Genomic DNA, 57,671 nt, shown 5'->3' on the forward strand with positions numbered 1-57,671 from the left:
CGAGGGCACTGATTTTCTTAAGGTTTTTCGTTTTTCTTTAACCTGGTAAAATCTTATAAAGATAAAAAAGCCAATTTCTGTCTATTATTAGAAAGAAATTGGCTTTATTTTTGTCTGAATCCCTTAATTTTGGACTATGTTGTCCATTTTCTTACTTTATTAACTTTAGAATTCGTTTTATATTTACCGCAAATATGGTGGTTGCCCCTTGAATTTGCATGCCAAATAAACCCGAGGATTTCGCTGTTTCATACTCGTGTGCATGTTTTAATTCGCTATTCTTAGCCTCAATCTTATATCGATTTCGAGATAGCTCTTTAAATTTAACCGTCTTTTGAAATGCTTCCTGATCTTTATGCTCTGTCGATTTTATTGTGACAGAATAGGATTTTGTTTTCGCTCCTTTTTTATAACAGCCCTCTTGTAAGGGACAAGTGTTGCATTTATTCGTATCAAATAAATATTTAATTCTTGGATTTCGATCTTGACCTTTTCTTTCTTCAAATTTCTTTTGGATCGCCAAATGGCCAGCCTTACACACATATATTCCTGCATCTTTATTAAACGTGAATTCGTCCTCTTTTTTTCGCGTACCATGCGTTACATGTGGATGCAATTTTGAAACAAGTTCCAAATTTTCTTCTTTTATATAACGAATATTTTCTTTCTCAGAATAGGCCGTATCTCCAATAACCGTTTTAATTTCCATTCCTGTTTTGATGCTTTTTTCAACTAATTCTTGAAGATATTTTCCATCACTTTTCTCTCCAGTTGTGATCACCGCTGCCGTAATAATCCGTTCGTTAGCCATTGCCAAATGTGTTTTGTATCCAAAAAAAGAGGAGTCTGCCGATTTATGTCCTACTTTGGCATCTGGATCCATGGAAAAACTCAACTGTTCTGTACAATCCTCAACGACTTCTTTTAATACATTTAACTTTTCTTTCACCGCAGGTAATTCTGAAATTCTTGGCTCTGATTCGATGGCGGTAATAAGATCTTCGCAGTACTGTAATTCATCTTCAACACTATTCGTTGTTGTTTTGGCCGGTAAATTCTCTTTCATCGATTCATCGATTTGGTAGACAGACCGACGTACATTCTTTGATTTTTCCTGTAAAAATTCTTTAACGGACTTTTGATTATAACGGGATTTTGTGTGAGTTGAGTCAACAATAATCGTTTTACTTTTAATGATGTCTTTCTCTAATGCGATTTCAACACTTTTATTTATAAGCATATCTAATAAATCCACATCTTTTAGACGAAGCCTACGAAACTTCGTTAGGGAACTGGGGTCAATAACAGGATCTTCTGGCGCCATTTCAAGGAAGTATTTAAAGGACATATCATACTTTGATCGTTCGACCACATCTACATCTGATAAATTAAAAATGGATTTAAGCAAGAGATATTTGAACATACGGATCGGGTGAACGGCATTACGACCGTTATCTAGACAGTACTTTGATTCTAACTCTTCTAGAATAAAGCTGAAGTCCACAAGATCATTGATTTGACGAAGCATATTATCTTGTGGAACAACAAGATCGTATATCTGTAAATAGGGGCTGAAACTAAGGGATTGTTGGTTGGAGATCATTTTATATACCACCTGCGATAAGTTAATACCTCTATTATAAAACAAAAAGCCAGTGAAACAGTAAATGTTTCACTGACTTAAATGGACTTTTTCAGTGCCCTCAGCTTAGGCGACGAGGAGGCTCAGCACCCGCCCCGCCGGAAAGCGAGCACCCTGAAGTGGCAATCATCATACTTTATCTCAAAACAACAAAGATTGTTAAAAAAGTTAAATATAATCATGTTAACATTTTAATAGAAAACGTGAAGAAAAGGTTTTCAAGTTTGCCCATTGACAATTAATATCCATTCCCGTATTGTTAAATTAATTAAAAACGGAAGGGTGAACCTGCTGACATGAAGTTATAATCCTATTTTTCGAAAACATGTTTATAAGGCTATACGGATACACGAGCATATTTGCTCTATTCTGTGCTGCCTTTAAACAACGTTTTCAGAATAGGATTGGCTTGATTCGGCAAACGTTAGGAAAAAGGGAGCAGTCTCTTTTTTTACGTACACCTGTGCCTCCTATTCTGAATCCGGATAGGAGGCTTTTTTGTCTCCTCCATTATGAAGGAATGGGGATGATAAAATGAAATTGATTGAAGCAAAGTCTTTAAAGGTTTTTATTAAAGATAGATTAATTATCGATGTTGAACACCTGCAAGTTTACAGCAAAGAAAGGATCGGGATTGTTGGTAAAAATGGGAGCGGCAAAACCACACTACTAGAGGTATTAGCGGAAAAGCGCAAACCAGATAGCGGAAATATCCATTTGCTTACCTCCCCTGTTCTTCTGCCGCAGATCAAAAAAACAGATACAACGAAAAGCGGCGGCGAAGTGACACAAGATTATATTAAAGCTGCCATGCTGCAGAATCCTGAACTCCTGCTTGCAGATGAACCGACAACCAATCTGGATACCTCACATGTGGAGTGGCTTGAGAAAATACTGAGGAATTGGCAAGGTGCCTTTTTGATCGTCTCTCATGACCGCGCCTTTCTTGATGCCCTTTGCACAACCATTTGGGAAGTAAACGAAGGGAAAATCAAAGAATATAAAGGGAACTACTCTGACTATGTACAGCAAAAAGAGCTGGAAAGACTTGAGCATGAACGAGATTATGAGAAATATATACAGAAAAAACACCAGCTCGAACAGGCGTTAGAGGATAAATTGAAGCGTGCCGATAGAGCAACAAAGAAACCTAAAAATGTAAGTCTTTCGGAAGCAAGCATTACAGGAGCAAAGCCTTATTTCGCTAAGAAGCAGAAAAAAATGCAAAAGACTGCAAAATCCATCGAAACACGATTGGAGAAGCTTGAAACAGTAGAAAAATTAAAAGAACAGATCCCAATCAGAATGGTATTGCCTAATGAGCGTTCTTTTAAAAATAAAATCATTATTCGTGCTGAAAACATCGAGGGAGCTTTTGCTTCTCGCACACTCTGGTCGACAAAAAGCTTTCATATTAAGGGCGGAGATAAAGTCGCTATCATTGGAGCCAACGGTGCAGGCAAAACAACCCTCTTGAAAAAGCTGATTAATGGCAGTGATGGGATCACCATCTCTCCAGCAGCTAAAATAGGCTATTTCAGTCAAAATTTAGATGTGCTCGATTTAAATCAATCCATTTTGGAGAACGTTAAGTCGACCTCCGTTCAAGATGAAACCTTTGTCCGGACAGTTTTGGCTCGCCTTCACTTTTACAGAGATGATGTATATAAATTGGCCGGTGTGCTGAGCGGCGGAGAGCGTGTAAAGGTTGCATTAGCCAAATCGTTCGTCAGTAACATGAATACATTTATTTTAGACGAACCGACTAACTACCTTGATATTGACGCTGTGGAAGCACTTGAGTCACTATTAAGCGAATTTGAGGGCACAGTGATCTTCGTCTCACATGACCGCCGGTTTATTTCAAAGGTTGCACATAGAATATTTGACATAAAAAATGGCAGCCTAATCATCTTCGATGGCGATTATACTAGTTATACAAACGACAAACCGAAGAAATCAAGAGACACGTCCAACGATCAGTTGCTCGTCCTTGAAACAAAAATATCTGAGATATTATCTCGACTAAGTATTGAACCATCACCTGAGCTTGATGCAGAATTCCAAAGACTTGTAACAGAAAAAAGAAAGCTAGAAAATAGAAATTAATGTGTTAGAGGCTGGGACATAAGTATTTAACACAACCACAGAACCGGGTGATTAGGAAGTGAATCTTTCTAATCACCTGGTTTTTTATTTGTTTTTAACATTTAATATTACTAAATAAGAGTGAAATGGAGCGGAGGATCCTCGACTCCTGTGGGCAATAGAGGAAAGGATGAGACCCCACAGGAGCGGCGCGCGACGAGGAGGCTCAGCTTCCTCCCCACGGAAAGCGAGGGTCCGTAGCGCAGGTGGAACGGACTTGTTTAAATACCCAAATCAAGATATTGAATATTTTACAAATAGTATTTTCGTTTTGTCCCACCCTCTTTTTTGTTTATAAAATATTTTGAGTGATTAGTGTACAACTCTCATACCCTTATAAATTATTATTCAAAGTTTATGAAAACAGCCTAAAATGAATGAACTTTCTCCGTTTCATGATATAGTAGTAAAAATATCGTGTGATGAAACATAACATATACTTGAGACAAGCTTTGGACTGGTTGTAAAGTCTGTCACAGAAATGTACAGCCGTGAATCTATCTACTTTCTTACAACGGTTATTTTTCATCAGCCAGCAACGCTATAAGAAAATGATTATACGGTAATCTCATACTTATTTTAAGGGAAATATGTCTTAATTCAGCTTTATATGATCTAAAGGCACCGACTAGAGCACTCTGCTCTATCATTCTTATAAGGAGGATTACATTTATGGATAAAGTTCAAAAAAGAATTGCCGTAGGTGCTGGAAAAGAGCCAGCTGATACAGTCATTAAAAATGCACGTATTGTCAATGTATTTAGCGGAGAGATCATCTCAGGAGATGTAGCCATTGTTGATGGGTTTTTTGCAGGTGTCGGCGGCGAATATCAGGCAGAGAACATCTTGGATGCACAAAATAAATACCTTAGTCCTGCCTTTATTGATGGTCATGTACATATAGAATCGTCTATGGTCACACCGGTTGAATTCGCAAAGATCCAGCTTTTGCACGGAGTGACAGGTGTCATTTGCGATCCTCATGAAATTGCCAATGTTTCTGGAAAAGCCGGTGTTCAATATATGCTCGACACTGCCATGAATATCCCTTTCGACTGCCACTTCATGCTGCCTTCCTGCGTTCCAGCTACTCCTTTTGAAAATACAGGTGCTGAGCTCACTGCAGAGGACTTACTTCCTTTTTATGATCATCCAAAAGTGCTGGGACTGGCAGAAGTTATGAATTACCCAGGTGTTTTAAATGCAGACGAAGGATTACTGAAAAAAATAACGGATGCCCGTCGTCTCCACCGAAAAATAGACGGTCATGCGGCAGGGCTAACAGGAAACCAGCTTGATGTATACATGGCTGCAGGAATTACGACCGATCATGAATGCACAACAGCAGAAGAAGCCCTCGAGAGGCTTCGTAAGGGAATGTATGTCATGATTCGGGAAGGAACTGCAGCGAAAGAACTGAAAGAAGTTATTAAAGCAGTCAACACACGTAACTCCCGCCGCTTTCTATTTGTAACAGATGATAGACATTTGGATGATGTAATTGCAGAAGGCGGCATTGACCATCTTGTTCGAATGGCAATAGCAGAAGGAGTGGATTCAGTTACAGCGATTCAAATGGCTTCTTTAAATGCAGCTGAATGCTTTGGCCTTGAAGGCTATGGAGCCATCGCAGCCGGCTATAACGCTGATTTTATCCTGACAGACAACCTGACAGACCTGCCTATTTCAGCTGTGTATAAAAATGGTGTTTGTGTGGCTGATCAAGGAAAGCTTGTCAATTTCCCAGATGATACGACAACACTTATACCACCGCCAGAATTATTAGATTCTGTTAAACTGCCAGCTTTAAAAACAGAAGATTTCCAAATCCATCTTGATGGTCATTTAGCGAACGTTATTGAAATCATTCCAAACAGCATTCTTACAAAGCATTTAATCACAGAGGTTGAAACCATTTCATCCTTGTTTGTTCCTTCCCCTCATAAAGGTCTCTTAAAGCTAGCGGTCATTGAAAGACATCATCAAACAGGAAATATAGGACTTGGAATTATCAAGGGGCTTGGTCTAGAAAAAGGAGCCATTGCTACAACCGTCAGTCACGATTCCCACAACCTGATGATTGCAGGTACTTCTGACGAAGACATGCTTTTTGCAGCTAAAGTGATTGGCGAGATGCAGGGTGGTTTAGCAGTAGTGTGTGACGGAAAAGTATTAGCAAAACTTGAACTGCCAATTTCAGGATTACTATCACAAGGATCCTATGAAGAGGTAAATGAACAGCTGCTTCAGATCAACAAATCCCTTGAAATCATTGGCTGCCAGCAGCATTTCAATCCGTTCCTGACGTTAAGCTTTCTTGCATTGCCGGTCATCCCTGAGATCAAGCTGACTGATAAAGGCTTGTTTCATGTTCGTTCCTTTCAGCATATGAACGTTTCAGCAAGCCATTAGAATGCATAATAAGTAAGATTGTTTAACGAAAAATTAGGGATATCCAGTCTCCTTTCAAAGGCTGACTGGATATCCCTTTCTTTTGACAGATATGGAATGTCCCCTATGTCGGAAGCGGTTCAACATGGACGTGTACATCGTAGACATCAAATTCGTCGATCAATTTGTGTTCAACTGTTGTAGATATATCATGGGCACGCCCAATGTCCAGATGAGATTTAACAAATATGACAATATCGACAACTGTATTATTTCCATAGTTTCTCGCTCGAATATTTTTAACTGCTTCTACACCATTGACTTGCATAATCAATTCTTTATACTCGTTTACCTCATTTTCATCAAAGCCATCTGTCAGCTGATGTGAAGCATCCCTGAAAATTTCCCATGCTGTTTTACAAATAAGGAAACCAACAATAAAAGCGGTAACCGGATCTAACCATGCCAAGCCAAATTGAGCGCCGATAATTCCGACAGCTGTTCCTATACTGACCCATGCATCAGAAATATTATCCTTTGAAGCCGCCATGACAGCTTGACTATCAATTTCTCTAGCCAGCTTTTTATTATACCGATAGACAAAGTACATCACAGCAGCACTGAAAATCCCTGTCCATGCAGCAATCATATCTGGCGTTTCATTTTTTCCCTCTAATAGTGAAGTTCCAGCACCGATAAGAACTTGTATTCCGACCGTAATCATAATAAAGGAAGCTGTTAAGGAAGCAATATTCTCAGCCTTCCAATGACCATAGGCATGATTTTTATCGGCAGGTTTTCTAGAAATTCGCAATCCGATTAAGACAGCTATGGAGGCAATGATGTCGGTTGCGTTATTCAAGCCGTCTGCTTTTAACGCCTCAGAACCAGCAATAACCCCGACAATCAACTTTAAAGAAGACAGGACCAAATAAGCGGCAATACTGATCATTGCCCCTTTCTCTCCTCTTTTTAAGTTTTGATATTTTTTTTCATTCATCATCGGTATCCTCCAATCCATATGCCTATTTGCAGCATAGCAGACGGTATTTGAATGGGTCTTGAACAACCTTTTTACCCTCTCCTGCAAATGTAAGGAAAGGAGAAGATCCGTTGACCCAGGAAAAACAGCCAGAATTGTATAGATAAGCTAAGCTTTGCCCTTTTACTATTATCGTATGAAGAAAATAAAAAATTGCTTGACCATCTGTTTTGCTTTCCATAAGAAAATATTATTTCCATAGATGATTTTTTTACTCCTGTTGCAGCCAAGCTTTTTTCAGTGTTTTTCTAAAAATGGCATTTAGTTCATCGGTATAATCTCCATGCTTTTCTGAGCTCTTTTTTGCTTCTGTTAGAATACGTGATATCTCTTGCTTCGCATAATCACGAAATAAAAGCAGTTGCTCCTTTACTTCTCCTTGCTCTCTAGCAAGTATTTTTCGACCGATTTTATTCATATTATCCTCTAGATTCACTTCATCTAATAAGGACTGAACGTTTAGCGGCGGAAAAGAACACTTTTCTTCAATCCATTTTGCTGCCAGCAGCGGCCTAAGAACATTGATCCATCTTTTCACCTGAAAATCGCTGCCTCTTTCAGCACCTTTCATATTTCCTTCAGCCATGTTCACATAATGAAAAAGGCCAGTTTGTGGAGAAAAGATAACACCCGTCAGCTTTCTTATCGCTTTGGCAGTATCATATCTTTCAATGTAAACATCCTCTGAATACAGCCACTCCAAAAAAGAAGGATTTGATTTTCGAAACATTTTAAGTGCTTTTGTCAGATCCCAGCCAGCGAAATCCAGCTCGTTAGCAGGTGTCTGTTCAATAACATCGCGTTTTGCACCAACCCCAACCGGATCAATACTTAAATAATAGTCTGGATGGTGAACATAAACAAAGCGGACGTCATAATCACTGCTTTCTGTAGAATAGCCCCATACCCTGCTGCCGGATTCACATGCATAGATGATTTTCACGTGATATTCTGCTTCTATTTTGTTCAAATACCTTACGATTTCATTTTTCATTTTTCATTTCACTCGTTCCTTTTTCATAAGTAGATTAAATAAAGAATTTACATAATTTTTCATATAAATCTTGTCCATTTCGTTTATATTTATAATATAAGCATAAGTTGAAGGAGGATGAGTATGTACGAATTAAAAACAAAGGAAACAGATCACAGTGTCATCCAGTTTATTGAAAGTGTTGAAAGTGAGAAGAAGAAACAAGATGCCTATGAACTGCTCGATATTTTCACAGAAACGACTGGCTATGAAGCAAAAATGTGGGGAACAAGCATAATCGGATTCGGCTCGTATCACTATAAATATCCTACTGGCCATGAGGGAGATGCAGCTCTTGTCGGTTTTTCACCGCGCAAAGCAAAAATCAGCTTATATTTTGCTCCAGGCGAGAAAAAAAGAGAAGAATTATTGAAGAAGTTTGGCAAGCATACAACTGGCAAAGCATGTGTCTATATTAATAAGCTTACCGATGTGGATCGTGAAATTCTCAAGGAACTTATCAATGAATCTATTGCATTTCTTCAAGAATTATATCCGAGCAAGTAATTGCTATATATGAGGAGGCTCAGCTTCCTCCCCACGGAAAACAAGGTCGCTGCGCAGGTGGAACGGACTTGTTTAAATACCCAAGCCATGACAATGAATATTGTGTTTTGGGTATTTTAGTTTTGTCCGAGCCACTGTTTTTCTGCTGCATTCATTCCTTGCTGTTTCCAGAGGCTAATATGGAAACAGGATAGACGATAAGTACACAACAACGGAGACGGAGATTCCACTGAGCAGCGTTGTGATCAAGACCGTTTGGGCCGCTATATCCGGGTTCACGTCATATTCTAATGCCAGGGTGGCACTATTTCTAGAGGTCGGCAAAGCACTGGCGACAAGCAATGACTGCGCAATAACACCTTCTATGCCGAGCAGGAAAATGATCCCTATAGCCACTGCCGGTGATATGATCAAGCGTGTAAGACAAGTAAAAACCACTGCTAGATTAACAGCCTTTATTTTAATAAAGGCTAATTGTGCCCCAAGAATAATCAAAGCGATCGCCATAAATCCATCTGCCAAATATTGAATGGGAGTAAGGAGGAACGAAGGCGGGTTCACATCAAATCCGTTTAGGATAGCTCCCAATATAGCCGCATAAATAAGCGGAAGCTTTAAAAATGTTTTTACAATGCCCCAGCCAGACTTGGTCGCAGCAATGAGATTATAAAGTCCGTATGTATAGGTCATGATATTTTGGAAAAGAAGAACAATGATCTGAATAGAGGTACCGACCGGATTAGCGGAGAAAAGCATTTGACTGACAGGCAGTCCATAGTTACCGGAATTCATAAGACTGATCCCATTTTTCATAATGGCGGCATCATTTCGTTCAAGCTTGAGGACACGGCTCAAGCCGATGCCAATCATCATCATTGCCACTGTAAATAGCAACAAATACAGTGCAACCTCCAATAGAAGCTGCAGGTTAAAATCAGTACGATAAATATTCATGAAAATGGCTGCGGGCATTAAACCATAGGTCATTAATTGACTAAAAGACTTTAAATCAAACTTAAATTTCCTTTGTAAAAATAGCCCTAATAACAAAAGCAATAAAATGGGCGCTATGATATTTAAGAAAATTTCCACCATGACCATTCCAGGAATCACCACCATTCAGTTAGTTACCCTTGCAGTATATTCCTCCAGTGAATACTTGTAAAATATGAATTTATTATAATGTACTATTGAAATTGCTTATGAAGTGGTTTCCTGCTGGCCATCATCTACACTTTTATTTCAACAAGCTAAAAAGATCCATACCAGTTTCCCAGTATGGATGTAGTAAGATGAGATTATTCTATTGAAACAACTGTATTCGTCTCAGCAGCCTGTAAAATGGCTAAAATGACCTGCAGAGATAATAAGCCATCTTCTCCTGTGACAGGTACATGTTCATCATGCTGCAGACTTTCCAGAAAAGCATCAATGACACCGCTGGCACTTTGATTCTCATTTGTCTGTATACCTTCAATCTCGTACCTTATCTTTTCTCCTGCATGAGAAATCAGCTCCAATTGATAGGCTGGATCATGATAGATTTTCAGGATCCCTTTTTCACCGTATAAAATGGTGCTGTTATCCTCTTCTCCGTAATAAGTCCAAGAGAATGCTCCTGTACCAATGACGCCTTTCTTCGTTTTCAATGAGCATACAATATTGTCACAAACTTCAATCGGTTTGTCAGATTCGTCTTTTTTATGAAGAGCTCCCATGAATGAACTCACATCTGTAATTTGATCGTCCAGCAAATAATGAATAAGATCGATCTTATGGACGCCAAGATCACCCGCCACTCCTAAGCCAGATCGATCCTTTTTAAAGAACCAAGTGGAATTGGTTTTATTGATTCCCCAGCTTTCAGGACCGCCATGCCCAAAGGTAGTTCGGAATGTTAATACCTTTCCAAGCTTCCCGCTGCTGATAATCTCCTTTGCCTCTTGATGTGCTTTTGTAAATCGCTGATTATGAGCAATCATCAGTTTTTTCCCTGTTTCGTCTCTTGTACGTATCATATTTCTTGCTTCATTCACTTCTAGAGAAAGGGGCTTTTCGCACAATACATGCTTTCCGCTTAACAGAGCGCTTACCGTATCTTTCTCATGATTTTCATTTGAGGAGCATACACTAATTGCTTCAACACTTGGGTCTTCTAACAGATCCTCTAATGAATAGGCTGCTCTGCCCTTAAACTGTTTTGCTAATGCGTCTGCTCTTTCTGGATTTCGATCATAAAAAACAATTTCATTCACATATGGATTAGCCGCATATTCAGGTGCATGCCGATTTTTTGCAATGGATCCGCAGCCAATAATCCCCACGTTGATTCCCATTCAGCATTCCTCCTATTCTCTCTTTTGAAATACAACCGCCACAATAATTATCGCTCCTTTTACAAACCCTTGCAGGTGCGGAGAGACATTCATTAGATTCATCATATTATTTAGGATACCTAATATTAAAACCCCAAAGAAAGTACCAATGACTTTCCCGCGGCCACCCGTCATTCTTGTTCCCCCAATAATAACTGCTGCAATAGCGTCAAGCTCATATTGCATGCCAGAGCTTGAGGATGAAATAGAATTCAAACGTGATGTTTCAATGATTGCTGCCACACTCACAAGTAATCCTGCAAGACTATATACAGCGATTTTCACCCGATCTACTCTTATAGCTGAAAGCAGTGCCGCTTTTTCATTGCTTCCAAGCGCGTAAACATGACGGCCAAAGCTTGTTTTATGCATAAGCATATACACCAATACGGCCATTAAAATAAAGATAATAATTGGTACATCAATAACCCATAGTTCAGTATTGGCAATTGCTGTGAAGCCTGATACTTCACCTGAGATACTCCCGCCTTCTGCAATGTATAAAGCAATTGACCTGGCACCAGCCATCATTCCGAGCGTTGCAATAAAGGAGGCAATCTTCCCTTTCGCAACTAATAATCCATTCAAAAGACCAATAATGACGCCCGAGGCTAAAGCTGTCAGTATCCCAACTAGTATACTTCCACTGGCATTCAGCGCAAGGACTGTAAGAACGCCAACTAAAACAAGAACCGATCCTACCGATAAATCAATCCCGCCGGACAGCATAACTACTGTCATACCGAGAGCAACAATTCCAATAATAGAAACCTGCATTAATATGTTCAACTGATTATTAATATCTAAAAATCTTGGACTCACAATGGCAGCTAAAATAAAAATAATGACAAAAGCAATAATAACGCTATATTCTGACCAAATCCATGTAAGACGTGATTTTGCACTTCCCATGGCAGATTCTTGGTTTGCGGGTTCTTTTAATTCTGGATTAGCCAATCTGTTCATCCTCCCTTTTTGCTCCTGTAGCATAGCTCATGATCATATCCTCTGTGGCTCTATTTCCATTAAATGAGGATACGATTTCTCCTTGATACATAACATATATGCGCTGGCAGAGCCTAAGAATCTCAGGTGCTTCTGAGGATAAAATGATGATCGCTTTCCCCATTGCTGCTAACGCGAGAATTTGCTCATAGATCTCCTGCTTTGCTCCAACATCAATACCCTGTGTAGGATTATCGAAAATGAGGATATCAGGGTCTGCCTCCAGCCACTTTGCCAGCATTACCTTTTGCTGATTCCCTCCACTAAGTTTATCGATCGTGATATTCGGATCATGAACTTTAATATTCAGTAAATCCTTATAATGTCTGAATCGCTTTCTCTCAAGGCTTTGATCCAGCAGTCCATTTCTATTAAACTTGGATAATGATGAAAGACTCATATTATGAATAACACTTAAATCTTTGATTATGGCATTCTCTTTTCGGTTTTTTGGAACAAAACCAATTTTCGCTTTGACAGCCTTTTGCGGATGATCTATTTTTAACACTTGGCCGCGAACCTTCATTTGACCCGTGTATTTTTTTCGATAGCCAAAAATACTTTCAAACAGCTCTGTTCTTCCATCTCCGGCAAGACCCGTAAATCCTACTACTTCTCCGGCTTTTACGGAAAAATTTATATTTTTGTATAACCCTTCACTGCTTAAGTTATTTACCTCTAACAGAACAGCATCCTGACTTTCCTTGTGTTCAAACCGTTCATTCGAGATCGCCTTCCCTACCATTAGCTTTGTAATTTGATCCAGTTTAAATTCCTTTACAATTCCTGCTCCTGCAAGCTCTCCATCACGCAGCACCGTAAAACGATCACAAATCTCTTCAATCTCTTTAAGCTTATGGGAAATGTAAATGATGGAAACGCCAGTCTCCTTTAGATTACGAATAAAAGTGAACAGCCGCTCTACCTCATGATCAGCGAGTGAGGAGGTTGGTTCGTCCATGATAATCAATTCTGATTTATGAAGTAATGATTTCGCTATTTCAATAAATTGCTTATAGGAATTATCGAGTTCCCGGACATAACTTTTGGGATGAATATCCACTCCAAGCCGTCCTAAAATATCGGCAGTCTGTCTGCACATTTCCTCAACATGCAGAAAGCCAAATTTATTTTTAATCTCTGTTCCTAAAAACAAATTCTCATAAACCATTAAATCAGGGACAACATTTAATTCCTGATGGATAAAGCTGACTCCGTTTGCTTTTGATTCACGTGGATCGGACATTTTCACATCGCGTCCTTCTATTGTAATGCTTCCAGAATCAGGCTGATGAACTCCTCCTAATATATTCATAAGCGTTGATTTGCCGGCGCCATTTTCTCCAAGCAGTGCATGAACCTCGCCTTTTTGAACCTGAAGTGAAACACCTTTAAGCACCTTGACTCCATTGAAAGATTTTTTAATATTTCTCATTTCTAAGTAGACTATATTCTCCATTTCCTCACCCCTTCACTTTGACAATCGGCAAAGCAGCGGAAGGAAATGCTGTCACATTTCCTTCCACATCTATTAAAACTTTGAATCTGGATTATAGAACTCATCAGCATTATCTTTTGTAACCTGTGTAGCCTCTTTAACAACCATTGATTCTGAAGGATCTTCACCCTTTGCAATATCCCCTGCGATCACAACCGCGTCCTTCACCATTGTTGGCGAATAAAGGAATGTTGCTTTAATTAAGCCGTCCTCTTTCATATTCTCAAATACTTCCTTCGCACCGCCTGCACCAGTAACAAATTGAATATCTGTTCTGCCTGCCTCTTTAATTGCCTGAATAACACCTAAAGCCATTCCATCATCCTGCGTGAACACAGCATCAATCTCAGGATGTGCCTGAAGGATGTTCTGCATAACAGTTAGAGATTTTTCTGTGGAGAAATCACCGCTCTGTGAGGCGATCACTTCCATTCCTTCTTCACTTTCCATTGCTTCTTTAAAACCTGCTCCGCGCTGCTCAGTTACAGAACTAGGCGGTCCTGTGATTTCAACCACTTTTCCTTCTCCGCCTAACTGTTCAACAAAGTACTTTCCTGCATTTACGCCGATTCCTTCATTGTCGCCTTTCACGACTACTGTTGCCGCATCATTTTCTAATTCTCTATCCACAATGACAAGCGGAATTCCAGCATCTTTGATCTTTTGCCCAACAGGTGTTAAGGCAGCTGATTCAATCGGAAGCATGACTATAACATCTACTTCCTGAGAAATAAGGTCATCCACATCATTGGCCTGTTTATTCGGATCTGCTGCATTAGTGATCACATAATCAATGTTTTCACTTTCTTTTAGCTCTTTTGCCTGGTTTTCAGCTTCCTCAATTAGCGCTCCCATCCATCCATGTGTAGCGGAAGGAAGAGAAATCCCAATTTTCAAACTTTTTTCACCGTCAGTTTCTCCATTGCCGTCTCCACTGCCTTCTTCACTGCACGCCGCAAGAATCGTTAGTAAAAAAACAGTAAGACCAATCATTAATAAGCGTTTCAAGCGATCCACCCCTTTTTTTAGTTTTACATCATGCCACCTTTAATGTAATCGATTACATTTACATGTAAGGTCAGCGCTCTATTATCAAATCATTAATAACAGAGCGCTGATCTTAGCTGATGTCTATCCTAAAGTTGATTGGCGTATGACTAATTCATGGTCTAAAATGACATCCTCGACTTCTTGACCTTTTATTTTCGCAATGAGCATTTCAGCAGCAATGGTCCCCATTTTATACATCGGCTGTGCAACCGTTGTTAAAGTTGGATTGGTCATATTCGAAAAATCAATTTTATCAAAGCCTGCTACCGCAATATCATTTGGCACCAGCAATCCTTGGCTATTTATTTCTTTTAATGCCCCAATGGCAAGCAAATCCGATACTGCAAATACGGCAGTTGGTCGCTCTTTTAGACTCAAAAGCTTCCTCATCGCCTGCTGCCCGTGCTCAAATCCAAGCTGCTGTGTATGGATGATATACGATTCATTGAGTTCTAGTCCATGCTCAATGATTGCCCGTTTGTAACCCATCATTCTTTGTCTGGCGTACAGATACTTCTCATCTGAATTAATGATCGCAACTGCTTTATGCCCTAGTTGTATTAAATGCTTGACTGCTTGGTAAGAGGCCTTTTCGTTATCGATTGTCACATAAGGAATCCCGCTGTCTGGCGTGTACTCGCTGCATTGAATAATCGCATGTTTTTTTGCCAGAACTTTAAGCGTTTCGGTATTAACAGCAGGGTCCATTGATATAATGCCGTCAGCCATTTTTGTTCTTACCAGGTCAAAATATATATTTTCACGCTCCGGGCTAGAATCGGTCTCACAGAGCAAAATATTATAATTTGAACTGATTGCGATATGCTCAATTCCCTTAATAACCTCTGAATAAAATGGATTTGTGATCGCTGGAATTAAGATCAGCAGCATTCTGCTTTCAGAATTTCTTAAGTTTCGGCCGAGCATGCTAGGTTCATAATTTAATTGCTCAATTGCCTCCTGTACTTTAAATCTGGTTTTTGCACTGACTGTGCTTTGTCCGTTTAATACTCTCGAGACGGTTGCAACAGATACACCTGCTAGCTTTGCAACCTGCTGGATATTCGCCATATTTCTTTTGCCTACTTTCTGTATTGCTGAACTGCTTACGATGTAATCGATTTCAATTCGATGATATTACACACGGAATTATCTGTCAATACAGAAAATTAATTTCATAAAACAGTTGATTTCTCATGATTTTTTTAATAACTTAGTTTATGTAACGGATTACATTTCTTTATTTTCTGAAAATAATAATTGGAGGGGTCTATTTTGAAATTAGGTGTCTTTACAGTTTTATTCTCAAATAAATCATTTCATGACATGCTTCAATTTGTTTCTTCAAAAGGAGTTGAAGCAATTGAACTCGGCACTGGCGGTTATCCCGGAGATGCTCACTGCTCGCTTGATACATTGCTCGGTGATCGTAGTGCCCTTAAACAATTTAAACAGGATATTAACAGCCATGGTTTAATGGTGAGTGCGTTAAGCTGCCATTCAAACCACCTTCACCCGCAAAAGTCTATATCCGCCCCCGCAGATATACTGCTGAACAAAACGATGGAGCTTGCATCTGAGCTTGAAATTCCTGTTGTGAACACTTTTTCCGGCTGTCCTGGAGATCACGAGAATGCTCTCTATCCAAACTGGCCGGTAGCTCCGTGGCCTCATGATTTTCAAGAAGTCCTGAAGTGGCAATGGGAGGAGAAAATCATTCCGTATTGGAGCAAAAAAAATGAACGAGCTGAAGAGCTTGGCGTGAAAATCGGCCTCGAGCTACACGGCGGTTTCTCTGTGTACACTCCTGCGACCATGCTGAAGCTACGGGAACATTGCGGCACTGCAATTGGCGCAAACCTTGATCCCAGCCACATGTGGTGGCAAGGCATTGACCCTGTGGAGGCGATTAAGATTCTTGGCAGAGAAAATGCTATTTTCCACTTCCATGCAAAAGATACCATCTTTGATCAGCAGAATGTGAATCGAAATGGTATAACGGATATGACTGATTACAGTAAGATGCAAAACCGCTCATGGAATTTCCGTACTGTCGGATATGGGCATGACAACAAAACATGGGCCGACATGATCAGTGCTCTTCGTTTGTATGGCTATGACTATGTCGTCAGCATCGAGCATGAAGATGGGTTAATGTCCGTAGAAGAGGGCTTTTCTAAAGCAGTTGCAAATTTGAAACCGCTTTTATTCAAAGAGCCAGCAGCAGAGATGTGGTGGGCTTGATTGAAGGGCGAATTGAAAACGCACTGTAACTTTATTTATAGTTTCCTGTGTATGATTTCTTTTTAAATTGCAGAGTTCGTCAATGAAAAAAGCGATCATTTGATAAAATTAACCCTTGAAAGATCTTTTATCTCAATTTTAGAGAGATTAGCAGAGGATTTGACTATGAAAAGCGGAGGAAACTGCTTTGGAAAGCCGCTATCCGCGGATAAAAAAATATATCCGCCGTTAATTTTTTTATCCGCCAAGAACAACAAAATATCCGCCAAACTCAAAAAGGGAGCTCTTCTCCCTTTTTTGGCGCTGAAATTGGACAAGATTGGACACGATTCAAGAGACTATTCAGCCCATCGTCCGCATCTCATCGACATTCTAAATTTCATAAATCTTGATATTAATCGAGCTTTCTTCCCCTCGTCTGTACAACCATTTATTTTTGTCTCCACACATTGAATCAATACATGATCGCATCTGCAGCTATCTCCATATTCTCTTAGACACTCATCGTGCTTCTTGCAGCAGGAATCTACATAATTAATCGGCTCTCCCGGACCGCTGCATCCAGGACCACAATAGCGATAACCTCCGGACAGGCAGAAGCCAGGGCCCCTCGTCCGGCGCCTATTCTGTATTCTCATACTCTATTTCACTCCTTTCTATTATCCATACGCATCTCCACCAAAAAGGATTGGAGGAAAACCTATGAAACTTGCGGAATTTCATGATCATCGCACTAGAAGAACCAAATACCTAGAGGATTCTCGACTATAAAATAGAATAGTAAGTATTAAATAAAAGGGGGAGTTATGATGCTGTCTTTTTTTGAGTATAACTGGCAAGTTCGAAATGAATGGCTGCTCTGGTGTGAGCAGCTTTCATCAGAAGCATTGCTGCAAAAGCGAGTCGGCGGTGTCGGCAGTATTCAATATACACTGTTTCATATTATCGATGCAGAGTATAGCTGGCTGCGTGCGATCCAAAGTCAGGACGATGTGAATTTCGACTTTGACTCTTATAAAAGTTTAGATCAGATGAAAATTCTTTCTCAGCAAACATTATCTGAGAATAGGGTTTTTATGACCGCAATAGAGCCACATACATACAACCAAAAAGTTTATATTCCATGGGAAGATGAGTTTCATTCTGTATCTGATATTCTGCATCATTTAGTAGCACATGAAATTCACCATATTGGGCAGCTCTCTATTTGGGCAAGAGAAATGGGACTTACACCTATTTCTCCCGGCTATATTGGAAGGCAGTTTTCTTCTATTAGTAAACTATGAGACTTTATAAAAAAATCACTCTGACTATCCTGGTACTAGCCTTTTTAGTATTTCCCCCTAAGATATACGCTCTTGATTGCGCAATACCAGATCCCTTGCAGTCCAAACAGGAATATGAAGCTGTATTTATCGGCAAAGTGATAAGCAGTAGCCATCTGACCAAAAATACTAAACTTGAAGTTGTTCAGTCATGGAAAGGTGTAGACACTGCGAAGGTCAAAATATATGAGGATAACGATTGGGGAAACACGTATAAAGCAGGAGATAAAATTCTGGTTTTTGCTAATAAGAGTTACGGTTTCTGGAAGGTGCCTCTTTGTGCACCCATTCAGCAGAATGTTGATGAAACAGATGAAAAATGGGATGTATACGGTAAACCGTTAACATTGAAGCATTCAGCAGGACAGCTGCCTTTATATTTGGCTGTCATGACATTCTTTCTTTATTTACTAAATTACTATTTTAAGAAAAGAAAAAAGAGCGGAAGTGATTAAAAGCCCCTTTCTCACTTACCGCTTTTCCCGCTCGTTTTCTGCTGTTCTGTTCATACTAAATAACCAGTGTATGTCTCTGTCCAATCCACAACTTTGTTTCGTGTATCAGCTGTTTATATGTCGCCGCAGATGAAAACGTATGGTTCGCTCCATTGATAATTCTCTTATCACAGCAGCCCTTTTTGCGGGTCCGAAATGCATAATAATAATTGTAGCAATGATTAACGCTAATTTCTTCATCCGCTGATCCATGTATAAGAAGAACATCTCCATTAAATTTAGACACAAGTTTTAGAGGATGGTATTTTTTAAGAGATTCTATAAATTTTTTCCTTAAGGAATATCCTTGGTAATCAAATTCGCCACTTTCTTTCAATAGCCTCAGCTTTTCCTCTCCAACAATAGAAGTTATATCCTTAAATGGATGACCAACAGCACTCCATAACACAAGTCTTTTAACTCTCTGATCCTGTGAAGCGGTCAATAGAGCCACTGCCCCTCCCAGGCTATGACCTATCAGCACTAGCTGTTCCCGGTCTATATGTTTTATCTCTAGAGAATAGTTGATGACAGATTGTGTCTGGCTAATCCAATCATCAATACAGCTTTGCCCGTAATCTCCCTCACTCTCGCCGCATCCTGCATAGTCAAAGCGGACAATTACACATTTCTCCAGTGATAATTCTTTAGATGCTTTGACAAAGAGACGATTAATTCCTACCTTCGTTCCTACAAATCCATGACAAATTACGATGACGGGATATTTTTTATTTTCTTTCCCATATAAATCCGGATAATGAATCGCAGCTGCCAGTTCTCGATCTTCCCATTGAATTGAAATATGTCTTATCATTTCTTCACCTCATCAAAATGAAATTAATCTCATCGAATTAGTCAGATTTATACTGACAATTAATACTGATACGTAACATACAGCGTCCTAGGCTTTCCGGGCAGAATTCAATACTTAGCAGACACAAAAAAATCCCACCTTATGCTTTTGACAGCATAAGATGAGATTTAATTTACCGTTCTCCTTATCTGCCAAGCAAATACGCTTGTTGGAATTGGCACAGTGCTCAATTATGAGTCTGCTGCCGATGCTTCAAAGGGCCAAATCCCTCCACCTCTCTGGATAAGATTATGAAATTACATTTATTCTAATACAATTATTGTAAATAATCAATATAAATCTGCAGCCCATTTTAAGCAAGGCAAATTGAAAGCGAAATGCCCAGCAAAGTAAACTGCAGCATTATGCCTTCTTAACGATAAACGATCCAATGGCAAGAATCATGAACAAAAACAATAAATATAGACTTACTGCTCCTAGCTCAATCGTATTATGACCTAACCCAACCAATACAAGCACAACAGCCATGCTGCCAATCAAAACAAAGTAAAGTGCAATAGCATAGAAATTCTTCATGTTATTCCATGTTCTTTCATCAACTTCTGGCACATGATCTCTTTTTTTCATTGCGCGAATTTTAGCGACCGCTGCCACAAGTCCAACACCTGCTACAGCTCCTCCTATGCTTGCTGCCACAGCGCTCCATGGTAAATCTGGAATGATCCATTTGGCAATAAGGATACCAATTCCGATGCAGACAACAATAAAACCAAATGCAAAATACTGTAGATTTTTCATTTTTGGTCCTCCTCCAATGTAAATAATTCTTCAATCGGCACATCAAAATATTTAATCATTTTAAGAGCAAGCTCAAGGCTTGGATTATATTTATGCTTTTCGACTGCATTAATCGTCTGCCTCGTAATTTGCAATGCCTCTGCCATTTCAACCTGGCTAATCCCTTTTGAGAGTCTGATCTCCTTAATTCGATTGGTAACCTTCAAATGATTTCCCCGCCATCTGTGTAAAGATATCTTTACACAAAGTATATCATCTTCAATATAAAAAAGTAAAGATATCTTTACATAATTGAAAGAATCCTTGTATTTTTTGAAAATAATTCCTTGACTTATTTAAAATCCCTGGTTAATCTAACACTATATTGTTTTACAAGGTAGTTGATTATCCCTCTACCTTGAAATTACACGTTAGATACTCACTAAGTGTTTTGTTTTATGCTACACACAAAAATCCAAAAAGGAGGTAAAACGTATTAGATACCTAAACATGAGAACGTTATAACGATTGGCATACTATATCTTTCTGACCAGAAAGACATTTTTAAGCCTCGCTATCTTGCAATACAATATACAATAAAAGGGAAGAAAAGGGATGTCTTTTAGAAGTCAATTATTAAAAGGAATATTAGAAGGATGTATTTTATCAATCATTGAAAAAGAGACGGTATATGGTTATGAACTATCACAAAAGCTTCAGCATTTTGGCTTAAATGATGTAAGTGAGGGATCGATTTATCCTATCCTGCTGCGGCTTCAAAAAGAAGGACTTATAAAAGGTGAAATGCGCGTATCTCCTTCTGGTCCTAAACGCAAATACTATCAGCTAACCACATCTGGGGAACAGGCACTGCTTGAAATTCAAACAGAATGGAGCAGTATTCAAAAACCGGTTGGTAAATTATTAAATAGGAGTAATGATCATGAATGTTAAAGAGTTAATTCAACTAAATAATCAAAAACGCAAACATCTTACAAAAGAAAATGAAGAGTATTATGACAATATGTTAGTTTATATACGCACAAGTATATCCGTTTCGGAACAGCAATCTGAAGAATTACTGTTGGAGCTTTTAGAGCATTTGTTAGATGCGCAGAAAGAAGGAAAAAGTGCGAAAGGTGTGTTTGGAGAAGATCCAGCAGCATATTGTAAGGAAATGATTAAGCAGCTTCCAAAAGAACCAAGCAAAAGCGCAGCCTTTTTCATAGGTTTCTTATTGCTTCAGTTAGCAGGCATTTTTGCTGTCATTAATGGGATTGGGGACATTATTATCCATTATGTGAAAGACAGAGATCAGACCATTTATATAGGAACGGCTATCGTCAGTTTCTTTATCATAGCAGCAATTATTTCCCTCGATGTTATTTTGATCTTTAAATGGCTTCAAAATTCTATTTACAAAGCAGCTAATAAGATTAAAGACTTCTTTCTTCTCTTTTCTCTTTCGACGATTTCATTACTGGGCATCTTTTTCTTGCCAAAATGGATTCCTTCTTTTGGATATCCAATCGAATCAGGCGGATTCGTATACCTAATTGTGGGCATTGTGCTGCTCATTTGTCTAAAAGCGGCAGATCGGAAATATCACATTACAAAATAAAAAACACCTCTGGTATACAGCCAAATCTATATAGTACACTCCTTTAGAGCTTTAAGGGGAGCTCTTAGTTCGCCCCCTTATCGTAATCATGATTCATAAAAACCTTTTCATATAAAAATAACTGCACAGATTGTACAAAAAGATAAATTGGAATTGAATACATGGAACGGTAGCCGTTCTTGAAGTGAAAAATACCTACTTTAATTGCCCATACTTCAATAAGAATGGCTAAAGCGGTCCAGCCTAAAATATAGGGAATAACCTTCCACCCCGCTATATTAAAACGTCTGTATATATAAATAAAGATATATCCAAACGGGGCATACATTAAATAACTGAACATATCAAATGTCTGATAGATTGACTGATCGTTTACATCGTATAGATCTAATGGAGGTACGGCTAATGTGTGATCAAACATCAGCCCAGTTGTAACCCCAAATAATAAACTAAAAATAGCTGATGCCTTCGATAGTATTTTCGGAAGAACGATCACAATTAGTCCTCCTATTATAATCATCCCTAGGATCACAACTTCATTAGCATTAAAACCCTGCTCATACATGATGTTTTCCACTTGTCTTCATTCCTTTTGTAATTTTGCGGGAAATGAATGCGATCAAAATTGTAAGAAACAACATGACAACATCCATTAAAAGTTCATGTATATAAGACCAATGCTTATACATGAAAACGGACATTGAACTAAGGAGTAACCGCAAGATAGATATAATCCCCAAAGTAATCACTGCAGACAGAAATCGAATCCATTTATGATCGTAAGCAAACCAGATATTCACCATGATGAGCAGTAAAAAAGAAAAAATGATATCCCTGTAGACAATAAAAGAGATAAATCGAATCGTATCAGAGCTTATTTCAATACACTGGAAATGAAAAGCAAGAAAAGAAATTTTGTTTATATCAATAACAGCAATCATTAAATAAGTAAGTATATTGGATGCCGCTGACATTTTACGCGGCAGAAACGTGAAAATAGCAACCGTCAACCAGGCGATTACACACATAGTCATGAGCTCCAATGCGATCTCCTCCTTGCCTGTTAGTATGAACGTTCAACCTTTTATTATGAGAAGCAAACTTAAAAAAATATGCACAAAAAGACCTAAGGGAATTTCCCCAGGTCTTTTCGCGCTGGCAATATATATTGCCTATTCCCATTTTACCTTCACCTTTTCCTACTACTTACCAGCGATGGGCTTTGGCATTACTGCGCAGTATGATATTCGTCTGCGACATTTCCGTATGCCCATTCACCTGCGATTTAGAACGTTTTGGTCTTGTCCAGTTATGGTGAAACTGTGCAGAGTGTTCGTCTAATCGATTGCGGTAACTCATGATAAAATCACCTCGTAGTTAGGATGTAGTTCCGGATATCCAAAGAGGAATATCTTTAATAGCATGTGCAAAACAATTCATTTTATGTTCTTTTTATGAATATCAGCACGAAGTCATAATCCACAACATCAAAAAAGCCGGTACTCTCTTATTGGAGAACCGGCTATTATGCAAGAATTGTTTATCCCTGCTGCTGTTCTTTTGTTGGTCCCATAACGCCAGGTACAGACAGCCCTGCTTGGCGAAGTAAAACAGTCATCTGCCCGCGATGATGTGTTTGATGCAGGATTAGTTTACTAAGAATAGACCCTTTTGCTGTTGGGCCGCCAAAATCAATAGTTTCAGTAAGCTGCTCGTCCGTTAGAGTCGATTCTACTGCAGATTTTAATTCCTCTGCCATTTTTCTATAGGCAATTTGAATATCCGCAGCAGTCATCTCTTCTTCTTTTTTATCGGAAGGAGGTGCAAGGTTTACTCCAACTAAGCTCAAGAAGAATACTGGGCTTGTTGCCAGGTGCCACCCTAACCACCTAAGGGTACTGTGTCCCTCTACAATTGCTTGTGCTAATTTTTCATCTGTCAATGCATCCATAACGGCTGCTGTACTAACTGCTTCCGCATTCCAATCATTCATAAAATCCTGTACTTGACGATACATTACTTCAACTCCTCTTCTTTTTTTCTGCTTTTCATTTTAACACGTATTAGAAGACGCATAAAATTATGAACTCACTTATTTGAATATTTATCAAATACAAGTAAAAAATACAAGTACATATCAACGCTGGTGGTGAGAACATGTCTAATAAAAATAAACAAACCTTTACTGAGGAGTCATTAAAAGAGTTAACAAAAAATCAGGATGATGTCCAATTCACAGAAATAACGATCCTTTCTAGGAAAGCATTTTTCATTTTTATAAATGGAGTTATTGACTATACAGAATATTGGAAACTGGCTCAAGATCTCACCAGTTCAGCATCGGATAATATCCATTCTTATGATGACTTAACACACTTTTTCCAGCCATTTTTATTCAATGTGGCACATAATGAAGAAGTTTTAATATCAGAGTTGTTTGATGGAAAAATTGCACTTGTTTTGGAAGGAAAACAAGAAGCACTTCTTCTAAATCTTCCGAGTTCTAAAACAAGAAGTTTGGCTGAGCCTACGACAGAACGTGTAGTCAGAGGACCTAAAATTTCACTTATTGAAAGCCTAAGCGATAATATTGCTCTCATTAGACAGAGTACAAAAGATCAAAACACAGTTGTCAGGAAAATAAAAACAGGCTCGGAGGAAAAAAAAGAAATTGCTATTATCTATAATAAAAATATGGCGAAGCAGCCGCTTGTTGACGAGGTACTTTCTCGCATTGAAAGAGTTAAAAAAGAGGACATATTAGACTCAGGTGTTCTAGAAGAACTAATTGAGGATACGCATTATACACCTTTCCCACAAATACAAAATACCGAGCGGCTTGATAAAGTACTCGCCTCTCTAAAGGAAGGTCGCGTGGGAATTATAGTCGATGGCTCTCCTTTCGCTCTAATCGCTCCGACAAAGGTAGATATGCTTCTTCAATCTCCAGATGATTATTATGAACGGTGGATTGCTGCGTCATTTTTAAGGTTATTACGATACATCTCAGTGTTTATAACCGTGTTTCTTTCAGCGATATATATATCACTTGTTTCCTTTAATTCTGGAATGATTCCAACTGAGCTCGCCATGACAATCGCCGGAACAAGACAAAATGTACCCTTTCCCCCTTTTATTGAGGCGATCATTATGGAATTAACTATTGAATTATTAAGGGAAGCAGGAGTGAGACTTCCAACTCCTGTTGGACAAACGATCGGCCTCGTTGGCGGCGTTATAATCGGGCAGGCTGCCGTTCAGGCAAATTTGGTCAGTTCGATCATGGTTATTATTGTCTCCATTACCACAATCACTTCTTTCACGGTCCCTCAATATAGCTTTGGTCTCGGCTTTAGGGCATTGCGATTTGGTGCAATGGCAATTGCAGCAGTACTGGGCTTATATGGTACAACCTTATTTTTTATTTTTTTTATCACTCATTTAGCAAAATTAACAAGCTTTAATGAACCTTATCTAGACTTGAGACAATTATTTAATAAGAAAAAACAGCGTGATTTTCTAATCAGACTTCCTAAAAAAGCGAGCAATAACTAGGAGATAAGTATATGGAAGCTAAACCAAATCTAATAAATTTAGAAATTACATCAATCCTCTCATGTGCTATGCTTGGCGTCGGGATGCTAACCCTTCCTAGAGGATTAACGGAGCAGGCAACAACTACGGATGGATGGATCATTCTATGCCTCAATGGAATTTGCGCTGCTCTTCTGCTAATTCTCCTTGTTTATATGCTAAAAAAACATAAGGTGACAGATTATTTTTCTTACATTGAGGAGGCTTATGGAAAGTGGGCAGGCAAAGCCATCTGCCTCGCCTTAGCCGTTTATTTTCTCTCTATTGCAAGTTTTGAGGTCCGGGCAATGAGTGAGATGGTTCGATTTTATATGCTCGAGAATACCCCTATGGAAGTAACTATTTTAGCCCTTATCTTAGCTGCTTCTCACTTAATAATTGGAGGCATTAAACCAATCGCTAAAGTCTGCATATTGTTTCTCCCTATTACCATAATAGTTGTACTTTTTATTTATAGCATGAGCTTTAAGGTTGTTGATCTTATAAATATAAAGCCTATATTAGGATATGGCTTCCAGCCTATTCTAAGAGGGTTTAGTGCTGGACAACTCTCCTTTTTTGGCATTGAATTGATTTTATTTTTATATGGCATGACAGATAAAAAGCTGAATATTAACAAAGGCGTTTTAATAGGGTGTTTTATTCCTGTCGGGATGTATGTACTAACCTATATTTTAGTTGTCAGCACGCTTACAATCGATGAGGTTACATCAGTCACATGGCCAACTATTTCATTTATACAATCCTTTGAGGTTCAAGGAATCTTCGTGGAAAGATTAGAGCTCTTTCTCTTAGTTACCTGGATCCTGCAGTTTTTCACCACACATATGCTTTATTTTTATTTTGCTGTAAAAAGCATGACGCACGTGTTTCATAATAGATTCTCTACAAACTTAATCATTCTAGTCCCCTTGATATTTCTTTTAGCTAATTACGCCAAAGATATTGGTGATATTTTCATTTTCAGTAACATCCTTGGTTTTGCCTTTCCGGTTGTTCTTGTCATCCTTCCTTTTGCAACGTTTTTCGTTTATGCAGTAAAAAGGAGAATGAGAACATGAAACGGATCATCCATTTACTAGAAGTATTTGTGATTGTCTGTCTTTTAAGCGGGTGCTGGGACAGTGAAGAGATAGAAGATTTGTCTTTATTAGTAGGGGTGGGCATTGACCTTGGAGAGGATGATCAGCTATCTCTGACACACCAGATTATCTTGCCAGCTTCCGGGCAGTCTTCTGTAACTCCAGCTCCTTCATATGAAAATATAACCGTGCCTGCACGAACCCTCCATGATGCCATGAGAGATGTAGCTATGTCTAAAAACGTACTATTTTCAAATCAGCAGCGACTAATCATTATTAATGATAATGTATTACGAAATCTCCCTTTAGATGCTGTAATCAATCAATTTATAAAAGATAATGATACCAGAAGAAGCTGTATCATTTTAGTTTCAAAAGATCCAGCAGAACAAATTTTAAGTACAGGAGAAGCCGGAAGTGTGCCCTCTAATGATCTATATTCTTTAAGTGAGAATATTTCGGCGACAAGTAAGATCCTGCCATCGATTACATTGGGTCAGACCTCTGCAAGCCTTCAAGCAGCTGGAAGCTTTGCCATACAATCTGTTTCGATTAAAGAAAAAATGCTTAAATTAGACGGAGCTAGCGTTATTAATGATCACTCTGAATTAGCAGGAATGTTAACCGCAGATGAAGTTTCCTATATGAACTGGCTTGAGGGGAATATTGAAGGTGGAATTATCGTTGGAGAACATAAGGGAAAACGTTTTAGTGTTGAGGTCATTAATCAAACAAATAAAGAAATTAAAACAACTGTTAAGGAGTCACAAGTAACAATCGACATTTCAACCGAATATAATACCCGTCTCTCTGAAGACTGGTATTCAAATGAAGATTCTTTTAACTCTACTTATTTAAAAGAAATAGAGAAAGAAGCTGAGAAGGAAGTCGAACGGCAGGTTGAGATTATCCTGGACAAATTACAAAATGACTTAAAGTCAGATGCTCCAGGCTTCTTCTACTATATTCGTTCTCAACACCCTAAATTTTATAAAGAAAACAAAGATAATATGGATAAAATTTTCAGCAAAGCAAATGTTCAATTTAAGGTAGATTTAAAAATTATTGATTTTGGGGCAAAAGGAGCTACAAAATAAACGAGGATGGGACATAAGTATTTAACACACTCATAGAACCGAATGGTTAGGAAGTTACCTTTCTAATCATTCGGTTTTTTTATTTATGATTATAAAATATATTTTATGAACATGAGTGAAATGGAGCGGAGGACCCTCGACTCCTGTGGGCAATAGAGGAAAAGGTGAGACCCCGCAGAAGCTTTGCTTCGAGGAGGCTCAGCTTCCTCCCCACGGAAAGCGAGGGGCCGCAGCGCAGGTGGAACGGACTTGTTTAAATATCTAAATCAAAATATTAATATTCGTGTTTTAGAAAGATTAATTTTGTTTTGTCCCAGCTTCATTTATTCGTTTGAAATCATGTCTCGGTTCCGTGAAATGAACCTTATCACTGAATCAGCACTAATTTTTTAATCGTTAATCTCAGCTTAAATTAAAATAGCGGCGAAGGAGAAATGCAACCCACATGCACTGAGCATCTTGGCGCACGATTTCTACTAATCCGTTAATCAGCAGGATATCTAATGTTTGTTTATTTATTTGTTCTTTTAACTCATGCAGTGCATCTTTTACAAATCCTTCTTGTACCTCAGCAATGAGATCATTTATATGTTTGACTAAGGTTTCTTGTGTCGGAGGACCTTCTGCCGGCAGATCGAGCAAATTAACAAGCTCTTTTGTAACAAAAGGGACCGTAGAATGCTTTGCAAGCAAATTTGTTTTTTCAACAAGTGAGCTGGCCAGCAACTTCAAATCAAGCGGAAGCTTTGAAAAGATAAAAAGCTCCGAGTACATTTTCATAAATCCCTTTACACAATAAAGCAAATCAAACTTTGTGGCCGCAATTGAATCACCATAAATTTGATCAATCATTTTCAGGATGGCACGATTGATTTGTTTATCATAAAAATGAAGCTTCATAATCAGTTCCATATTTAACGTATGTGTTTGTTCCTTCATAAAAACAGTCGCAAGATTGGAGTGTTCTTCAAAGTTTCTTAATATGGTCAGGTAAAACTGATATAACAGCTCATCCTGATGATATCCCCCACCACTGACCAGATAGTCAATGTTGGAAACGATTTCACTCATAAAATGATCAATTAAAGCAAAGATTAGCTCATCCTTTGATTTAAAGGATAAATAAAACGCACCTTTAGATATACCGCTCTTTTCAGTAATCTGTTGTACAGAAGTAGCATCAAATCCCTGTTCCGCAAATAATTCAAGTGCCTTTTCCATTATTAACTGTTTCTTTACCATATCTTAATACTCTCCTAAATGAAATCAATTGACAAATGACCGATTAGTCATTATTATATGTAATTAATTGAACAAAGTCAATAAAGGGGCAGGTGTAATTGTGAAAGGTTTAGTAAATTTTGTCCTGAAAAATAAACTCGCTGTATGGTTATTAACGATCATTATTACAGCATCAGGTATTTATTCAGGTACACAAATGAAAACAGAAACGATTCCGAACATTAACATTCCATATTTAATGGTCATGGGGATCTATCCGGGAGCAACTCCTGAAAAAGTAATGGAAGACGTTTCAATTCCTATTGAAAGTGCGATCGAAGGACTTGAGGACGTAAAAGCTGTTTTCTCGAACTCCAGTTCAAATGTAGCAAGTATTCAGGTTGAATATGAGTATGGCATTGATATGGATGAAAAGAAAAGAGAACTTGAGTCAGCCTTAGATACAGTAACACTGCCTGAAGATGTTCAGGAACCTACTGTAACATCTATTGGGATGAATATGATGCCTGTAGTTGCTTTATCGATCAGCAGCAGCTCAGAAGATATTGTAGAATTAACATCTACTGTAGAGGACACAATTTTACCAGAGCTTGAAAAGATTGATGGCGTTGCTTCTGCAACAATTTCTGGACAGCATATTGAAGAAGCTATCTTTACCTTCAATGAAGAAAGAATGGCTGAGCTTGGTTTAACAGAAGATGATGTTAAGCAAATGATTCAAGCAAGCGATATGGCTATGTCTCTTGGCCTTTATGAATTTGAAGATGGTGAACAGGCAGTCGCTGTAGACGGCAAAGTTACATCGGTTGAGGAGTTAAGAGAGCTTCTTATTCCAGTAACTCCTTCAGAAGAAAATCAAGTTCCATTCGTAACATTGGGCGATATTGCCTCAATTGAAACAGTTGGACGCGAACAATCTGTTTCTCGAACGAATGGTGAAAATGCCATTGCTATTCAGATTGTAAAAGGACAGCAGGATAACACTGTTGATGTTGTCAATGCAGTTAAAGATTTTGCGAAAGAACAAGAAAAAGCAATAGATGGATTAATCATTGATATCTCGTTAGACCAAGGAGCTCCTATCGAAGACTCCGTTCATACAATGATTGAGAAAGCCTTATTTGGAGGACTAATCGCTGTATTAATTATCCTTCTATTCTTACGTGATATTAAATCAACGATTATTTCGATCGTTTCCATTCCAGTCTCTATTTTCATGGCTTTCCTATTGCTGCACTGGCTGGATATCACATTAAATATTATGACGCTTGGGGCTATTACCGTCGCAATCGGACGGGTTATTGATGACTCCATCGTTGTTGTGGAAAATATTTATCGCCGCATGCATCTGAAAGAAGAAAAGCTTACAGGCCGCGCATTAATTAGAGAAGCAACAATTGAAATGTTTAAGCCAATTTTATCTTCAACTCTAGTAACTGTAGCTGTATTTGCTCCGTTAATTTTTGTTGGCGGCATGGTTGGAGAATTGTTCATGCCTTTCGCATTAACAATGACATTTGCATTAGGTGCATCCTTAATTGTTGCGATCACGATCGTTCCGGCTCTTTCTCACTTCTTATTTAAAAAGAAGCTTTACAGTCCGAAAACAGAAAGCAGCCATAAAGAAGTTGGCAAGCTTGCAATGTGGTATAGAGGTGTTCTCGAAAAAACATTGAATCACAAAATCATTACATCCGTGATCGCTGTTATTCTTCTTGTTGGAAGCTTGGCGTTAACACCACTTATTGGGTTTAGCTTTTTAGGCAGTGAAGAAGAAAAAGTAATGTATCTANTATCTAAATCAAAATATTAATATTCGTGTTTTAGAAAGATTAATTTTGTTTTGTCCCAGCTTCATTTATTCGTTTGAAATCATGTCTCGGTTCCGTGAAATGAACCTTATCACTGAATCAGCACTAATTTTTTAATCGTTAATCTCAGCTTAAATTAAAATAGCGGCGAAGGAGAAATGCAACCCACATGCACTGAGCATCTTGGCGCACGATTTCTACTAATCCGTTAATCAGCAGGATATCTAATGTTTGTTTATTTATTTGTTCTTTTAACTCATGCAGTGCATCTTTTACAAATCCTTCTTGTACCTCAGCAATGAGATCATTTATATGTTTGACTAAGGTTTCTTGTGTCGGAGGACCTTCTGCCGGCAGATCGAGCAAATTAACAAGCTCTTTTGTAACAAAAGGGACCGTAGAATGCTTTGCAAGCAAATTTGTTTTTTCAACAAGTGAGCTGGCCAGCAACTTCAAATCAAGCGGAAGCTTTGAAAAGATAAAAAGCTCCGAGTACATTTTCATAAATCCCTTTACACAATAAAGCAAATCAAACTTTGTGGCCGCAATTGAATCACCATAAATTTGATCAATCATTTTCAGGATGGCACGATTGATTTGTTTATCATAAAAATGAAGCTTCATAATCAGTTCCATATTTAACGTATGTGTTTGTTCCTTCATAAAAACAGTCGCAAGATTGGAGTGTTCTTCAAAGTTTCTTAATATGGTCAGGTAAAACTGATATAACAGCTCATCCTGATGATATCCCCCACCACTGACCAGATAGTCAATGTTGGAAACGATTTCACTCATAAAATGATCAATTAAAGCAAAGATTAGCTCATCCTTTGATTTAAAGGATAAATAAAACGCACCTTTAGATATACCGCTCTTTTCAGTAATCTGTTGTACAGAAGTAGCATCAAATCCCTGTTCCGCAAATAATTCAAGTGCCTTTTCCATTATTAACTGTTTCTTTACCATATCTTAATACTCTCCTAAATGAAATCAATTGACAAATGACCGATTAGTCATTATTATATGTAATTAATTGAACAAAGTCAATAAAGGGGCAGGTGTAATTGTGAAAGGTTTAGTAAATTTTGTCCTGAAAAATAAACTCGCTGTATGGTTATTAACGATCATTATTACAGCATCAGGTATTTATTCAGGTACACAAATGAAAACAGAAACGATTCCGAACATTAACATTCCATATTTAATGGTCATGGGGATCTATCCGGGAGCAACTCCTGAAAAAGTAATGGAAGACGTTTCAATTCCTATTGAAAGTGCGATCGAAGGACTTGAGGACGTAAAAGCTGTTTTCTCGAACTCCAGTTCAAATGTAGCAAGTATTCAGGTTGAATATGAGTATGGCATTGATATGGATGAAAAGAAAAGAGAACTTGAGTCAGCCTTAGATACAGTAACACTGCCTGAAGATGTTCAGGAACCTACTGTAACATCTATTGGGATGAATATGATGCCTGTAGTTGCTTTATCGATCAGCAGCAGCTCAGAAGATATTGTAGAATTAACATCTACTGTAGAGGACACAATTTTACCAGAGCTTGAAAAGATTGATGGCGTTGCTTCTGCAACAATTTCTGGACAGCATATTGAAGAAGCTATCTTTACCTTCAATGAAGAAAGAATGGCTGAGCTTGGTTTAACAGAAGATGATGTTAAGCAAATGATTCAAGCAAGCGATATGGCTATGTCTCTTGGCCTTTATGAATTTGAAGATGGTGAACAGGCAGTCGCTGTAGACGGCAAAGTTACATCGGTTGAGGAGTTAAGAGAGCTTCTTATTCCAGTAACTCCTTCAGAAGAAAATCAAGTTCCATTCGTAACATTGGGCGATATTGCCTCAATTGAAACAGTTGGACGCGAACAATCTGTTTCTCGAACGAATGGTGAAAATGCCATTGCTATTCAGATTGTAAAAGGACAGCAGGATAACACTGTTGATGTTGTCAATGCAGTTAAAGATTTTGCGAAAGAACAAGAAAAAGCAATAGATGGATTAATCATTGATATCTCGTTAGACCAAGGAGCTCCTATCGAAGACTCCGTTCATACAATGATTGAGAAAGCCTTATTTGGAGGACTAATCGCTGTATTAATTATCCTTCTATTCTTACGTGATATTAAATCAACGATTATTTCGATCGTTTCCATTCCAGTCTCTATTTTCATGGCTTTCCTATTGCTGCACTGGCTGGATATCACATTAAATATTATGACGCTTGGGGCTATTACCGTCGCAATCGGACGGGTTATTGATGACTCCATCGTTGTTGTGGAAAATATTTATCGCCGCATGCATCTGAAAGAAGAAAAGCTTACAGGCCGCGCATTAATTAGAGAAGCAACAATTGAAATGTTTAAGCCAATTTTATCTTCAACTCTAGTAACTGTAGCTGTATTTGCTCCGTTAATTTTTGTTGGCGGCATGGTTGGAGAATTGTTCATGCCTTTCGCATTAACAATGACATTTGCATTAGGTGCATCCTTAATTGTTGCGATCACGATCGTTCCGGCTCTTTCTCACTTCTTATTTAAAAAGAAGCTTTACAGTCCGAAAACAGAAAGCAGCCATAAAGAAGTTGGCAAGCTTGCAATGTGGTATAGAGGTGTTCTCGAAAAAACATTGAATCACAAAATCATTACATCCGTGATCGCTGTTATTCTTCTTGTTGGAAGCTTGGCGTTAACACCACTTATTGGGTTTAGCTTTTTAGGCAGTGAAGAAGAAAAAGTAATGTATCTAACGTATACACCTGAAACCGGTGAAACTGCAGAAGATACATTGGACAACGTAACCGTTGTTGAAGAAGAAATGTTAAAACGAGAAGATATTGATATTGTCCAGTTATCCATTCAAGATGAAGCTTCTTCTGATCCTTCTGCAGCCATGATGGGCGGAGGTGCCGGCGGTGCATTAATGTACCTGATCTTTGATCCAGAAATGGAGAACTTCCCAGAAGCACGCGAAGACATTGAAGAATATGTCTTTAATATCGGCCAATCCGGTGAGTGGAAAAGCCAAGACTTCTCATCTATGGGAATGTCAACAAATGAGGTTAGCTACACATTCTATAGTGAAGATTTAGATAACCTGAATGAATCCGTGAAAATGGTTGAAGACGTGCTTAACGAGACAGATGGACTTGAAGATGTATCATCAAGTGCGGAAGATGCGTATGTAGAGTATACCTTTAATGTAGACCAAGAAGACGTACTCCAATATGGATTAACAACTGGTCAGATTGTTATGGCATTAAGCAATACAGAAACAAAAGAAGTTTTAACAACCGTTGAAAAAGACGGAGAAACACTTGATGTGATCATTCAGCAGGATCAGCAGGCTGAACCGAAGTCAATTGATGAACTTCTTGAAACAGAAATCGCAACACCAATGGGCATGTCAATGCCACTTTCAGAGCTTGTAACCGTTGAAGAAGGAACAACACTTAATACACTTGCACGAAGTGAAGGTCAGTACTACGCTTCTGTATCAGCAACCATTATTGGTGATGATATATCAACAGCAACAGCTGACGCCGATGCAGCAATCGACGACCTAGACTTCCCAGATGGAGTTACAACTGGAGTTGCAGGGGTTGCAGCAGATATGAACGAAACATTTACACAGCTTGGAATTGCGATGCTAGCAGCCATTGCGATTGTCTACTTCATTCTAGTTGTTACATTTGGTGAAGGTGCAGCACCATTTGCCATCCTATTCTCACTGCCATTTGCAGTGATTGGATCATTCGTAGGACTTCTAATAGCTGGAGAGACAATTTCCGTCTCTGTTATGATGGGGCTGTTGATGCTCATAGGAATTGTTGTTACCAATGCAATCGTATTGGTCGACCGAATCATTCATATGGAACGCGAAGGTATGAATATGCGTGAAGCGATCCTTGAAGCAGGAGCTACTCGTCTTCGTCCAATCTTGATGACAGCTATTGCAACAATCGGCGCATTAATTCCATTGTTATTTGGAAACGGCGGCGGCGGTCTGATTTCAAAAGGCCTTGGTATTACGGTTATCGGCGGATTAACTAGTTCAACGATATTAACGTTAATCATCGTTCCAATCGTTTATGAAATCTTATCCAAGATGCTTAAGAAAAATCGTAAAGAAGTAAAAGACAACTAAGAAGCAGCTTGAAGCTGTCCAAATGCAAAAGCCAGAGAACTCGATTCTCTGGCTTTTTTGTTTTCTAGACCTTTTATTGTTCAACAGGAGTTTTTTAACATTCATTTGATTCTTTTACAGAAGCATACTAAAGTATGGCCACTACAATTAAACGAAGCATGTTTCGTGTGCCTCTTTTTAAACCGAATAGTATATGGAAGGGTGAATTTTAAATGACTAAGAAAAATCAGCAGTCTTTAGAACTTGCAGGCAGATCTTATCGTCCAGATGACTATAACAAAGAGGATCAACTTTCTTCTGGACTTGCTCATACGCATGAACAAGTTTCTGATACATTAACAGAAGGCACAATTGACGGGAAAATCGAGAATGTAAACGGCAAAGATATCCCCTTAAGCAAAGATGGATATAATAAGTAAGGGAGGACTTTATCTTGGTTAATACTGATAGAGGCAAAGTGGCAAAGCTCTCACATGAACATAAGTCAACATACCCAAGCCATAAGCATTTAAAGCACACGGAAGGCTCAGATTATAAAAAACAGCAGGATTATGATATCCCGCCGGTTATGTTAGAGGATTGAGCTAAAGACAAGAAGATCATAAGGCCGTCCATTAGTATTACCTAATTGGACGGCCTTTCAATTTCTTTTTAGACCTTTAATTTAACACTATAATATCTCATCGCCTTCAAACTCCCTTTTACCTCAAAGACATCTTTTTCAATTAACTTGCGGAGGCGATATTCTATAAAGGAGTCCCCTATATGCTGCTCACATTCTCCTAGAACCTGGCCAATGAGACGAGCTGATTTTCTAAATTCTATATCCATGTTTAACTCTTTTGCAGTCTCAATGATGGTTTGATCAAAATAAGATTCATCCTCTGACTCAACTATTCCATTCTGTTCTATTCTTAGAGCATTCTTTGTTTCCGCTAAGGAAAGCCACTCATTTTCGAACATTTCCCTCTCCTGTTGGCTCAGTTTCTCACGATCACTCTTCTCGTACATAATTTGGAGTTTCTCTGGTGGAATTTCTCCAGTATGCAGCACCTGATATTCAACATCCTTCCTTTTGAATAGCGTTTCATGTAAGGCAGCTGTATTGACCACTTGAATTTGATGTTCTCGCTCCTTTAATAGAAAAAGAACAAAACGAAGTGCCGTTTGCTCATGTGCACTGTTTGAACACCAAATGGTAATAGGCTGATTCTCGCTGATTGAAGTGATTTCATGGAGACTTTTTTCAAACTCGCTTATTCTCCAGTCTTCTTCATCATAAGGAAAAGCGGTTAACATCCAATTCGCGCGTTTTTCCTGCCCGTCTTCTGTATGTAAGTGATAGATCGGTCCTACGGAGAGCATGTCTCCAAACACAATAATTTTCTCCTTATTCTCAAGCTTCATCGTCTTAAGAGCTACTCGAAGACTTCCTGCTGGTGAAGCTCCAAACACAATATGAATCCGTTCATATTCCTCAACCCGTTTTTCATTCTGCTTCTCCTGAATAGCCCTCTCAAGTCCGTTGTACATCTTTTCAATTTCCATCGCCAGTTCTGAATCCGTATTCCCCATTTGCTTCCATTGATTTGTTTTCGCAAACAAGAGAAGTAACATAGACTTTGCATCACTTTCACTTAAACTGCTAATGGTTTTCTTCATAGCTTCCAATTCCATGTGTCTCTACCTCATTCCTCACAGAGATCTTTATTTTATTGTAAAGGAGCTGTAGAACTTTTCCAATTTCTTTTCATTTTATTCTGGCATTTAATACTCTTCTTGAAATATGATGTTCAATAAGAATAGGAATGAAAGGGCGGGTTTTGTTATGGAAATAAAAAAAGACGATTTAATAAGTACCGAGATTAAACAGCTGCTAGAGGATCATCTACATAGCATGACACTTCACTCTCCTCCAGAGAGCATTCATGCGCTTGATCTAGAGGGGTTACGACAGCCTGATGTTACTTTTTGGAGTGTATGGGAAGATGAGGACCTGCTTGGCTGCGGTGCTTTAAAAGAATTAACCCCTGATCATGGTGAAGTGAAGTCAATGAAAACCTCTTCTGGCCATGTTAGGAAAGGTGTTGCCCGGCTGATGCTGGAGTATATTATTGCTGAGGCTAAGAACCGTGGTTATAAACGATTGAGTTTAGAAACTGGCTCTATGGAAGCATTCTTGCCTGCACGCCTTTTGTATGAAAAAGCAGGATTTCATTATTGTGAACCTTTTGGGGGTTATGCAGTAGATCCTAATAGTGTTTTTATGACATTAGAACTGTAAAAGATGTCTGGTGCAGTGCGGTTACATATAGTTTATCATAGTTATTTAAATTTGATCTTTAAAGAGGGGCCCTCATTGGTTCCTCTCTTTTTTTACGAAAACTTAACAAAAGGTGTTTTTCAGACCACATATAGATTCTGCACTTTGGAAAACTTAAGAAAAACATGATGAAACGGTTTATCACCCTTTCAAAAGGAGAAATAGGATGCGCTTTTTTAAAGATAGAAAGAACGTGCCAGACTCAAGACATCCCTTAGAAGGAAAGATAAGCACAAACCTTCAGGTAAATATCTTTAACATAAAACAAGTGTTTACATTGACTCCAAATTTAATATTCAGAGATATAAAATTGCTTGACCGCCAGGTTGATGGCACGCTTGTTTATTTGCAAGATTTAGCTGATGTTAAGAAAATTGAGAAGCATATTATCCCTCCTCTTTGCACAGGAGAATTCGATCAGCCTCCACATGCCTCTATTGCCGATTTTAAAAAGACATCTGCTCTTCAAGAAACGATTAATGGCCTATTAAAAGGCAATACAATTCTTTTCCTTCAAGAACATAATGAGGCCTATATCTATACTACCGTCGGAGGTCCCAGCCGAACGATTGAAGATTCAATTTTTGAAACAACATTAAAAGGTTCTCATCTTGGTTTTGGTGAAACAACAGACCAAAACATAGCTTTGCTGCAGCAATTTATTCCTTCGCCGAAATTAAAAGCAGCAGAAGTCAAGATGGAGGGTGATTTAAATAGACATGTTTATCTAGTTTATCTTGAAGGAACTGCGAAGGAAGAACAACTGGCTGAGCTGACTAAACGTATTAAAAGGACTAATGGAGATCATTTTATTAATATTGGCCAACTAGCAGAATGCATTGAGGATAATCACTGGTCACCATTTCCCCAATTCAGATTAACCGAAAGGCCAGACCAGGCGGCAATTGATTTATTTAAAGGGAAAATATGTGTAGTTTTAGATCGTTCTCCAAGCGCATTAATTGCTCCAGGTTCTATCATGTCATTTTTCCAGAGTGTTGATGATTATACAACAAGATGGATGTTGGCTTCATTTGTACGCATCTTAAGGTTTGTTGCCGTACTGATCTCTATTTTTCTGCCCGCCATTTATATATCCATTGTATCTTTTAACTACGAAATCATCCCGATCCGCTTATTAATCACTATTGGAGAGTCTCGCGCAGAAATTCCTTTTGATCCATTAATCGAAGCGCTGCTTATGGAGATAACTCTTGAAATGCTAAGAGAAGCAGGCATTAGGCTGCCGGCCCCTGTTGGGCAAACGGTTGGCATCGTGGGAGGAATTGTCATTGGCCAAGCAGCCGTGGAGGCAGGAATTGTGAGTAACTTTATGGTCATCATTGTTTCATTAACAGCCATCTCCTCTTTTATTATTCCTAATTACGATATGTCCCTTGGCATTAGGTTAATGCGATTTCCTATGATGATTATTGCCTCACTGTTCGGGATCGTTGGAATTGCTGTAGGTTTTATGACCCTGATCGGCCATATTGTTAAACTCGAATCCATTGGCTCACCCTATGGTACTCTGTTAAATCCGATTCATTCTTCTGATTTTAAGGATAGTCTCTTCCGTTTCCCTCTTTGGAAAGCCGGAAAATCAAAGCAATCATCAAAGGACTAAGTGTTTACATAAAGGATGGATTGACATGAATGAAAAACTCACCACATCACAGTATATCTTCCTAATTCATGGTGCCCAAATGGGTGTGGGAATTTTGTCCCTTCCTCGTGAACTGGGTGAAATCGCTGGCTCAGACGGCTGGATCGCCATTCTAATTGGTTGGGTTTTAGCTTCTCTTACAAGCATCTTAATTATTAAAGCGTTAGAACGTTATCCAGGAAAAACGGCTGAGGAAATATTCAAGTTATATTTCGGCAATATACTTGGTAAACTCGTCATTATCTACTTTGCCAGCTACTTGGTTTTCTTCTCTTATACATTAATGCTGTCCATGGTCATGCTTTTAAAAAGCTGGATTTTGCCTGGCACAAGTGTAACAACACTGCTCTCTCTGCTGGTTATTCCAACATTTATAGTTTCAAGAGGAAAAGTCAAAGTACTCGGACGCTATGCGGAAAGTACCTTTCTTCTGACATTTTGGATTTTATTTTTATTGTATATTCCCATTGAGAAAAATGATTGGCTCTATTTTCTTCCTTTTTTTAAAGACGGGTTTATGCCCATAATTGAGAGCTCAAAAACAACTGTTTTTTCGTTCTTAGGTTTTGAAATTATCTTTTTTATTTATCCATATCTCGGCAATAAAAAGAATGCGCTAAAAGGAGCAATTGCTGCCAACACTATTACCATGGTGATTTATGTCAGTGCAACGATTGCCTGTTACCTTTTTTATGGACCAGACACTATTGGAAATTATTTCGAACCGGTACTCAATCAATTGAGCAATATCCGTTTCCGTTATGTTGAACGAATCGATGTCATTCTCTTGCCTGTTTATATGTTTGTTGTTTCTACAACATGGATTCCGTATGTTTATTTTACTGCAACAAGTCTGAGTCATATCGTTAAAATCAAGCGCTGCGAAAACATCATTCTTCCGATCTTAATTTCATTTATTATCGTTACCTTCATAATAAATCAGGACTGGGCGTTACTAAATAAAATGAAAAATGGTGTGACATTTATGGGAGCGATTATCTACGTATTTGCGTTTTTACTGTATGGATTATCTTTGTTTCATTCTCAAAAAGAAAAAGGTGAGCAGCTTGAAAACTAAAAGATATCTTCTACTTTCATTTTGCATTAGTACACTTTTATTATCAGGCTGCAATGATAAAACGAATATTGAAGATATTACCATGACATTAATGCTTGGAATTGATTTGAATGAAGATAACGAGATGATCATTTATAGCTCCAATCCTGTTTTCGATAAAGAAGTTAGCGATAAGAATGAAGAGTATAGCGTCAAGGCTTCCTCATTAAGAGAAGGCAGAGGCGAATTAGATAGTTTATTAGCCGGCACGATCAGCAAGGGAAAAATGCAAGTCTTGCTGATTGGTAAAAAAGTCATTCAGCATGAAGATTGGTTCGAGCTTTTAGACAGCTTATACCGAGACTCCTTTTCATCTATTAATTGCAAGGTGATTATTGTAGAAGAAAGTGTGGCCGATGTAATCTATAGCAGTCCCAGTGATAAAATCAGACTTCCATTACATATATCAAAGCTTGTAGAAACAGGTGATAAACGCCATATTACACGAGAAACGACTCTGCATGATGTTCAATCAGATCATTACTCTAAAACAAAAACTGGCTCTATTCCCCGAATCACTTATAAAAATAATAGTATCAATTTAAGCGGATTTACCTTATTAAACCATAAAGATATGTATGTCTCAGATATTAATCAATACGAAGGAGAATTGCTTCAGCTGCTAAGCAACACTAAACTTGATCAGTTATTTTTAACAACCAAATTAAGCAAAGAGGAAACAAACCCCTTCCAATCAAAACTTTTAAGCTATAATGTTGGAGATTTAAACCGAAAGATTAAAGTTAAATATGAAAACGATCAATTTGTCTTTGAGACAGACTATTCACTAGCCATTTATATTAAAGAAGCATTGAACGAAAATCCTTATAAAGATCGCGAAAAAATAGAAAAAGAGTTAAAAGAAAAATTAACAGCTGATTTCAACAAACTCGTAAAGAGTTTTCAAGATAACGGAATAGACCCAGTAGGGTTTGGAGAATATGCGCGTGCCTTTCAAAATAAACATTGGGAAAAGGTAAGTGACAATTGGGGAGATGCTTTTGGGAAATCCAATATAACCATTGATGTGAGTGTACGGATTAAAGATGAAGGATTAAATATGAGGTAATAGATTCCCATCTGAAAGGATAAAGGAGCCGCAATTGGCCCCTTTTTTCATATTTCCAAATCTGTTGCACTATAGCGAACCAGCTGAACCGTCCAACTTGTTTGCCGCTTCTTTTCTTGTGCTTTGCCTTCCAATCCAGAAGTGGTATAAAAGAATACCTGCTGCTAAGAGGACCGTCATTAAAATATACATTCCACGGAAGCCGATATACGGTGTTATGAATCCTAGAATAAATGGACCGATGCCAATTCCTACATCGACAAATATATAAAAAGTAGATGTGGCCAGCGCAATGCGGTGTGATGGCGTCACCTTTATCGCCAAAGCCTGGGCACCTGATTGTATAGTTCCATAACCAAGACCGATCAATACGGCAGATAGCAGCAACGTCGTTCCGCTATGCACTTGACTAAGTAGCAGCATGCCCACAATATAAAACAGGGTCGCTGGGTAGATGATGAAATTATGTCCTTTCTGATCAAACCACTTGCCTGTAAAAGGACGGGTACAAATAACGGTTACAGCATAAAGAATGAAAAAGAAGCTGGCCGCACTAACTAAATCAATCTCCTCCGCATAAAAAGTAAGATAAGAAAGAATGCTTGAATAGCCAAAAGCCATTACAAAACTAATGGCCGAAATAGGGATAGCTTTAACTTCAAGAAAATTAGATAACTTAAATTGTGATAGTTCTTTTTTCTGATCTGATGACAATGAAAGTTCCGGCACTTTTACAAATAGAGCTGATAGCAGTGTGATAAAGGCAAACACTCCACAAATGATAAAATTAATAAATGCAGTAGCATGTTCAGTAATCATCATGCCAATAAACGGACCAATGGCTGTTGCAATAATAATACTGACTCCATAATAGCCAATTCCCTCGCCATGTCGTGATTTAGGGATCAAGCTTGCTGAAATCGTTCCTGTTGCGGTTGAGGCAAAAGCAAAGGCAATGCCATGAAGCAGCCTAACAAGGAGCAGACTGGTTAAGCCTGTTATGAAGAAGTACAGAGCTGTCATAACTAAAAACGTGACTAAACCTATGAACAGCAGTTTTTTCCGGCCAATCCTTTCTATTACACTTCCTCCAAATAATCGTCCGATCAAAGCTCCTAAAACAAAAATACTGGAAGCAAATCCTGCCATTCCAGTAGAAGCTCCAAACTCATCTTTTGCATACACGGGGATGATGACCATTAATAAATAAAAACATAAGAATAGCAAAAAATTAACACCAAAAACAATTAAGAAATTCTTTGTCCATAACTTTTCTTTCATGCTTTCCACACCTTACACTCCCCTTTTAATAATCATGCTGCGAATTTGATCCATTACTTCAATGACCTCAGCTTGCTTCTCTGGGGAAATACCAGTCATAATATCCTGTTCATATTCATCTATGTTCTTTCGAAGGATGGCTGTTATTTCCTTTCCTCTCCGTGATAGTTGAATTCTCTTTTCTCTATTATCCCTGCCTTTTATTTGCTCCACATACTGTAATTTAATTAGAGAATTCACCGTTCTCGTAATCGTTGGCTTTTCTACATATAAATACTTGGAAAGCTCCACAAGTGTAACAGATTCATACATCTCTAAATAATACATAATCGACCATTGTGAGTAATGCAGATCATATTCGTTTAAAAGACGATTCAAGTCGCTTATAAACGGCCGATACAGCAGAAAATATTGGTGAAAAAACTTTCTGTAAGACTCCATTGCAAATCACTCCTCTTAGATAGTTACCATGAGTAACTATTAGATTGAAAATATATGCGCCTCTAATATTTAGTTACTCTAAGTAACCATTGCCCTATTATAAACGATTCCTGCGGTAATCACAAACTCCCTTCATTTTTTCCCTTTTCAAAGCTGCATAAAGACTGATACTTTAGTAGAAATAGAAGTATACAAACATTAAAAGTTAAAAACGAAATAAATTTTATTACTGAATCTAAAAAAATTGAACTTTTTCTGCTGGTTATAACTCTTAGAAGTGAGCGAGGTGAGAATATGGAAGAAGTTCGGCTAATTAAGAAAGCTAAAAAGGGGGATAAAGAAGCATTACTTACGTTGATTATGAATGAAAAGGATGCGTATTATCGTCTTGCTTATGCTTATATGGGAAATTCACATGACGCAATGGATGCATTAGAGGATATGATTGTCGTTCTTTATGACAAAATAAATCAGCTTAAAAAGGATCGCTCTTTCTACAGCTGGAGCAAAACGATTTTGGTCAATGAGTGCAAAGCAGCACTTCGGCGGCGCAGCAAACAGATATTAACAAATGATTGGCAAGCAGCAATCGAACCCACTTCAAGCAGCAACTCTTTCTTAGCCAGTGAACAGCAGGCTGATTTAGAGGCCATGCTAAGCGAGCTAAGTCACCCGCAAAGGGAAACGCTCCAATTAAGATACTTTCATGATCTCGATTATGAAACGATTGCTTCTATAACGGATGTTTCACTTGGAACCGTCAAATCAAGAATCTTTCAGGGTCTAAAAAAGCTAAGAGAGAAACATGGGGGTGTAAATGAATGAAGGATGAATGGAATAAAATGTTTATAAATGAACATCAAAAACTACAGGAAATCAAGGCACCAAACGAATTGGAGGATCGTTTGCGCCTTGCTTTAGAGAAAACACCTCCAAAAGAGGGGCGTTTCAATCATCGGTTTTGGCCTCTTGCAGCAGCTGCACTTATATTTCTTTGTTTCTTTGGTTACCATTACAACGCTGTCGCTTATTATGGTAAAACCTTATTCGGCTTTGACCAGCTATTTACACAATCCTTAAAAGACCTTAATGAAGCTGGAATGGGACAAATGATCGGAAAGGAAACACATCTTTCTGATGGAAGTGTTTTAACCATTGATGGGGTAATTGCAGATAAAAATCAGTTTCTTCTCTATTATACATTAGAAAATCCAAATGGAATTGATATGGAAGAAAAGGATGTATGGCCCAATCTTATTAACGGATTCCTGACAAAATCAAACCCTGTTGGAGGTACAAGCGCATTAAATGACGATGGGACTGAATTAAAAGGGACAATGTCATTTGATCCAGTCAGTCCGCTGGCAAAAAAACTAACCGTTTCTTTTCGTGTTGGGGGCATTGAAGGAACGGACAATCTCCAAATCAGCTTTCCTTTTAATCCAAATAAAGCACTGCAAACAGAGATTAAACAAAATTTAAACCATAGCTTTCAGGGTGATCAGGGAACCATTAAATTCCAATCTTTAAGAGCAACTCCCACTATGACTCTTATTGAGGGCAAGGTTCATTTAGATTACAGGTATGAAGACGACAGCAATTTCATTACCATGATTGAACTTCATGCCAATGGACAACCGATCGAGCGCTTGGGAAGCAGCCTTTCTTCCTCCTTAAATGGGAGTAAAATGGAATTGCGCTATGATGCTCTCCCGGAAAACCTAGAATCCCTGGAGCTTGTCATTGAAAAGCTTCCTGTCTACAAGGAGATTGCTAAAAAGAGCATTGAGCTCTCTTCTATCAGTGAAGAACCCATTTTAATTGAAGGAAATGAAGTACTTGTTAAAGATATAACCGAAACAGCAGCGAGCACTGAAATAACTTTTTCAACCGAGGAGAATGTAAGGCTTAATGGCGTTTCTATTATTTCGAACGGAAAACACTATCCTTTAGACTCCACGATAGATGAGAAAATGATTAAGACAGAAAACGGTCGCATCTTAAAAGAAAGAACAATGGTTTTTAAGAAAGTAACAAATCCAGAAACTCTTTACATTAACGGCATCCACTATATGAAAGCGTATGAGGAGAGAATTCGTATTCCAATAGAGTAATAATATAGAGAGTTCCTGAAACATAGCAATGTGCAGGAACTCTCTATTATGGATTATAAACTTACAGCTGGAAAATGAATTGGTTTAGTGTACTTACCTCTGATCCTCCATTAAGTTCATCTTGCCTTTATTGTTTTTTAAAGAGAGGTACACAGACAGCAGCAACGCCCCTGAGATCATAAAACCCACTCCGCCCAGCATGCCAAGCCACCGATTATCTGCATATTCAAGAGCGACCCCCGCGCCAAACATGGAGATCCCAATCATGGAATTAGAGATGGTTGCAAATAAACCAAATACAGATCCTTGTTTGTTTTTCGGGACGATTCTCATAAGGGTAGAATCAAAACAAGTACCTCCCACACCAGCACAAAATCCAATGATGATATAGACTAAAACAGCAATCGATATAGAGTGCAGCTGGCTCAATATGATGAGAAATAATCCTTCAAAAATTAGGACTGAAAAACCAATGATCAGCAAATGATTGTGCAGCCGCTCCCCTACTATAAAGCTGAGCATGAGCCCCATTCCGAGAGAACCGTAAAAAAGGCCAACTCCCAAGTCTCCAAATTGAAATTCTTCAACAGCATATACACTAATGAGAACATTGTCTATTCCATTCAGCAGCGGAATAAGGAACTCACTGGCAAGCAAGAGCAGAAGCAGACTAGAAGAAAACAAGAAGGCAATTGTATTTCCTTGTTGAACACTTTCGGAATTTTGCTCGGTCATACTCTCTTTTTTCACATGTAAGCGAGAAAGGATTAAGGCAGCCAGTAAAAATGATATAGCATTTGCCCAGAAAGTAATCTCCGATCCTAAAAAATAGGAAGCTGCTCCACCGCTTAAAGATCCGCCAATTAAAATGATACCAAGCATTACTTGCTCTAAACTATTCACTTTCACAAGGTTCTTCTCTTCTACAAGCAGCGGTATAATTGATTTCCTTGCCGGCGCGTAAATAGCCTCTCCTGCTCCAAGGATAAATGTTCCAACGTATATGACCCAAACTTGGTCTGGGCTTTTAACAAATAAAAAGGAAAGAGCAAAGATTATTCGTATGAGATCCGTTGAAACCAGAATGTTCTTTTTGGAAAATTTATCTGAAAGCCAGCCGCCAAGCGGAGCAAATAACAGGAACGGTATTACCCGAATTGCCAAAGTTAATCCAACAGCAAAACCAGATCCGGTTAGTTCCAATAAAAGAGCCAGGACAGCCACCTGACTGAAGCGATCGCCAATGCCATTTAGCACACCTGCGCTGAAAAGTTTTCGGTATTCTTTTTCTTCTTTAAACAAGCTGAGCATTTTACCACAACCCCAATTAGATTATTATCTAATTAGATAATAATCTAATTATAGTATTCTCATCAACCCTTTTTTAAAAATTGCAGGTTTACGAAAAGGAATGAATTAACTGCGGAAAAATTTAGAATATCTTGTAACGCTCTCTTATATAACTTTTACCCAACAAAAAACCAGGAGAACAAGTCTCCTGGTTAAGGTGAAGCCGTTATTAAGCATTTTGTGGAAGCTTAGCAAGGTTAGCTGCAGATTCTTTTACTTTCTCTAATCCAGCTTCAATAATTTCAGCCGCTTTGTCAGGCATTGCATTGTGACCTTCAATTACTACTTCGTCAATGATGTCCATTCCGAAGATGCCGCCAACTACATTGCGCAAATAGTTAGTGGACATTTCCATTGGAGCCATCTCAGGAGTAGAGTATACTCCCCCGCGAGCACTTAGGAAGATCGCTTTTTTGTCCGTCATTAATTGAACCATGTTACCTTGTTCGTCATACTTGAATGAGAAACCAGCCGCATAAACATAGTCAATGAAAGTTTGAAGCTTTGCAGGGATCGTTAAATTCCATAGTGGGTATGTGAACACAACCACATCCGCCGCTGAAACAGCGTCCATCGCTTTTTGTTTTGCAGCTAATAGTCTTTGTTCAAGATCTGTTAACTCTTCACCGCTCTGTAATTTTCCAAACGCGTTGAAAAGATCTTGTCCGAAATAAGGTGTATCCTCTGCGAATACATCATAAGTTGTCACATTTAACTGTTCCGCACCTTGTAATGCTTCCATAAATGTTTCATACATTTTGCTGGAAACACCTTCAGCTGCCGGACGGTTATTTGCTTTTACTACTAAAACGTTCATGTAATAATTCCTCCTGATGGAATGATTTTAAGGACCTTATATATAAAACAAAACGGAATGGTTATGTTTAAGGCTATCCTTTAATCATTATAGTAGAAGAATATATTAAATGCATGAATTTTGCTCAATAATTCGAGATTCTTGAATTAAAAGTATTTTTACATAAGGAAGATACTGATGTTTTGCAATATCAGCCTCTTTCACCTTATAGATATAATTACTAAAATTTTTGTTTTTATAACTAATGTTTATTTCCAAACGTTATCTTTCATTCTTTACTCTGAAAGAGATTGTGGTACCTTGACCAAGGCCGCTTGTCATTTTCAGACCCGTTCCATATAACTTTTTTAAACGCAAGTTCGTATTATAGACTCCAACTCCGCGGTTTTTCAGCCGATCATCCGAAAGAATGTCAGTCATTCTCTGTTGTGTCATCCCAACGCCATTGTCAGAAACTGTAATAGAGACTTCCTCACTCTCTCTAGTTATTGAGATCAGAAGCTTTCCTCCCATTTTACTCGGCAAGATGCCATGCTGAATGGCATTTTCAACGATCGGCTGGATGGATAATGGCGGAATCATCACATGGAGCTCTTCTTCAACCTCCCAATTCACCTCTAATTTCTCCTGAAATCTTTCCTGCTGAATGAATAAATAAGCTTTTACTAACTCAAGTTCATACTGGATAGGCACAAGTCTCATTGAATTCTGAAAGTCAAAGCTCGATTGCAGATAAACGATAAATGCCTCCAAAACAGCTCTCATCTTATCAGGATCTTCTTCCTGCAGATACAGTACTGTATTTAGCGTATTAAATAAAAAGTGCGGACGAATTTGAGCCTGCAGCCAAGCTGCCTCTACCCTTAAATGCTCTTGAACAGATAGCTTCAGATGAACTAGTGCATTTACACGTGCTTGTAATTCGAGGATTTCAACAGGTTTGGACACGTAATCATTCGCCCCTGCCTGAAAACCCGCATACTTATCCTCCGGACGATTACGTGCTGTCAATAACAAAATAGGCAAATCGGAAATCGAATACCTCTCCCTTATTCTTCGCGTTAGTTCATATCCGGACATTTTCGGCATCATTACATCACTAATAATCAGATCCCATTTCTCATTAAGGCGCTCTAAAGCATCTTCCCCACTTAAAACCGTTGTAAGCTTATACTCTTCACTACTGAGCAAATCAACTAGAACCTTTCCGTTCACGGGATCATCATCAACAACTAAAATGCTGGCCGTTCGTTCTTGCCCTTCTTCCGCTGCAGCCGGCGTCATTAGCAATTCCTCTTTTTCTTTGCTATGTTTGACAGTAATAGGGCTTTGCGTAACCAGCTCTTCCTTTGCTGCCACTGGCATAGTGAAAGAAAAGGTAGATCCTTCACCAGGCACCGACCTGACAGACAATTCACCACCATGCAGATGAATGAGCTCCTTGCAAATAGATAAACCTAGCCCAATCCCTCCCCCAAAGGAGGTTATGCTTGGATCACCTTGTTCGTACGGCTGAAAAATTCGATTCTGAAGTTCCATGTCCATGCCGATGCCTGTATCTGATACAAAAATAGTTGCTTTAGTTTCATCATACTCGGCGCGAATTTCAACTAATCCAGTATCAGTAAATTTAAGTGCATTATGAACTAAATTATAGATAATCTGAATCAATCTACGTTCATCCGCTGCTACACTAGGAAAATCATCATCTATACTCATCTTGATCTCTAACCTTTTCCCAGCGTTCATATGCTTCAGCATATCAATCACCCCTGTTGCGGCCGGCTGAAGTCTTACTCCTTCGATATGTAGAACAATTCCTTTTTCTTTCAACCTCGTAAAATCAAGCAGATCATCAAGCAGCAATGACATTTTCCTGCCTATATCCAATATTAGCTGTAAATTGGTATTATTATCTTTTTTAAGGAGAGATTCGGTGATTCCTAATATCCCATGAAGAGGATTGCGCAGCTCATGAGAGGTATTTGCCAGAAAATCATCTTTTTGCTTATTTGACTTTAACAATTCCGCAGACAATATCTCTGTTTCTCTTACTTTGCGAACATAACTCTTCAGCCAAAAAACAGAAAATAGAATAACAGCTGCCATTATATCAAAAGGATAAAAGTAATAATCTGCTGTTAATCGATACTTTAATATAGACCAAATAACATTGTTTAACACAGCTGCCGCTGCAAAGAACAGAAATACAACATCCTCCCGCCCGCTGATGACAAGTTTGGCAAACTGTATGAGAGCTGCCAGCCCTGATATAAATAGGATTCCCCCAAGAACAAAGCTGAAATTCAAAATGGTTTGTACAGGAGTAATAAATATAAAAACGATATAAGCTCCACATAAATAAGGATAATAATTAAATAGTGTAGGAAGCTTATAATCTAGCAGAAAATATCTAATAAATAAAAATAGAAATAATGCGGTACACGTATAGATACTGAATATACTTTTAATTAGCTCTGTATACGTTAACGGAATGACAGATATAAGCAGCCGATCATCTGAAATTAACACCATTAAAGAAGCACTAAGCATGAGCATCACAAAAAATAAAAGTGCTCTGCTCCTAAATCCGATTAAATATAATAGAAAAACGTACAACCCATGCAGCAAAAGAACAACTACTACAGCTATCTGGCTCAAGGAGCTAAGTTGTATATTCTTTTCTATAAACTCACTTTTTCCAAAAAGGATGCCTCCAGCAGAGTTCTTTTTCATGTCTACGCCTAGTTCCTTAACATGAACAATTACTTCAGTATGATCTCCATCTAGCGGAAATTGGACATGATAAGGAGTAGATTCAGGGATATCTTTCCCTGAACCGCCTGCATATTCACCATTAATATAGATCGCTGTTTTAGCCCGTACAGATGGAAATCGAATACTATACAGCCCGTTAGCGTGATCCTGTTGATTATGATAAATCATTAGCCGATATGTTCCGTACCCTTTAGATGAATACCACCTATCTTCTACCTCAACGATTTTTTTTTGCGCTTCAGATAATAAATGATTATTACTTATGATTTCTCCTGAATAAAATTCCCATTCTCCTGAAATAGCAATATCTGAATGTGCTAAATGATCTAGATGGACGATTCCATTGACTGCATTCGCATCGGGAACAGAGTTGTTAAACATGATCCAAAAGGCTCTGGCTAAAATAAGCAAAATAACAAAAAGCCCAACCAAAAAAAGCAGATTTTTTTTCTTCATCTTTTACCCCTATATATCGAAACCTTATTTTCTACTCATTTTACATTATAAGGAAATACAACAAAAGCGGATAGATTATTTCTAAGATAAAAATGAAGAGCCTATTCTAAAAAGTCTTCTCGCTGTGGTGAAAAGACATCCAAAATGACCGAACCTTCTTCCAGCGAAATGACACCGTGAGCTGCATTTGATGGTACATAAATACTATCTCCAGCGTTCACTTCCTGAACATTTCCATCTAATTCAAATTGAAAACTTCCCTTTATAATATAGCTAATTTGCTCATGATCATGCTGATGGACCGAACCTATTGCACCTTTTTTAAAGGTAACCTCAACCATCATTAATCCTCCGCCCCGTGTTAAGAGTTTTCGGCTTACACCGGCACCCACTTCATGTGACGGTACTTCTTCTCCATATACAATCATTCTTTTCCCTTCCTCTCTAATTCTGCACTTTCCAGTGATATCTTGAATTAGTTCGACTTTTTTTAAAAAATACCTATAAAAATTTTCATTTATTTCTCTTTTCGTGAATAATAATGATTATTATTATCAACACTATAATTAGAAATGAAAAGCAATAGACCTTTCCGAAGCTTTTATATCTTAGCTGCAAAAAGGCTGGTTACTATTTTTTACTTTTTAAGTATAAAAAAGAGACAACCACCGCCGGTTGCCTCCTTCACTCTTATAAATCCGCAGGTTCAAACGTCTTGCAGTCTGTTTCACTGCTAGTTGAAGCATCATCTTTTTTATTATTGACAATATAAATTTGTGTTGCACCACATTTGTTTTCAGAATTAATGTTATAGGCACAGCTGTTGACTTCACACAAAACATCTTTTGCCATGAGATCGACACCTCCCTTTATCTCTATCTTACCCAAATAGCGAGGTTCTACTCATACAAGCATATTTTCTTCATTCTCCACTCTCATACTTCTCTAAAAATTGCATGACTTCTTCTTTGCTGCTGGATTGGAAGATCGGTTTTTTGTCTTTACTTTTACCTAAGTCATGATATAAAAGAAAATAAGGATATTTATTGTCCAGTGGAATTGGAAGATTTTGCTCCTTTGCCCAATACTCAGAAATCGGCGAAGATTCCCCTAAGCTTGAATACGTCCAGATTTCATCCTCCACTGCATAATGGTTCTGCAAATCTTCTTCTGTATCTTCAAAATTTTTATACACAACATATATACTAATTGTGTCGTCGGTATCTTTTTTTACATTCGTTTGTTCCGGTAACGCTTCTTTGTTAGCACCAAACAACTTGCTAAACAAACCCATCTACCTCACTCCCTTTTCTTTTCTGAATATACGAAAAATAACCTCATAGAGATATTATATCCCTTGAGGTTACTGAAGTTCAAAACTTAGCCTGTCAATCTTGTATAAATCGTTTTGGCCATTGTGATATCAGCCGTATCATGAATGATGGCTCGCCCATCCTTGAATAATATCACGCGATAAGACTCATACTGAAATGAAAGTAAATGTGTATTAGCCAGCATTTTTTTCGTCTGCTTTTCCCATTGCTCTGCCAAATATTTGAGATCCAGTGTTCTCGGTACAGGAGGACGGATATGAACAGCATCCCTCCCGCATAAAATATCAGCTTTTGTTTGTTTATCCATGGTTAAAAAAGGGTGCAGCCGCTCGATCCCACAGCATGGACACTCAGGGTTTTTCAGCTTTTCAACATTCATTTCTGCATGTTCCATTTTCCAAATATCAAATGAACGCAAAGTCGGTGTTACATCTTCACCGGTTAGGATTTTCATGGTCTGTGCAACTTGCATAGAGGCAACCCACTGGACGATCGGACTGATCACTCCCGCTGTATCACACGTAACATTTTGCGATGGAATATAATCAACCAGACAGTGAAAACATGGGCCCTTGCCAGGCAAGACTGGATATGTCATTCCATAGCTGCCGACACAGGCACCAAAGACAAATGGGATATTCTGTTTCATGGCCGCATCATTAATCACTAATCTCGTTTCAAAATTATCTGTTGCATCCATTAGAATGGAGGATCCCTCTGCCAATTCCTCCACATTTTGAAAATAAATATCCATTACATGCTCTTTTATGATTGTTTGACTGTTTATGGATTGCAGCCGCTGTTTCGCAGCTACGGCTTTAGGCAGTTTCTGCTTTGCATCATCCTCTGTATACAGCTGCTGTCTTTGCAGATTGCTCCATTCTACATAATCGCGATCTGCTATAATCAATTTCCCAACACCAGCACGAACGAGCATCTCCGATATTGCAGAACCTAGAGCACCCATTCCAAATACAACTACTGTGCTCTCTTCTATTTTCTTCTGTCCCTTTTTGCCGATGAATAATTCCTGTTTCATGTAACGGCTATTCAAGATGTGATCATCCCTGTCAGCGGACTGCTTGCAACTCCATAGTTTTTTTCGTGAATTCTTCCTGCTTCATACCCTAACCTTCCTGCTTCTACCGCCATTTTCATTGCCAATGCCATTTTCACAGGATCCTCTGCTCCTGAAACAGCTGTGTTTAATAAGACGGCATCCGCTCCAAGCTCCATGGCATATGCAGCATCCTTCGGTGAACCAATTCCAGCATCAACAATAACAGGTACATCACTTTGCTCAATAATAAACTGAAGGTTTAATGGATTGATAATGCCTCTCCCTGATCCAATAGGAGATGCACCGGGCATAATGCCATGAACACCAAGCTGTTCAAGCCGCTTTGCTAAAACGACATCATCTGATGTATAAGGCAGAACAATGAAGCCTTCCTCCAGTAACAGCTCAGAAGCTTTCAGCGTTTCAACAGGGTCTGGCAGCAGCGAACGATCACAACCGATCACTTCTACTTTTATCATGTCGCATAATCCTGATGCTTTAGCCAATTTTGCAATTCTGACCGCCTCTTCCGCTGTTTTTGCACCTGCTGTATTAGGCAATAATGTATACCTCTTTAAATCAAGCTGCTCCAGAAAATTGGGCTGTGTTTCCTCAAAAATATTCATTCTTCTTACTGCAAATGTGAGAATTTCACTTTCAGAGACATCCACCGCCATCTTCTGAACCTCAAAGGATGGATATTTTCCTGTTCCCAGCAGCAACCTGGACTGATACGTACGATCTGCAATTTTTAACATGTATTAACCCCCTCCTACAAAATGAATAAGCTCTACTTTGTCACCAGTACTTAATTGATGGCTTTCATATTTGTCTTTCAGTACAATGTCTTGATTGATTTCTACAATAACAATACGATTTTGCAGTTTTAAAAAGGCTAGAAGCTGAGCAGTCGTTTTTACTTGCTCTGGCAATTCATGTACCTTTCCGTTTAGCTCGATCTTCACCTATTCACCCCCTCCCAGTTGAAACTGCCGATGGAAGGCGATCAATTTTAAATGCCTCCACCCATTCTGGATTAACTGGATTACCGCTTATTAAATCGGCGATCATTCTCCCTGTTCCAGGAGCTAACAATATACCGTTTCTTTGATGACCAGCTGCAAAGTAGAGACCTTTCTGTTCCGGATGTTCTCCGATAAAAGGAAAACCATCAAAGGTTTGTGGTCTTAAGCCCGCCCAGCTTCTCAGCCATCTCATTCCTTGAATAGAAGGCAGCATTTCTTTTGCCTTTTTAATCACCATTTCAATCCCCTCAAGGGTGGGTTCTTCATTCCAGTCATTCCATCTTTTCGTAGCACCCACAATGAGTTCATTATTGTTTCTTGGGACAATATAATGCTGATCATGGAAGATGGAGTGTGCAAGCGGCATCTGATCATTTAAAACTGCAATACACTCACCTTTTACTGGAATAATCGCATTCATTAACCCTGTTTGCTGAAAGAAATAATTGCTCCACACACCGCTGGCAATTACCACCTGATCTGCCGTATACGATCCCTGTGTGGTATTGACCTTGTAGTGGCTGTGTTCATTAACCACCGACAAAACCTTCGTAAATTCAAAGATATCTGCCCCAAGAAGTAATGCCCCCTTACTAAAACTATTGGAAGCAATGGCAGGTGTTATGTGGACATCTTCCTTTAAAAATGACGCTCCAATGATTTGATCCGTTAAATGGGGCACTTTTGTTATTGCCTCTTCTCTTGTCAGCCATTCCACTTCCGACAGCTGCAAAAGAGGATATCTTTCTTCCTTCTCTTCAGGTGTGTATGCAAGCTGGAGCAGTCCGCCTGTTTTCATTTCAAAATCGATCCCAGTTTGTTCTTTTAATTCCTGATACAGCTCCTTGTATAAAAGCTGGCTGCTGCGTGCAAATGAGTATACATTTTGAAATTCCTTATATTCGGAATGCGCACCTAACATCCCGGCTGCGGCACTGGTTGACCTGCTTCCAATATCTCGCTCTTCGAATAGAGCAACTTGGCGTTTATCCTTCGCCAAATAAAAAGCGATTGCACTGCCAATAATTCCGCCTCCTATGACAGCTACTTCAGTGTGATTGGTTTTTAACATATGCACACCTCTCCTTTAATCTTTTAGCAGCTTCCGCTGGGTTTCTAGATGCAAAGATTGCTGACATAACAGCTACCCCATCCGCTCCATATGAGGCAACCTGTTCAATACGAACCTCATTAATACCGCCAATGACGTACAAGGGGATTGAAGCAGATCTTTTTATATTTCGAATGGAGCTTAATGGAATCGGCTCCTTTCCCTTTTTACTGTCTGTCGGAAAACAGTGGCCGTACAGCATATATGTTGCACCATGCTTCTCAGCTGTTATCGCTTCATCCAATGTATGAACTGATATACCACAGTCTAAGTTAGGATAGGTGCCTTTTACATGCTCCAGCGGCAGTCCATTTCCAGGCAAGTGTAGCTGCTGCAGCTGTAAAAGGAGAGCAATATCCATACGATCATTCATTAGCAGCTTTTCCTTCGGCACTCCCTCGTTAATTAAGCGCTTACCTAATTGATACAGTTCCCCCGCACTTCGCCGTTTCTCTCTAATTTGGATGTAATCAACGAATGGATGTATTTGAATAATTGATTTCGTTAGTTCATTGATCTCTTGATACCCATTCGTAACGGCCATCAGCTTCATTTTCTCAGCCCCTTTCTTTTTCGGCCAAACAAAAAACCACTCCCCTAAATATAGGAAAGTGGTTAAAATTTGCGCACGCTCAAATAAGCGCAAATATATGAATGATAGCGCCACTTTCCTACGCAGGTACGAACCTGTTCAGGTTATGAGGGTTTAAAAGTAACTACTTTATTCTCAGCCCTTATCAAGGGATCCCCTAGTGTTAATTGTATTCTGAAACATTTATACATATTTTAGCATAAATTAGATAGATTTCCACCCTTTTTTAGTTTTAGAATGTCTTCATCAACCTTAAGAAGAATCAATCTGAGGTGTAAATTCTTATTTGTTCAATCTGTTTTCCATCAGTATCAATAAATCATTTGATATAAAAAAAACCTATACAAAAAAAGAAGCAGTGCGTAGGAGCACTGCTTTTAGATGCTATGATTTCATTTCAACTGAATTTTTTTTCACAATTTTTATGTTTCTTCTTATCATCTCTTCCGCTAGCATTGCAATAAAATCTTCATCAAGTTCTAGTCTTATTGCATCTTGATAGGCTTCGATTAATTCCTCATTTGACATTTTCAAAACAAACCTTACCCCTTTGACACAGTTTTACCCTTATATTTTACATTTTGTTCTGTAACAGTACAAAGTAAATTTTTATATTTCCTTCAAAGATGAAAGTGCGAGGACAAAGGCTTTCCGATAAAATTCCTCTCGCTCTGCTGATAGTTGGCCTTCAATTTTAGAATAAATTCTCTCAAAATTATCAATTATATGCTCTGTTTTCATTCCCCTGCTCGTTAACACATTGTTAAGCCAGTGGGAATAATCGAGGAAAATCTTTGGTTCATTGACAGAAAAAGCTGTTTCGAGATTTTTAAAGTGATGCCCGTTATCTTCCTTGCACTTTTCTTTGCCCCGTTCTCCAAATCGCTCCATCAGTTCGGGGTAGGCAAGATATGTATCCTTCATGACATCTTCTATGATGTTTGCAATAATTATATCGTCATTCATCCTTATCACCTCTATCAATAGCAAATTCCGGAGCTGCATTTACGATCCTTACATATCTATAGGCAGAATAATGGTAAATTGTGAGCCGCTTTCTGCTTCACTTTTCACCTCAATTGTGCCTCCATGCATATTGATAATATGCAGTGAAACAGCCAATCCAATTCCAGTTCCCTTCTCTTTCATCGTGAAAAATGGGGTAAAAAGGTTTGCAATGGTTACTTGTGTCATCCCGATTCCATTGTCCTCAAATGAGATACTAATGGCATCATCTGTTAAATCCGTTCTTATGAGAATTTGTCCATTGTTTCTGTTTTTGCTATTTTGGATCGCTTCCATCCCGTTTCTCAGGATATTTAAGAAGACTTGCTTCATCTGCTTCACATCAACATTAACAGCAGGCAGAATATGTTCTTTTACATACTTTACTTCACAATGGATCTTTTTCGATTCTGCATTTGTCAGCTGGACCACTTCAGTAATCATTTTCTGCAGGTTGGATTGGGTTTTATTGGGGGTAGCTGGTTTTGTCGTATTCAAATATTGGTAGATAAGATTGTTTGCCTGATTGATTTCGTCTAATGCTATATTTGCATAATGCTCTTTGCCAATCGAACTTAGATGCGGCTTAAGCAGTTGTAAAAAACCCCTGATACTTGTTAAGGGCTTCTTCAATTCATCTGCAATGTGACTGACTAACTTACTAATATTCGATAGATTGTCTTGCTGCATAAGAAGCTGCTGCACTCTTTTTAAAGAGTGTTCCAGTTCATCCTGTTTCTCAGCAATTGTAAGATTTTCATTGTTCAGCTGTCTTTCCAGCTTTGTTACAAATGATTGGACCTGATGAACAAATTCTTGTTTTTCAATACAAAAAACATTTAACTTCTTTTCTGAATCCCATTGAATATATACATCAAAAAGGGTAATAGGCTGATGCTTCGTCAGCATATTAATTTCAATCTTCGTTTGGCCGACGTTAGATTTCATAAATTTTTCGACCTTTTTTATACTTCCGTAGTCAACCAAATCCATAAAATTGGACGCTTGCGGGAAATGCTGAAATACTTCGTCAGATACACCGAGTATATTTAATTGCTCATCCATTATAAAATACGGGAAAGGGACGGATTCAATATGATTCTTAGCTACCGACATAATCTCTGCTGCTAATCTTATTATTCACAAGCCAATCATTAACCTCAACCAAATCCTTCAGAACCACC

At 38.5% G+C, this 57,671-nt stretch carries 58 protein-coding genes, 1 pseudogene and 2 riboswitches (1 of these 61 running past the window's edge); of the genes and pseudogenes, 22 read left to right on the forward strand and 37 right to left on the reverse strand.

What is annotated here, in order from left to right; genetic code table 11:
- Positions 1–151 precede the first annotated feature (151 nt).
- The gene (locus B7E07_RS21610; protein ID WP_080843532.1) at positions 152–1,603 is read right to left on the reverse strand and encodes an IS1182 family transposase; all 1,452 of its coding nucleotides are present in this window, start codon (positions 1,601–1,603) and stop codon (positions 152–154) included.
- A 573-nt stretch (positions 1,604–2,176) separates the two neighbouring features.
- Here B7E07_RS21610 and B7E07_RS21615 point away from each other — a divergent pair.
- Together B7E07_RS21615 and ade are read left to right on the forward strand one after the other, a co-directional pair.
- Positions 2,177–3,751 carry a Vga family ABC-F type ribosomal protection protein gene (locus B7E07_RS21615; protein WP_080848843.1) on the forward strand — a complete coding sequence of 525 codons (1,575 nt, stop codon included), beginning with the start codon at positions 2,177–2,179 and terminating at the stop codon, positions 3,749–3,751.
- A 711-nt stretch (positions 3,752–4,462) separates the two neighbouring features.
- The gene (gene ade / locus B7E07_RS21620) at positions 4,463–6,202 is read left to right on the forward strand and encodes an adenine deaminase (protein WP_080848844.1); all 1,740 of its coding nucleotides are present in this window, start codon (positions 4,463–4,465) and stop codon (positions 6,200–6,202) included.
- Between the two features lie 103 nt (positions 6,203–6,305).
- Here ade and B7E07_RS21625 read toward each other — a convergent pair whose 3' ends face one another.
- On the reverse strand, positions 6,306–7,181 hold the full coding sequence (locus B7E07_RS21625) for a cation diffusion facilitator family transporter (RefSeq protein ID WP_080849332.1): 876 nt from the start codon (positions 7,179–7,181) through the stop codon (positions 6,306–6,308).
- A 253-nt stretch (positions 7,182–7,434) separates the two neighbouring features.
- Positions 7,435–8,217, reverse strand: a complete 783-nt coding sequence (locus B7E07_RS21635) for a nucleotidyltransferase domain-containing protein (protein WP_080848846.1) — start codon at positions 8,215–8,217, stop codon at positions 7,435–7,437.
- A gap of 123 nt (positions 8,218–8,340) precedes the next feature.
- Here B7E07_RS21635 and B7E07_RS21640 point away from each other — a divergent pair, with 123 nt between their 5' ends.
- On the forward strand, positions 8,341–8,763 hold the full coding sequence (locus tag B7E07_RS21640; RefSeq protein ID WP_080848847.1) for a DUF1801 domain-containing protein: 423 nt from the start codon (positions 8,341–8,343) through the stop codon (positions 8,761–8,763).
- 174 nt (positions 8,764–8,937) lie between these two features.
- Here the strand turns inward: B7E07_RS21640 and B7E07_RS21645 are convergent, their stop codons facing one another.
- The 6 genes from B7E07_RS21645 to B7E07_RS21670 form a co-directional block, all read right to left on the reverse strand.
- Positions 8,938–9,882 (reverse strand): AEC family transporter, encoded by a 945-nt coding sequence (locus tag B7E07_RS21645; RefSeq protein ID WP_257391515.1) that lies wholly within the window; start codon positions 9,880–9,882, stop codon positions 8,938–8,940.
- 179 nt (positions 9,883–10,061) lie between these two features.
- A complete protein-coding gene (locus B7E07_RS21650) occupies positions 10,062–11,099 on the reverse strand; it encodes a Gfo/Idh/MocA family protein (protein WP_080848848.1) in 1,038 nt (345 codons plus the stop codon).
- A gap of 12 nt (positions 11,100–11,111) precedes the next feature.
- Positions 11,112–12,095, reverse strand: a complete 984-nt coding sequence (locus B7E07_RS21655) for an ABC transporter permease (RefSeq protein ID WP_257391516.1) — start codon at positions 12,093–12,095, stop codon at positions 11,112–11,114.
- Positions 12,088–13,602 (reverse strand): sugar ABC transporter ATP-binding protein, encoded by a 1,515-nt coding sequence (locus tag B7E07_RS21660; RefSeq protein ID WP_080848850.1) that lies wholly within the window; start codon positions 13,600–13,602, stop codon positions 12,088–12,090. Before B7E07_RS21660 ends, B7E07_RS21655 begins: the two co-directional genes overlap by 8 nt.
- Before the next feature lie 72 nt (positions 13,603–13,674).
- Positions 13,675–14,658, reverse strand: coding sequence for a substrate-binding domain-containing protein (locus B7E07_RS21665; protein ID WP_373886063.1), 984 nt, complete (start codon positions 14,656–14,658; stop codon positions 13,675–13,677).
- Positions 14,659–14,772: 114 nt separating this feature from the next.
- A complete protein-coding gene (locus B7E07_RS21670) occupies positions 14,773–15,762 on the reverse strand; it encodes a LacI family DNA-binding transcriptional regulator (protein ID WP_080848852.1) in 990 nt (329 codons plus the stop codon).
- A gap of 204 nt (positions 15,763–15,966) precedes the next feature.
- On the opposite strand from B7E07_RS21670, the gene B7E07_RS21675 reads away from it, so the two are divergent.
- Together B7E07_RS21675 and B7E07_RS23860 are read left to right on the forward strand one after the other, a co-directional pair.
- Complete coding sequence (locus B7E07_RS21675) at positions 15,967–16,935, forward strand: sugar phosphate isomerase/epimerase family protein (RefSeq protein ID WP_080848853.1); 969 nt, start codon at positions 15,967–15,969, stop codon at positions 16,933–16,935.
- 165 nt (positions 16,936–17,100) lie between these two features.
- A complete protein-coding gene (locus B7E07_RS23860) occupies positions 17,101–17,388 on the forward strand; it encodes a hypothetical protein (protein WP_176215264.1) in 288 nt (95 codons plus the stop codon).
- On the opposite strand, the gene B7E07_RS25290 is transcribed toward B7E07_RS23860, so the two are convergent.
- Entirely contained in the window at positions 17,274–17,573 is a 300-nt protein-coding gene (locus B7E07_RS25290; RefSeq protein WP_080848855.1) for a Parvovirus coat protein VP1-like protein, read from the reverse strand. The two genes, B7E07_RS23860 and B7E07_RS25290, sit on opposite strands and share 115 nt — an antisense overlap.
- 168 nt (positions 17,574–17,741) lie before the next feature.
- Between B7E07_RS25290 and B7E07_RS21690 the strand changes: the two genes are divergently transcribed.
- Together B7E07_RS21690 and B7E07_RS21695 are read left to right on the forward strand one after the other, a co-directional pair.
- Entirely contained in the window at positions 17,742–18,221 is a 480-nt protein-coding gene (locus B7E07_RS21690; RefSeq protein ID WP_306807575.1) for a DinB family protein, read from the forward strand.
- Between the two features lie 95 nt (positions 18,222–18,316).
- Positions 18,317–18,715: a hypothetical protein gene (locus B7E07_RS21695; protein ID WP_139785685.1), complete on the forward strand. Its 399-nt coding sequence runs from the start codon at positions 18,317–18,319 to the stop codon at positions 18,713–18,715.
- A gap of 55 nt (positions 18,716–18,770) precedes the next feature.
- On the opposite strand, the gene B7E07_RS21700 is transcribed toward B7E07_RS21695, so the two are convergent.
- The 3 genes from B7E07_RS21700 to B7E07_RS21710 all read right to left on the reverse strand — a co-directional run bounded on the left by B7E07_RS21700 (position 18,771) and on the right by B7E07_RS21710 (position 20,572).
- Positions 18,771–19,568 carry an alpha/beta hydrolase family protein gene (locus tag B7E07_RS21700; protein ID WP_080848858.1) on the reverse strand — a complete coding sequence of 266 codons (798 nt, stop codon included), beginning with the start codon at positions 19,566–19,568 and terminating at the stop codon, positions 18,771–18,773.
- 181 nt (positions 19,569–19,749) lie between these two features.
- A riboswitch (SAM riboswitch) is annotated at positions 19,750–19,857 on the reverse strand.
- Positions 19,858–19,970: 113 nt separating this feature from the next.
- Positions 19,971–20,366: a hypothetical protein gene (locus B7E07_RS21705; RefSeq protein ID WP_080848859.1), complete on the reverse strand. Its 396-nt coding sequence runs from the start codon at positions 20,364–20,366 to the stop codon at positions 19,971–19,973.
- The gene (locus tag B7E07_RS21710; RefSeq protein ID WP_080848860.1) at positions 20,363–20,572 is read right to left on the reverse strand and encodes a helix-turn-helix transcriptional regulator; all 210 of its coding nucleotides are present in this window, start codon (positions 20,570–20,572) and stop codon (positions 20,363–20,365) included. The genes B7E07_RS21705 and B7E07_RS21710 overlap by 4 nt, the downstream gene beginning before the upstream one ends.
- Before the next feature lie 388 nt (positions 20,573–20,960).
- Between B7E07_RS21710 and B7E07_RS21715 the strand changes: the two genes are divergently transcribed.
- Both B7E07_RS21715 and B7E07_RS21720 read left to right on the forward strand, forming a co-directional pair.
- Positions 20,961–21,299, forward strand: coding sequence for a PadR family transcriptional regulator (locus B7E07_RS21715; protein WP_080848861.1), 339 nt, complete (start codon positions 20,961–20,963; stop codon positions 21,297–21,299).
- Entirely contained in the window at positions 21,289–21,966 is a 678-nt protein-coding gene (locus B7E07_RS21720) for a DUF1129 family protein (protein ID WP_080848862.1), read from the forward strand. The genes B7E07_RS21715 and B7E07_RS21720 overlap by 11 nt, the downstream gene beginning before the upstream one ends.
- A 64-nt stretch (positions 21,967–22,030) precedes the next feature.
- Here B7E07_RS21720 and B7E07_RS21725 read toward each other — a convergent pair whose 3' ends face one another.
- From B7E07_RS21725 to B7E07_RS21740, 4 genes are all read right to left on the reverse strand, one after another.
- Positions 22,031–22,531 (reverse strand): hypothetical protein, encoded by a 501-nt coding sequence (locus B7E07_RS21725; RefSeq protein WP_080848863.1) that lies wholly within the window; start codon positions 22,529–22,531, stop codon positions 22,031–22,033.
- Positions 22,524–23,009 (reverse strand): hypothetical protein, encoded by a 486-nt coding sequence (locus B7E07_RS21730; RefSeq protein ID WP_080848864.1) that lies wholly within the window; start codon positions 23,007–23,009, stop codon positions 22,524–22,526. The genes B7E07_RS21725 and B7E07_RS21730 overlap by 8 nt, the downstream gene beginning before the upstream one ends.
- Before the next feature lie 163 nt (positions 23,010–23,172).
- A complete protein-coding gene (locus B7E07_RS21735) occupies positions 23,173–23,325 on the reverse strand; it encodes a YpzG family protein (protein ID WP_080848865.1) in 153 nt (50 codons plus the stop codon).
- A 181-nt stretch (positions 23,326–23,506) separates the two neighbouring features.
- Positions 23,507–23,983, reverse strand: a complete 477-nt coding sequence (locus tag B7E07_RS21740) for a DinB family protein (RefSeq protein ID WP_080848866.1) — start codon at positions 23,981–23,983, stop codon at positions 23,507–23,509.
- Positions 23,984–24,123: 140 nt separating this feature from the next.
- On the opposite strand from B7E07_RS21740, the gene B7E07_RS21745 reads away from it, so the two are divergent.
- Genes B7E07_RS21745 through B7E07_RS21755 form a run of 3 tightly spaced genes read left to right on the forward strand, consistent with a single transcriptional unit; the run spans position 24,124 to position 27,739 of the window.
- Positions 24,124–25,521, forward strand: a complete 1,398-nt coding sequence (locus B7E07_RS21745; RefSeq protein WP_080848867.1) for a spore germination protein — start codon at positions 24,124–24,126, stop codon at positions 25,519–25,521.
- A gap of 11 nt (positions 25,522–25,532) precedes the next feature.
- On the forward strand, positions 25,533–26,621 hold the full coding sequence (locus tag B7E07_RS21750; protein ID WP_080848868.1) for a GerAB/ArcD/ProY family transporter: 1,089 nt from the start codon (positions 25,533–25,535) through the stop codon (positions 26,619–26,621).
- Positions 26,618–27,739, forward strand: coding sequence for a Ger(x)C family spore germination protein (locus B7E07_RS21755; RefSeq protein WP_080848869.1), 1,122 nt, complete (start codon positions 26,618–26,620; stop codon positions 27,737–27,739). The genes B7E07_RS21750 and B7E07_RS21755 overlap by 4 nt, the downstream gene beginning before the upstream one ends.
- 402 nt (positions 27,740–28,141) lie before the next feature.
- Here the strand turns inward: B7E07_RS21755 and B7E07_RS21760 are convergent, their stop codons facing one another.
- Positions 28,142–28,981: a TetR/AcrR family transcriptional regulator gene (locus B7E07_RS21760; RefSeq protein WP_080844557.1), complete on the reverse strand. Its 840-nt coding sequence runs from the start codon at positions 28,979–28,981 to the stop codon at positions 28,142–28,144.
- Between the two features lie 100 nt (positions 28,982–29,081).
- Between B7E07_RS21760 and B7E07_RS21765 the strand changes: the two are divergent.
- A pseudogene (locus B7E07_RS21765) lies at positions 29,082–30,773 on the forward strand (efflux RND transporter permease subunit); the annotation flags it as partial.
- A 145-nt stretch (positions 30,774–30,918) separates the two neighbouring features.
- On the opposite strand, the gene B7E07_RS21770 reads toward B7E07_RS21765, so the two are convergent.
- On the reverse strand, positions 30,919–31,758 hold the full coding sequence (locus tag B7E07_RS21770; RefSeq protein ID WP_080844557.1) for a TetR/AcrR family transcriptional regulator: 840 nt from the start codon (positions 31,756–31,758) through the stop codon (positions 30,919–30,921).
- A 100-nt stretch (positions 31,759–31,858) separates the two neighbouring features.
- On the opposite strand from B7E07_RS21770, the gene B7E07_RS21775 reads away from it, so the two are divergent.
- The 3 genes from B7E07_RS21775 (at position 31,859) to B7E07_RS23865 (ending at position 35,531) form a co-directional block, all read left to right on the forward strand.
- Entirely contained in the window at positions 31,859–34,948 is a 3,090-nt protein-coding gene (locus tag B7E07_RS21775; protein ID WP_080848870.1) for an efflux RND transporter permease subunit, read from the forward strand.
- Positions 34,949–35,160: 212 nt separating this feature from the next.
- Positions 35,161–35,367, forward strand: coding sequence for a YozQ family protein (locus B7E07_RS21780; protein WP_080848871.1), 207 nt, complete (start codon positions 35,161–35,163; stop codon positions 35,365–35,367).
- A 14-nt stretch (positions 35,368–35,381) separates the two neighbouring features.
- Entirely contained in the window at positions 35,382–35,531 is a 150-nt protein-coding gene (locus B7E07_RS23865; RefSeq protein WP_156495837.1) for a hypothetical protein, read from the forward strand.
- 68 nt (positions 35,532–35,599) lie between these two features.
- Here the strand turns inward: B7E07_RS23865 and B7E07_RS21785 are convergent, their stop codons facing one another.
- The gene (locus B7E07_RS21785; RefSeq protein ID WP_080848872.1) at positions 35,600–36,625 is read right to left on the reverse strand and encodes a DUF1835 domain-containing protein; all 1,026 of its coding nucleotides are present in this window, start codon (positions 36,623–36,625) and stop codon (positions 35,600–35,602) included.
- 151 nt (positions 36,626–36,776) lie between these two features.
- On the opposite strand from B7E07_RS21785, the gene B7E07_RS21790 reads away from it, so the two are divergent.
- From B7E07_RS21790 to B7E07_RS21805, 4 genes are all read left to right on the forward strand, one after another.
- Positions 36,777–37,232, forward strand: a complete 456-nt coding sequence (locus tag B7E07_RS21790) for a GNAT family N-acetyltransferase (protein ID WP_080848873.1) — start codon at positions 36,777–36,779, stop codon at positions 37,230–37,232.
- Between the two features lie 205 nt (positions 37,233–37,437).
- The gene (locus B7E07_RS21795; protein ID WP_080848874.1) at positions 37,438–38,898 is read left to right on the forward strand and encodes a spore germination protein; all 1,461 of its coding nucleotides are present in this window, start codon (positions 37,438–37,440) and stop codon (positions 38,896–38,898) included.
- Positions 38,899–38,923: 25 nt separating this feature from the next.
- Entirely contained in the window at positions 38,924–40,015 is a 1,092-nt protein-coding gene (locus tag B7E07_RS21800) for a GerAB/ArcD/ProY family transporter (RefSeq protein ID WP_080848875.1), read from the forward strand.
- The gene (locus B7E07_RS21805; RefSeq protein ID WP_176215265.1) at positions 40,005–41,123 is read left to right on the forward strand and encodes a Ger(x)C family spore germination protein; all 1,119 of its coding nucleotides are present in this window, start codon (positions 40,005–40,007) and stop codon (positions 41,121–41,123) included. The genes B7E07_RS21800 and B7E07_RS21805 overlap by 11 nt, the downstream gene beginning before the upstream one ends.
- 69 nt (positions 41,124–41,192) lie before the next feature.
- Here the strand turns inward: B7E07_RS21805 and B7E07_RS21810 are convergent, their stop codons facing one another.
- Together B7E07_RS21810 and B7E07_RS21815 are read right to left on the reverse strand one after the other, a co-directional pair.
- On the reverse strand, positions 41,193–42,404 hold the full coding sequence (locus B7E07_RS21810; RefSeq protein ID WP_080849334.1) for an MFS transporter: 1,212 nt from the start codon (positions 42,402–42,404) through the stop codon (positions 41,193–41,195).
- A gap of 12 nt (positions 42,405–42,416) precedes the next feature.
- Entirely contained in the window at positions 42,417–42,845 is a 429-nt protein-coding gene (locus B7E07_RS21815) for a MarR family winged helix-turn-helix transcriptional regulator (RefSeq protein WP_080848877.1), read from the reverse strand.
- Between the two features lie 294 nt (positions 42,846–43,139).
- Here B7E07_RS21815 and B7E07_RS21820 point away from each other — a divergent pair, with 294 nt between their 5' ends.
- Together B7E07_RS21820 and B7E07_RS21825 are read left to right on the forward strand one after the other, a co-directional pair.
- Complete coding sequence (locus B7E07_RS21820) at positions 43,140–43,670, forward strand: RNA polymerase sigma factor (RefSeq protein ID WP_080848878.1); 531 nt, start codon at positions 43,140–43,142, stop codon at positions 43,668–43,670.
- The gene (locus B7E07_RS21825; protein WP_080848879.1) at positions 43,667–44,959 is read left to right on the forward strand and encodes a DUF4179 domain-containing protein; all 1,293 of its coding nucleotides are present in this window, start codon (positions 43,667–43,669) and stop codon (positions 44,957–44,959) included. Before B7E07_RS21820 ends, B7E07_RS21825 begins: the two co-directional genes overlap by 4 nt.
- A gap of 93 nt (positions 44,960–45,052) precedes the next feature.
- Here B7E07_RS21825 and B7E07_RS21830 read toward each other — a convergent pair whose 3' ends face one another.
- The 15 genes from B7E07_RS21830 to B7E07_RS21900 form a co-directional block, all read right to left on the reverse strand.
- Positions 45,053–46,270 (reverse strand): MFS transporter, encoded by a 1,218-nt coding sequence (locus B7E07_RS21830; RefSeq protein WP_080848880.1) that lies wholly within the window; start codon positions 46,268–46,270, stop codon positions 45,053–45,055.
- Between the two features lie 208 nt (positions 46,271–46,478).
- Positions 46,479–47,126 carry an FMN-dependent NADH-azoreductase gene (locus B7E07_RS21835; protein ID WP_080848881.1) on the reverse strand — a complete coding sequence of 216 codons (648 nt, stop codon included), beginning with the start codon at positions 47,124–47,126 and terminating at the stop codon, positions 46,479–46,481.
- Positions 47,127–47,387: 261 nt separating this feature from the next.
- The gene (locus B7E07_RS21840) at positions 47,388–50,360 is read right to left on the reverse strand and encodes a hybrid sensor histidine kinase/response regulator (protein WP_080848882.1); all 2,973 of its coding nucleotides are present in this window, start codon (positions 50,358–50,360) and stop codon (positions 47,388–47,390) included.
- A 101-nt stretch (positions 50,361–50,461) separates the two neighbouring features.
- The gene (locus tag B7E07_RS21845) at positions 50,462–50,788 is read right to left on the reverse strand and encodes a cupin domain-containing protein (protein WP_080848883.1); all 327 of its coding nucleotides are present in this window, start codon (positions 50,786–50,788) and stop codon (positions 50,462–50,464) included.
- A 262-nt stretch (positions 50,789–51,050) separates the two neighbouring features.
- Positions 51,051–51,212, reverse strand: a complete 162-nt coding sequence (locus B7E07_RS21850) for a DUF1540 domain-containing protein (RefSeq protein WP_066450929.1) — start codon at positions 51,210–51,212, stop codon at positions 51,051–51,053.
- A 70-nt stretch (positions 51,213–51,282) separates the two neighbouring features.
- Positions 51,283–51,654 (reverse strand): hypothetical protein, encoded by a 372-nt coding sequence (locus B7E07_RS21855; protein ID WP_080848884.1) that lies wholly within the window; start codon positions 51,652–51,654, stop codon positions 51,283–51,285.
- Between the two features lie 86 nt (positions 51,655–51,740).
- Complete coding sequence (locus tag B7E07_RS21860; protein WP_139785686.1) at positions 51,741–52,748, reverse strand: ThiF family adenylyltransferase; 1,008 nt, start codon at positions 52,746–52,748, stop codon at positions 51,741–51,743.
- Positions 52,745–53,512 carry a thiazole synthase gene (locus B7E07_RS21865; protein WP_080848885.1) on the reverse strand — a complete coding sequence of 256 codons (768 nt, stop codon included), beginning with the start codon at positions 53,510–53,512 and terminating at the stop codon, positions 52,745–52,747. The genes B7E07_RS21860 and B7E07_RS21865 overlap by 4 nt, the downstream gene beginning before the upstream one ends.
- A gap of 3 nt (positions 53,513–53,515) precedes the next feature.
- On the reverse strand, positions 53,516–53,719 hold the full coding sequence (thiS, locus tag B7E07_RS21870; RefSeq protein WP_080848886.1) for a sulfur carrier protein ThiS: 204 nt from the start codon (positions 53,717–53,719) through the stop codon (positions 53,516–53,518).
- Positions 53,720–53,723: 4 nt separating this feature from the next.
- A complete protein-coding gene (gene thiO / locus B7E07_RS21875; protein WP_080848887.1) occupies positions 53,724–54,851 on the reverse strand; it encodes a glycine oxidase ThiO in 1,128 nt (375 codons plus the stop codon).
- Positions 54,829–55,443 carry a thiamine phosphate synthase gene (locus B7E07_RS21880; RefSeq protein WP_080849336.1) on the reverse strand — a complete coding sequence of 205 codons (615 nt, stop codon included), beginning with the start codon at positions 55,441–55,443 and terminating at the stop codon, positions 54,829–54,831. The genes thiO and B7E07_RS21880 overlap by 23 nt, the downstream gene beginning before the upstream one ends.
- A gap of 98 nt (positions 55,444–55,541) precedes the next feature.
- A riboswitch (TPP riboswitch) is annotated at positions 55,542–55,651 on the reverse strand.
- A gap of 215 nt (positions 55,652–55,866) precedes the next feature.
- Positions 55,867–56,010 (reverse strand): sporulation histidine kinase inhibitor Sda, encoded by a 144-nt coding sequence (sda, locus tag B7E07_RS21885; protein ID WP_257391517.1) that lies wholly within the window; start codon positions 56,008–56,010, stop codon positions 55,867–55,869.
- An 81-nt stretch (positions 56,011–56,091) separates the two neighbouring features.
- Positions 56,092–56,448, reverse strand: a complete 357-nt coding sequence (locus B7E07_RS21890) for a hypothetical protein (RefSeq protein ID WP_080848889.1) — start codon at positions 56,446–56,448, stop codon at positions 56,092–56,094.
- Between the two features lie 48 nt (positions 56,449–56,496).
- On the reverse strand, positions 56,497–57,552 hold the full coding sequence (locus tag B7E07_RS21895) for an ATP-binding protein (RefSeq protein ID WP_218970449.1): 1,056 nt from the start codon (positions 57,550–57,552) through the stop codon (positions 56,497–56,499).
- 37 nt (positions 57,553–57,589) lie between these two features.
- Positions 57,590–57,671, reverse strand: the end of a protein-coding gene (locus B7E07_RS21900) for a cobalamin B12-binding domain-containing protein (protein WP_080848891.1). 581 nt of this gene lie beyond the right edge of the window; only the last 82 of its 663 coding nucleotides appear in the window; its start codon lies off the right edge, out of view; it ends in the stop codon at positions 57,590–57,592.

Source organism: Cytobacillus gottheilii (assembly GCF_900166665.1).
Classification (GTDB): Bacteria; Bacillota; Bacilli; order Bacillales; family Cytobacillaceae; genus Cytobacillus; species Cytobacillus gottheilii_A.

Coding starts and splice junctions, on each gene's coding strand:
- B7E07_RS21610 (WP_080843532.1), bottom strand. CDS start 1,603: ATGATCTCCAACCAACAATCCCTTAGTTTCAGCCCCTATTTACAGATA.
- B7E07_RS21615 (WP_080848843.1), top strand. CDS start 2,177: ATGAAATTGATTGAAGCAAAGTCTTTAAAGGTTTTTATTAAAGATAGA.
- ade (WP_080848844.1), top strand. CDS start 4,463: ATGGATAAAGTTCAAAAAAGAATTGCCGTAGGTGCTGGAAAAGAGCCA.
- B7E07_RS21625 (WP_080849332.1), bottom strand. CDS start 7,181: ATGAATGAAAAAAAATATCAAAACTTAAAAAGAGGAGAGAAAGGGGCA.
- B7E07_RS21635 (WP_080848846.1), bottom strand. CDS start 8,217: ATGAAAAATGAAATCGTAAGGTATTTGAACAAAATAGAAGCAGAATAT.
- B7E07_RS21640 (WP_080848847.1), top strand. CDS start 8,341: ATGTACGAATTAAAAACAAAGGAAACAGATCACAGTGTCATCCAGTTT.
- B7E07_RS21645 (WP_257391515.1), bottom strand. CDS start 9,882: ATGGTGGTGATTCCTGGAATGGTCATGGTGGAAATTTTCTTAAATATC.
- B7E07_RS21650 (WP_080848848.1), bottom strand. CDS start 11,099: ATGGGAATCAACGTGGGGATTATTGGCTGCGGATCCATTGCAAAAAAT.
- B7E07_RS21660 (WP_080848850.1), bottom strand. CDS start 13,602: ATGGAGAATATAGTCTACTTAGAAATGAGAAATATTAAAAAATCTTTC.
- B7E07_RS21670 (WP_080848852.1), bottom strand. CDS start 15,762: ATGGCGAATATCCAGCAGGTTGCAAAGCTAGCAGGTGTATCTGTTGCA.
- B7E07_RS23860 (WP_176215264.1), top strand. CDS start 17,101: ATGAAAAGCGGAGGAAACTGCTTTGGAAAGCCGCTATCCGCGGATAAA.
- B7E07_RS25290 (WP_080848855.1), bottom strand. CDS start 17,573: ATGAGAATACAGAATAGGCGCCGGACGAGGGGCCCTGGCTTCTGCCTG.
- B7E07_RS21690 (WP_306807575.1), top strand. CDS start 17,742: ATGATGCTGTCTTTTTTTGAGTATAACTGGCAAGTTCGAAATGAATGG.
- B7E07_RS21700 (WP_080848858.1), bottom strand. CDS start 19,568: ATGATAAGACATATTTCAATTCAATGGGAAGATCGAGAACTGGCAGCT.
- B7E07_RS21705 (WP_080848859.1), bottom strand. CDS start 20,366: ATGAAAAATCTACAGTATTTTGCATTTGGTTTTATTGTTGTCTGCATC.
- B7E07_RS21715 (WP_080848861.1), top strand. CDS start 20,961: ATGTCTTTTAGAAGTCAATTATTAAAAGGAATATTAGAAGGATGTATT.
- B7E07_RS21720 (WP_080848862.1), top strand. CDS start 21,289: ATGAATGTTAAAGAGTTAATTCAACTAAATAATCAAAAACGCAAACAT.
- B7E07_RS21725 (WP_080848863.1), bottom strand. CDS start 22,531: ATGTATGAGCAGGGTTTTAATGCTAATGAAGTTGTGATCCTAGGGATG.
- B7E07_RS21735 (WP_080848865.1), bottom strand. CDS start 23,325: ATGAGTTACCGCAATCGATTAGACGAACACTCTGCACAGTTTCACCAT.
- B7E07_RS21740 (WP_080848866.1), bottom strand. CDS start 23,983: ATGTATCGTCAAGTACAGGATTTTATGAATGATTGGAATGCGGAAGCA.
- B7E07_RS21745 (WP_080848867.1), top strand. CDS start 24,124: ATGTCTAATAAAAATAAACAAACCTTTACTGAGGAGTCATTAAAAGAG.
- B7E07_RS21750 (WP_080848868.1), top strand. CDS start 25,533: ATGGAAGCTAAACCAAATCTAATAAATTTAGAAATTACATCAATCCTC.
- B7E07_RS21755 (WP_080848869.1), top strand. CDS start 26,618: ATGAAACGGATCATCCATTTACTAGAAGTATTTGTGATTGTCTGTCTT.
- B7E07_RS21760 (WP_080844557.1), bottom strand. CDS start 28,981: ATGGTAAAGAAACAGTTAATAATGGAAAAGGCACTTGAATTATTTGCG.
- B7E07_RS21770 (WP_080844557.1), bottom strand. CDS start 31,758: ATGGTAAAGAAACAGTTAATAATGGAAAAGGCACTTGAATTATTTGCG.
- B7E07_RS21780 (WP_080848871.1), top strand. CDS start 35,161: ATGACTAAGAAAAATCAGCAGTCTTTAGAACTTGCAGGCAGATCTTAT.
- B7E07_RS21785 (WP_080848872.1), bottom strand. CDS start 36,625: ATGGAATTGGAAGCTATGAAGAAAACCATTAGCAGTTTAAGTGAAAGT.
- B7E07_RS21790 (WP_080848873.1), top strand. CDS start 36,777: ATGGAAATAAAAAAAGACGATTTAATAAGTACCGAGATTAAACAGCTG.
- B7E07_RS21795 (WP_080848874.1), top strand. CDS start 37,438: ATGCGCTTTTTTAAAGATAGAAAGAACGTGCCAGACTCAAGACATCCC.
- B7E07_RS21800 (WP_080848875.1), top strand. CDS start 38,924: ATGAATGAAAAACTCACCACATCACAGTATATCTTCCTAATTCATGGT.
- B7E07_RS21810 (WP_080849334.1), bottom strand. CDS start 42,404: ATGAAAGAAAAGTTATGGACAAAGAATTTCTTAATTGTTTTTGGTGTT.
- B7E07_RS21815 (WP_080848877.1), bottom strand. CDS start 42,845: ATGGAGTCTTACAGAAAGTTTTTTCACCAATATTTTCTGCTGTATCGG.
- B7E07_RS21820 (WP_080848878.1), top strand. CDS start 43,140: ATGGAAGAAGTTCGGCTAATTAAGAAAGCTAAAAAGGGGGATAAAGAA.
- B7E07_RS21825 (WP_080848879.1), top strand. CDS start 43,667: ATGAAGGATGAATGGAATAAAATGTTTATAAATGAACATCAAAAACTA.
- B7E07_RS21830 (WP_080848880.1), bottom strand. CDS start 46,270: ATGCTCAGCTTGTTTAAAGAAGAAAAAGAATACCGAAAACTTTTCAGC.
- B7E07_RS21835 (WP_080848881.1), bottom strand. CDS start 47,126: ATGAACGTTTTAGTAGTAAAAGCAAATAACCGTCCGGCAGCTGAAGGT.
- B7E07_RS21840 (WP_080848882.1), bottom strand. CDS start 50,360: ATGAAGAAAAAAAATCTGCTTTTTTTGGTTGGGCTTTTTGTTATTTTG.
- B7E07_RS21845 (WP_080848883.1), bottom strand. CDS start 50,788: ATGATTGTATATGGAGAAGAAGTACCGTCACATGAAGTGGGTGCCGGT.
- B7E07_RS21850 (WP_066450929.1), bottom strand. CDS start 51,212: ATGGCAAAAGATGTTTTGTGTGAAGTCAACAGCTGTGCCTATAACATT.
- B7E07_RS21855 (WP_080848884.1), bottom strand. CDS start 51,654: ATGGGTTTGTTTAGCAAGTTGTTTGGTGCTAACAAAGAAGCGTTACCG.
- B7E07_RS21865 (WP_080848885.1), bottom strand. CDS start 53,512: ATGTTAAAAATTGCAGATCGTACGTATCAGTCCAGGTTGCTGCTGGGA.
- thiO (WP_080848887.1), bottom strand. CDS start 54,851: ATGTTAAAAACCAATCACACTGAAGTAGCTGTCATAGGAGGCGGAATT.
- B7E07_RS21880 (WP_080849336.1), bottom strand. CDS start 55,443: ATGAAGCTGATGGCCGTTACGAATGGGTATCAAGAGATCAATGAACTA.
- sda (WP_257391517.1), bottom strand. CDS start 56,010: ATGTCAAATGAGGAATTAATCGAAGCCTATCAAGATGCAATAAGACTA.
- B7E07_RS21890 (WP_080848889.1), bottom strand. CDS start 56,448: ATGAATGACGATATAATTATTGCAAACATCATAGAAGATGTCATGAAG.
- B7E07_RS21895 (WP_218970449.1), bottom strand. CDS start 57,552: ATGGATGAGCAATTAAATATACTCGGTGTATCTGACGAAGTATTTCAG.